We start from the raw sequence: 56,870 nt of genomic DNA on the forward strand, positions 1-56,870 counted from the left end.
AAGCCGTCCCCTCCGGTAAAAAAGGCGCCAAACTGGGGGCGCCATGGAACGCTCTTAGCCTCCCAGGGAGTAGCGCCGTATCACATAGGCATCCTGCCCGTAATGGGCGATGTAGAGGTTCCCCTTGGCGTCCACCGCCGCATGCCAGGGAGTATCCGGCAGATCGACGATTTCCTCCCCCGTCACGCGGCCGGAGACATCGTACCTTATCACCTTCAGGCCGGGTGGGGTGGCCCCCGCCACGTATAGCCTGTGCCGCCCGTCTATGCCCAGGAGGGAGGGTTCAGCGCAGCCGGGATCAATGCTCCACCCGCTTCCCACCGGGGACGTAATGCTGTAACCTTCCCCACTGGTGCCTCTCTCCAGGACGAACAAGTGCCCCTGGGCGCCCGCCAAGTCCACGACTATCCTGGGCCCCGCGTCTTGGGATAACCCGGAGATCTCCCCTTGCGGGTTCATGGTGAATCCACCCAGCACGTCTACCAGGTTCCCAGAAGGGTCATAGAGGGCTACCCTCCTGAAGTAGCCCTCCCCGTGCAGCCAAGAGTCCGCAACAGCGATGCGGTCATCGGAAAGGAAAGAGATGCGCTGCACCGCCCAGATGGCGCCAGCGTTGCCAGGGTCCGGCTTGAGGCAGAAGCTCCCCTTCAAGTTTGCTGAGGTATCGTAGCGGAGCACATAACCATCGTCCGTTACCACGTAGAGGTCACCAGCGGGGGAAATCGCCAGGCGTTCCGGCCTGAGTGGCCGTCCCTGGAGTTCTGTGTGTATTTCCGTCAATTCCTCCGGGGCAAACCGGACAACGCGGGACCGTACGGTGTCGGCCACAAATATCTCGCCCTGCTGGCCTGGGACGAATCCCATTGGTCCCGCTCCAACCTCAGGCACGAACCCCAGTACTCCCTGGTGGGTTCCGGGGTCAAACCATGGTACGGAGCCTACTACCTCTGGCTCGCCATAACTGAAGGGCGGTTCCTTGCCAGCCAGGACCAGTACGGCGGCGGCGATGACAAGGCCAAGGGCAACCAAACGCCAACGGGTCATGGTACCATCCCCCCGTCTACTCTATGGTTGCCCGGGGCGTCTTATGAGGGGAATCCATGTCACTCTGCGGGAAGCACCACGGAGACAGACCTCCGTCTTGGGTCAAGGAACTCGGAAAAACGCCTGGAGACCTCTTCGAAGGTGAGTGACTGCAGGGTAGACGCAAAATCCCAGAGCCCCACCCCGTGAAGGTAGTGGTGATTGAAGACTTGAGCCAGCGCCTCAGGCTGGTCGATGACCCCCAGGAACTGGCCCTCGGTCTTCTTCCGGATGCGCTGGAAGTCCTCTTCAGACAGCCCTGAATGGCCCAGGGTCCCAAAACCCTGGATGAGGCGCTCCTCAAGCCGGCGGGGGTCTGGCGTTTGGCCCCCGATTATGGTCACCCCATAGTCCGCCTCTCCCATGTGGCCTGCGGAGAACTTGTCGTCAATGAGCCCCTCCTCATACAGGGACGTGTAGAGGTCTGAGCCCCTGCCCAGGAGGATGTCTAGGAGAATACCCGTGAGCAACTCCTTCCTCAGCACCTCGGGCCCCCGAAGCCCGGGTTCCACATCCTTGATGCCGATATTAAGGATGGGCTGGGACACAAGCATCTTGTGACTCACCCGGGGCTTCAGCACTTCGTGAGGCTCCTCGGGGAAACGCCTCCGAGGCTGGGTACGGGGCGCAAGGTCCCATACGTCGTTGGAAGAGAGCACATCCTCCACCAAGTTCATGGTCTCCTGGGGGTCCAGGTCCCCCGTGGCGAAAACCACCATGTTCCCGGGGTGATAGAAGGTGGAGTGGCAGAGTTCCAGCTGCTCTTTGGTAATGGCCCGCACGGACTGGACCGTGCCCCCTATGTCAAGCCTCACAGGGTGATTGTGGAACAGGGCCTGCATCAGGTTGGCCTGGACCTTGAAGCGTGGGATATCCTCATACATCCTCAGTTCCTGTTCTATGATACCCTTCTCCCTCTCAACCTTGTCCCCGGTGAGACTAAGGCGCCCTACGAAGGTGAGCAGGAATTCCAGGCACTTTTTGAAGTCCTGGGTTGTTGTGAACAGGTAGGTGGTGTTGGTGTAGGTAGTGAAGGCATTCGCGGACGCCCCCAGCGCCGCGAAGGTCTCGAAGGCGTTCCCTGACTCTTCCTCAAATACCTCGTGCTCGAGGAAGTGGGCTATGCCTGCGGGAACCTCCACCACCTCCTCTGACCCAGGCAAGGTGAAGGAGGAGTCTACTGAGCCATACCTGGTCATGAAGGTGGCGTGTTTCTTCAAGAACCCCGGCCGCGGGAGGACGCTGATGTCCAGCCCACATGCCAGCCTACGGGTGAATAGTGTCTCTTGGAGCCTGGGTTCGTAGAGGGTCTTTTCTGCTAGGCGTCTGGAACTCACTGCCGCACCTCCTGGGCATCGTCCTTGGTCAACAGGTATGTTGTATCCAGCCGGAGCCCCTGTGCAGCCTCGACCACATCGTCCCGGGTAATCCCCTCTAGTTGCCTCACTATATCTTCCAGACTCTCGTCTACCCCGTTGATGTTGCCTTCCAGCTGGCGGAGTATGGTGCCGGTGGGGGAATCCTCAGCAGCCTTGATCCGGCCCACCATTCCCCTGAGGGTGTAATCCATTTCCTCCTGAGACAGCACGCCCCTCTTCATGTGTTCCACTTGCTCGTTCATGATGGCCAGGGCTCTTGTGTAGTCTTCGAAGTCGATCCCGCAGGAGAGGGTCATCAGGCCCTTGGTGGCCTCTAGCTTGGAAAAGGCGTAGTAAGCCAGCCCCGCCTTCTCCCGGACATTCATGAAGAGCTTGGAGTGGGGGAATCCGCCCAAGATGCCGTCACAGAAGGCCAGAGCCCAGAAGCCCGGGTCTCTTCGGCTCCTGCCCGTGCGGTAGCCCAAGGCCAGCTTCGCCTGGTTGATGTCGTGCTTCTCCACTACCTGCCGGGCGCTGTTTACCTCGTGGATGAGTACTGTAGGCTTTATCTCCCTGGACCCCTGCCTGGGGAAGTCGAAAAGATGTCGAGCCATCTTGGCAGCGTCCTCTGGGGATATGTCACCCACGAGGTAGATGTCCATGGGGTAACTAGAGACGGTCTGCCGGAAGTGCTCGGTAAGACCCGCAACATCCAGAGCCTCAAGGTCCTGGGGCTTCCCGTACCTGGAAACCCCATACCTTTCATCGCGGCACATCTCCTCAATGCACCGGATCACAGCATACTGCACCTTGTCATTGATAAGGCTCATCTGGAGTCTCCTGAGATTCTCCCTTTCTTGCTGGAAGTAGTCCTGGCGGAATAGGCCGTTCTCCAGGGCCGGTCTCCGCACCATTTCGGATAGGAGTTCCAAGCCCCTGTCCAGCAACGACTCAGGGCGATCTGAGAGGTACCGGGAACCTGGTACGTCCAGGTGTATGAAGATGACGTGACACTCTCCTACCTTCATCACACCAGTATCAATCTCAGCCCCGTAGAGTCCCTCAAGGCTCCGGGATATCTCCTGAGCGGTGGGGCTGCTCTCGGTTCCACGTCGCAGGACCATGGGGAGCAAAGCGGTCAGCGCAGCCTTCTCCCGGGTGAGTTCCTGGTGTATGAAGAGGCGTACGCTAACCGTCTTGAAACGGCGTGTACTGAGAGTGTGGACCCTTATCCTGTTGGGAAGTGTGACCGTTTCGAAGTTATTGCCAGGCATCAGCATCCCCCTCGTGGCACCCGTTTGTCACACGGGTAGTGTGACCAAATATGCTTTTGGGAAGCATTCAGCCTATCAGGAATTCGCTCCCAACACCAGGGTTCCTCCAATCCCCAGCCGTTGACATGTCCAGAGGCCTGCATGTAGAATGTGGGTGTGCTTAGCACATTAAAGCGCTAAAGCGGGGGAGCCTGTTGATCGCCATAGTAGACTACGGTGCTGGGAATCTCAGGAGCGTCTACAGGGCCTTTAGGAACCTTGGGCGCGAAGCGGTGCTTACGGGCCAGCCTGGTGATATTATGGGCGCCAGCGGCGTAGTCCTCCCTGGGGTGGGCGCCTTTGGGCGGGCCCTGGAGAGGCTAAGGGAGATTGGCATGGATGAGGCACTGCGGCGCTGCGCGCTGGAGGGGAGGCCACTGCTGGGTATCTGCCTGGGAATGCAGCTGTTCTTTGAATCCAGTGAGGAACGCTTCGCCCCTGCCGGCCCATTCCCCGCAGGCTTGGGCCTGTTCCCAGGAAGGGTGAGGCGCTTTCCCGTTGGGATGAAGGTTCCCCAGATAGGATGGAACCAGGTGAATCCCGTCCCGGGTGCAAGACTCTTTCACGGCGTACCCCCGGGAGAGCACATGTACTTTGTCCACTCCTACTACGTACAGCCGGACGATGCCTCTCTGGTGACCGCCTGGTCCGAGTATGGGATGGGGTTTGCCAGCGCTGTTGGGAGAGGGCCCATTCAGGGGGTCCAGTTCCACCCGGAGAAGAGCGGCGGGGCTGGACTGAGGGTGCTGGACAATTTCGCCGCGATGTGTGAGGGGGCATGAGGGAGTGCTGGCCAAGAGGGTGATGCCGTGCCTGGACGTGACAGGCGGGCGGGTGATGAAGGGCACCAGGTTCCTTGATCTCCGGGATGCGGGGGATCCGGTGGAACTAGCCTCCCGCTATGGCCGGGAGAACGCTGACGAGCTGGTATTCCTGGACATCACGGCCTCCAGCGACAAGAGGTCCATCATGATGGACCTGGCCGCGAGGGTGGCTGACGAGGTATTCATACCCTTCACAGTCGGCGGGGGCATACGCACCATTGAAGACATGCGGGCCATCCTGAGGGCTGGCGCTGATAAGGTGTCACTGAACACCAGGGCGGTACAGGAGCCCGCCATCATCTCCCAGGGCGCAGAGCTCTTCGGTAGCCAGTGCGTTGTCCTGGCTGTGGATGCCAAGCAGGTTGGGCCAGGGCCAAGGTGGGAGGTGTACATCCACGGGGGCCGGACGCCAACTGGCATGGATGTGCTGGAATGGGTGTGCCAAGGAGAGAGGCTAGGGGCTGGAGAAATCCTCCTGACCAGCATGGACACGGATGGCACCAAGGCCGGGTATGATCTGGATCTGTGCCGGGCGGTATCGGAGGCCGTGAGGGTGCCGGTGATCGCCTCTGGGGGGGGAGGTAGCCTGGAGCACATTCACGATGTGCTCACCAGGGGCAAGGCCGATGCTGTGCTGGCCGCATCCATATTCCACTACGGCGAGATATCCATAGGTGAGGTAAAGACATATCTCAAGGAGAAGGGCGTCCCGGTCAGGCTGTGAGCGTCACTGGGGCCCTGGAGGATCCAGTTTTGATTGCCGCGGGCGGAGGGTCAGGAAACCGTAGCCGCTCAGGAGGCTCCTGCCAGCCTCTTCCACAGGGACTGGGCGCTGGAAGATGGGCCCACCTGTCACGATGGTGTGATACTCCCCCAGCTCCCCGCAGGGCGAAACCCCCAGGCTCACCATTTCCTCCACAGTGCCCTGGTCAATGGGACGTCCCAGCCACTCGACCCCCAGGTACTTGGTGTTTACCACGGATATTACCGCCTTGAACCCAAGGCCTATGAACCTGGCAATGAGGTCCTCCTGCCTCTTGCCCCAGATGGGGTGCATGCACTTCAGGTTAGCCTCGGCGGCAATCCTCCGGCACCAATCCCTGTGGCCCTCGATGTCAATGTCCCCGAAGATACAGCCCTCAACGCCTGGGGCCACGCTGTGGAGGGCCTTCCTGTACTCATCCTCGTAGTCCTCCCAACCGGCCATACCGGTCACCAGTTCAGCGCCTATTGCTTCGGCCTGGAGGTTCAAGATGTCCAGGGAAGCGTTGTTGGACTTGGAGTACCCCTGTGGAGAGATCATGGCAAGAAGGTGGGAGACTTTAAGTCCCATGGAGCGGGCCTCGTAGAGTGCTAGTGCGCTATCCTTTCCTCCACTCCAAGACACGATGTAGCGGCTCAGGGAAAGTCACCTCGCTGGGCCCCCGGGTAGGAGTCCCCTTATTCAGCATCATATCCAGCGCTGGTCAGCAAGGCCAGGAGAGATTCTCGCTATTCCTTGCGGGCTTCGTCCCACAAGAGGGTACACTGGGAAAAAGGCGTCTTCCTTCACGACCGTAGCGGCCGTGCCTCCCGGACAAGGTATGATACAGCCTCCTGTGCCGTAACCACCACATCCTCTATGGGCAGGTGTCCAAGGACAGTGGAATCCAGCAGCACCGAGCCGGAGGCGGCGAACTCCTCGTCCGCCTTCCAGACTACCATGGTCAGGGGTACCCTGGGGAATGCGCTCACAACGGCTCCTTTATCCCCTGCATGGACCTCAGCCCCGCCCAGGCGCCGAGCTGCCTCGACAAGCCTTGACGGAGCTTTCCCGAACTCCCTGGCCAGGCGCTGGGATACGCGTTTCTCGAAGTTGGAATGGTAGACCTGCCCGCCAGGCAGGTTCCTGAAGGCCACCAGTTCACCGGTGGGAGTGGATCCGTCCGAGGTGTTCAGGTGATGGAGCGCCAGCACTTGGAGCCAAAGGGGCACTCCACAAGCCTCTCCGGCAAGAGAGAATTCCAGGCCAGGCAGCCTGAGTGTAAGGGGCTTTCCCATGAAGGGAAGGCTGATCACTTGTCCCTCAAGAACCGCCCCCACCGCCTGGCATCTTGCAGGGATGTCCGATGCGGAGAACTGGCGGGAGGCCAGTCTCATGGCCTCCCGCTGGCTGTGACCGAACGGAATGTCATCCGTGGGCAGGTTTCCTGGGAACTGCTTGTTCATCCCGTCAACCCCTTGCTAGAACAGAGGATCCATTGCCAGGCACGGGTGCCCCACCTTCTCTAGCCATGGCAGGATCTCCTCTTCTGTGGTGCCTACAGTCTCGTCGGCTATGAGATCCGGGAAGTTGGGCATTCCTAGCTCCCGAGACCTCGCCCGGAGCCTGTCCATGATCTCCTCTTTCAGCATCTTGGGCATCCACACGAGACGGAATAGCCCTCCGTCACCCGATAGGAACTTCCGCTGGCATATGTAGTACTTGCTGTGACCCACGAAACCAGGGGTGCTCTGCCCGCCTCCAACGGCTCCCGCCAGGGTGGTGAACTTCATGCCGCAGGGTGTCATCCCCTGGAACTCTCGGTTCACCGTCATGACCCCGTTGCACATGGGGAGCACTGCGGCAACGCACTCGCAGCACCCGCACGTTGTCATGGGCTCGTGAACGATGCTGTAGAAGGAGTATCTGGGAATGGCCCCCCTGGACTCCTTGGAGACGAACTCGTTGACTCCCTTGAAGACACCCAGCCTGGCGTCGAGGACCTCGCCCTTCTTCACGGGCTGGTTGGGTCCGGTGGGGTTGATCTCATAGGCCGCCCTGCAGTCCATCCAGTTGTAGGCGCCGCAGAGGCCTGTACGCTCCGGGCTGACCATGCAAACGTGGGTGGGGGCAAAGGACTGGCACAGGGTACAGGAGTAGTACATTTCCGTGTCCTCGTCCGTCATGCCCTCGATACGAGCATCACGTACTGCGTACACCTCCCTGGCCTGCTTGAGGACCTCATCCACCTTGCTAGTCTCTGTGTAAATCCTCACCTGGACCTTGTCGAGGATAGCCCCAAAGTCCTGGTGCATCTTGGCATGGAGGATCCGGCCGATATCGGCGATCTTGAACCCTGCCTCAACTGCCTTCTTGCCGAACCGGTACCACGCAATGTCTCGCTGCCCGATGTGCATGATGCCCTCTGCGTAGTTCACAAGGTGATGGATCTGCCGTTCCAGTATGGGTTCGAAGTCCTGCTGCATCTTGCGGCCGGCCACCTCGCAAACCACAGCCAAGGGAAGGGTAGAGCCCTCCTCGATGTTATCGATCTCGGGCCCTATCACCTCGACATGCCCGTCCTCTATCTCGTCCATCCACTTCATGGTGCACCATTCCACGGCCATAGTCTTGCCGCCGCCACACTCTAGGTAGGCATCGTCCTTCCGGACCCTCTCCCCCTCGAAGGCTGGCCCGTAGGCTACGGGGATAGGCACCTTGGAGACGGCTACGCGAAGCCCGCGCACCTCCGCTGCCTTGGAGACGATCTCATTGTGGGGGATATTGGAGACCACGTGCTCGTAGGTGCATATACCAGTGGGGAGAACCTCGGGAATGGGCGTATCGGCTATGGCGGGGAAGCCCCAGTTGATGGCTCCCGCGGCATTCGCGTACCACTCCTCTGTCACGCTACCCAAGGCCAAGACAAAGGCGAACACACGGTCCTTGTTGTATATGAGGATCTTCCGGTAGTCTCCAGGCTCGATGCCTCCGAAGGCCATGGCTGCCCTGGTGGCAAACCCCAAGGCGAAGACGGCGCCAGAGACATCGGGGCTGAAGGATACCAGACGGGTCGGCCAGCCTATCTGGACGCCAGCTTCCACAAGCTGGTTGGAGAAGTGATTGCCCTGGTGCTCTCCGCACATGAACACGTACAGGCTCTTCTCCTGGAGTTCCCGGGCGATCTTCTGGGCGGTGGCGGGATCCGGTGCCGCTCCAACGATGGCGGCGAACCCCGGCGCGGTACCGTCCACGAACTCGATGCCCCTTCGCCTCAGGATGACATCGTCCGCCGGCCCCAGCCAGATGTTGCCGTCAGTGGGTTCCTCCTGGGCAGTGTAGAAGTCAGGCTGCTCCAGTATCCTGATGCCTTCGGCTATCTCCTCCGCGAAGAATGTGGCCATGCCTGCGTCCAGGGCAGGTCCTAGATAGGGCAGGTGGACACTCTCCTTGACATATGGGGGCAGGATCTGCCGGCACTTCTTGAACACTCCCTCGCAATCCCCCAGGTTCTGCACGGGGATCCCGAGTATCCCGTATATTATCGGAAGATAGTAGGTGGTATTTGGAAAGGCGATCTCCTGCTTGGCCCCGAACTTATCCATGGCCTGCTGCCACTGGGCTTCGGCCCTGTCCACGATCTTGTGGGCACCGCGGATCGCTGCTGAACAGATGATCTTGGACATCGTTACCCTCCTCTTTGGGCGAACCGCTTCACTCCAGAATCAAGCCAGCTCCCGCCGCATAGCCATGTCGAACAGGACCCGCTCGCGGGCCTTGTCAATTCCGAGAGCCTTACGCTTCAAGTCAATGTGGGCAATCATTAGTTTGGCTCCCTCAATGGGGTCGGGCTCAAAAGCCCACTTGCCCTTGAACCTGTCCTCCATGCCCTCGAATAGGAACTTGGTCAGTTCGTCGCTGCCCAGCGTGGGCCAGGTAACACCGAACACGGTGTAGACCCCTGACGCCACGAAGTACTGGCCTATGGAGATGGCCTTCTCGCTCATCCACTCAGGGGCGGCACCTGCGGCCGGGAGGTCACTGATGTCATCCCCAAGACCGCCTTCCTTGACTACGGCGGTGGCGGCCATGAGTATCCGGCTGTTGTCTACGCAGGACCCCATGTGTATAACAGGGGGAATACCTACGGTCTCACATACCTCGGCCAGTCCCGAGCCTGCAAATTGCGACGCGGCGTCCGGAACCAGGAGGCCCGCCTTGGCGCAGGCCATGGCGCTGCACCCTGTCTGGAGCACTATCACATCGTTCTTGATGAGCTCCTTTACCATTGCCACGTGCACTTCATCATGGGGGACCCTGGGGTTATTACATCCAACGACCCCGGCTATACCACGGATCCGGCCGTTTATGATATTGTCATTCAGAGGACGGTAGGAAGCCCGGAAGAGGCCGCCCAGGAGATAGTTGATGGTCTCGTGGGAGAAACCCGCCACCAGGTCTACTTGCTCAGCAGGGACCATAGCCTCGCCCTTTCGCTGGGTAAACGCCTCAATCGCTTGAGAAACGATGGCCTTGGCAGATGCCACGGCGTCGTGCTCGTTGAACTCGACATGTATGGCTCCGCGCATCTTGGCCTTAGGTGACGTGGTGATCACCTTGGTATGGAAGCACTGGGCCACGGTGGGGAGGGACTGCATGATACACTGGACATCCACGATCATGGCGTCCACCACCCCGGTGATGATGGCGAGTTCCTGCTGGAGGATGTTCCCCGCTAGAGGGATGCCATGCCTCATAAGGATCTCATTGGCGGTGCAGCAGATGCCCGCCATGTTGATGCCCTTGGCTCCATTGGCCCGGGCCTTCTCAAGTAATTCCGGGTCCCGGGATGCCCACACCAGCATCTCGGAGAGGAGCGGCTCGTGGCCGTGAACCACTATGTTTACCTGCTCGGGATCGAGCACGCCCAGGTTCACCCTGCCCAAGATGGGATAGGGGGTGCCAAACATGATGTCCTGGAGCTCTGTGGCTACCATTGAGCCGCCCCAGCCGTCCGCCAGTGCGGTCCTGGCACCCTGCATCAACAGGTTCTGGTAGTCCTGGTCAACCCCCATGTGGGTGCGATGCATGCACTCCACTATTTCCCTATCAATGCCCCTGGGTACCACGCCAGTCTTGCGCCAGAGTTCCTGGCGTTTCAGGGGCGCCCTGCTGATAAACCTGAGGGAATCATCAGTGGAGAACTGACTGAGAGCGATTTCCGCTACGTCCAGGGCGATATCATTTACGGGCCGGTCACCGATCTGTACTCCAAAATCCATGGCTACCTGTAGCAGTTTCTTCTCGTCTTTGATCCCGTAACCTGGAGCCTCTCCCTTGGCTGCAGAGAGAAATACCTCCGCAACGCCGCGGCCATGGTCTGAGTGGGCTGCGGTCCCCGCCGCGATCATTCTCACGAAGTTCCTCGCGGCCACCGTTTCGGGAGTCGCCCCACATACCCCTCTCCTGCCGGCCTCATCTCCTCCCTTCTTCTTGGGGAGACGGCAAGGCCCCATGGCACACATCTTGCAGCAGGCGCCATCCGCGCCTATAGGACAAGGCTTGAGCCCATCAGCGCGATCGAAAGCAGTGACCACGCCATCACAGGCCGCCTTCTCCAGCATCTGGTTGGTAGTGGAGCATATGCTCCTGACTCTCTCTTCCGCCACGTTGAAGGTCCCTCCCTGTCTAGTCCTTGCCGGACAGCCTCCCGTCAGGCAGGGTTCTTGCGTCTCTCCGTCCCAAAGCCTTCCTTGCCATACCAGTAACGTTCACCGCTTCTGAGGTATGTAAGTATCTCCTTCCTTGAGTCCAGCTTGTGCTGCCACTGGCCGATTCCCTCACCAGTGGGTTTACCATCTTCGTAGGCTGGACCGAGCACCTCGATGGCCTCCCCGTCGAATCGTTGCTTCTTCACCCAGTTCTCCGCCACCACTTTCTCACTCCTCTCCGAGTAACACGGGCTAGGGATTCGTGACACGACCCTTGGCGCACAATTAGCCGGAACGGCCCTGTCTCAGAAGGGCTGGCGCCCGGCTATAGTCCATTATTATGATCCTACTAGGAAATTGACAAAAGCACGTGTACATTTCTCCGCCAGGAAAGATGTTTCCTCCCGGGGGTTTCCGGTTGTTTGGTGGTTTTCACCGTTGGCACCGGCGGCGATGGCTATAGGGTGGGCGGAAAGATGGAAAACCCCCCAGAAGGGGGGCCTTAGCTAGCCTTTTCCGCTACGTTATTCAGGAGGTCCTCCAGCTCGTGACCCTCCAGGGTTTCCTTCTCCATCAGCGTGCCCGCGACCTTGTTGAGCATCTCCATGTTCTCCGTCAGCAGGTCCTGCGCACGCTTATAGCACAATGACACTATCCTGCGGACCTCATCATCAATGGAGGCGGCTACTTCTTCGCTGTAGTTCCTGTCCCGCGCTATATCCCGGCCCAGGAACACATGGTCTTGTTTGTTGCCGAAGGTGAGCGGGCCCAGTTTCTCGGACATCCCAAACTCCATGATCATCTTTCTCACCATCTTGGTGGCCTTCTCCAGATCATCCGAGGCACCGGTGGAGACCTCCTTGAAGATGAGTTCCTCCGAGCACCTGCCCGCCAGGGCCACCGTGATGCGGTCCATTATCTCGGACCTTGTGATGAGGTACCGGTCCTCAATGGGCAGCTGCAGCACATAGCCTAGGGCTCCCCCCCGAGGTATGATGGATACCTTGTGGACTGGATCCGTATTCGGCAGCTTCCTGGCAACAAGGGCATGAGCCGCCTCGTGAAAGGCAACTATCTTCTTCTCCTTCTCACTGATTATGCGGCTCTTCCTCTCTGGGCCCGCCAGCACACGGTCGATGGCTTCCTCCATCTCCTCCATGCCTATGATCTTGCGGCGTCTCCTTGCCGCCAGCAATGCCGCCTCGTTAACCATGTTCTCTATGTCGGCGCCGGTGAAACCCGGGGTCCTCTGGGCCAGCACATCCAGGTCCACATCGCTGGCCAGCGGCTTACTCTTGGAATGGACCTTGAGGATTTCGATCCGGCCCCTCAGGTCGGGCTTGTCAAGGACGATTTGGCGATCGAACCTGCCAGGCCTGAGAAGCGCGGGATCCAGAACATCCGGGCGGTTGGTGGCCGCTATCACTATCAAACCCTCATTCACACTGAAGCCGTCCATCTCCACCAGCAGCTGGTTAAGGGTCTGCTCCCTCTCATCGTGACCCCCGCCATATCCTGCTCCCCTCTGGCGCCCAACCGCGTCAATCTCGTCAATGAAGACGATGGCGGGGGAGCTCTTCTTGGCCTGTTCGAAAAGGTCACGAACCCTGGATGCCCCTACTCCCACGAACATCTCCACGAAATCGGAGCCGCTAATACTGAAGAAGGGCACGCCTGCCTCTCCAGCCACAGCCCGGGCCACTAACGTCTTGCCGGTTCCCGGGGCTCCGAACAACAACACGCCCTTGGGAATCCTTGCGCCTATCTCCATGTACTTCTTGGGGTGCTTCAGGAAGTCCACGATCTCCTGGAGCTCCTCCTTGACCTCGTCTACGCCCGCGACGTCACTAAAGGTGATCCGCTTCTTGTCTGCCGGAGTGTGCAGTCGGGCTCTGCTACGGCCGAACTGCATCACACGATTCCCGCCACCCTGGGTCTGCTGCATGATGAAAAAGAATGCGCCCACCACAAGTATTACTGGGAGAATGGTGCTAAGAAGCGTGGTCCACAGAGCAGGCTGGGACGGGGGCTTAACGATTATTGCGACACCCTCCTGCTCAAGGACCTGGTAGAGGGCGGGGTCTTCCGGAATGATGGCCAGGAACTCGGAGCCATCCTTGAGAACACCCGTTACCTTGTGGCCGTCCTCTACTGTCACCTGCCGGACGTTGCCTTCCCGGATCGCTGCCAGGAACTCCGTATAGGAAATCTCTCTGCTGTCAGTCCCGCCGGTGGCCAGGTAGTTGGCTATGGAGATGCTGACCAGCAGTATAAGTAGGTATACCATGATGTTCCTGAAGGCCTTGTTCACCGATCAGCCCTCCCTTCTGTGTCGATGGTGTCTACGGGTGTGGCTGTGACAATGAGCACCGTCTTAGTGTTGCCGGTCACCTTGAATACCTCTGAGAGCCTGAGTCCCACAATCCAGGCGATCTCTTCGCCCGAAACAAGGAGAGGCACTCTGCCTCTCAGGTTCCGGGGAACCTTCTCAGAGATGAAAAAGTCCTTTACCTTCTTGGTACCGCCCAGGCCCAGGGGACGAAAACTGTCGCCTGGCAGGCGCGACCTCGCACGCAGGGGCAATACCACCTTATTATAGTCAAAATAGCTTCGGAATGCAACATTGGCACTCCAGGCCCTCTCCATTTCGGCCCGCACAGATTCCCTGTCAGCCACGGAGGTCTCAATCACGTAGTCAACCTCAGGAAGGAATGTCACGCCAGGGACCTTCACCTCTCTGGAGAAGGGGGGGGCGAATGCCCCTCGGCCCGGTGCCAGGGTGAGATCTCCATAGTCCAGGCTCGCTGTCACACCCCCAGGCAGGTGTAGTCTCTGGCCTGTTCCTCCCAACGTGATCAGTCTGTCGATGTCCGCAATGTGAGAAAAGCAAATGCCCTGGAGACCTCCGCAGGCCTCCTCTATGGCAGCCCGTAACACCCTGCGGCGCAAGGCGGGCATCATCTCTCGCAGGTCGCCTGCGGAGAGCCTCAACTCATCATCGCCCGGCTCCAGCATCACCCGGGAGAGGGCCTCCTCTGCCCTCCGGCCAAGGTAGTCCGCATCTTCACGGCACACCTCGGCTGTCCTGGCCAGAACCTGCCTGAGCCCGGGGTTCAGCTCCTTCTCCAGGAAGGGAAGGATTTCGTGCCTGAGCCGGTTTCTCAGGTACCCCGGATCCAGGTTGGTGCTGTCAAACCTGGTGGCCAGGCCATTCAGCCTGCAGTACGCCTGGATTTCGTGCCTGGGGACATTGATGAGTGGCCTGATTACCCTTACTCCGGGGGCCAGGTCCCGGGCTGGAGGAATGCCAGACAAGCCCTCTACACCGGCCCCCCGCAAGAAGCGCATGAGGACGGTTTCCGCCTGGTCGTCCCTGTTATGCCCCAGAGCAACTCGGGAAGCTCCCAGGGATGCCGCAACCTCCAGGTACATCTTGTACCGCTCTCTCCGGCCAACCTGTTCCTCGGATAGTCCCTCATCGCGGGCCATCCTCCGGATGTCCCGTTCACATGCGGTGAAACCGGCTCCCAGGGAAGTCGCCAGGTGCCGCACGTAATTGGCGTCCTCCTTGGCCTCTTCACCCCTCATAAGGTGGTTCAGGTGTGCCGTGTGGAGGCTCAGGTCATACTGTTCCCTGAGCGAAGCGAGTACGTGGAGGAGCGCCACAGAATCTGGTCCCCCCGAAACACCCACGACCACCGCAGTGCCCGTCTCAAGCATGCGATGGGAATCAACGGTCCTCTTCACCTCTTGCAGGAGCACAGTCGCACCGCCCCCCTGTTCTCTCCTCTACTATACCATCTCGCGCTTAGGCCAACAAAAAAAGTGTGTGGCTTTCGCCACACAAAGCAGGGGTTGGGAGAGGCAAGACCTATGAGTCATCCACCATGAACCGAGTGACCAGCACTGTAATATCATCGGCTCTGGCGGGGTCCATCCGTTTTGCCGCAGCCCGGACCACGGCCTCTGCCAGGTCCGCGGCCCGGAACCCCACGCACTGTTCGAGAAACCCGGCAATCCAGCCTTCGGCTTTGGCCGGAGCAGCCTCTAGCAGGCCATCGGTGGTCATAACCAGGATATCGCCAGGGGCTATCCTCTCACACGCCGGCTCCGCCATGACATCGCTGAGAATACCCAGGGGGAGACCTTGGCCCCTGATGGTCTTTACCTTCCCGCGCCTCACCAGAAAGCTGGGGCACGCTCCTACCTTCAAGAAGTCCGCGGAACCGTCCCCAAGACTCACCAGGACCATATCTACTGTGGCGAACACCTCCTCGGGGGAACGCAACAGCAGTATGGAGTTGACCGTTCGCAGCGCGAGGTCGCGGTCGAACCCGGATGCCAGCAGCCTTTCCAGGAGGCCCACAGCTGCCTTGCTCTCCCGGGCAGCGCGATCCCCTACACCCATGCCGTCGCTCAGGACCAGGAGGAGTCTCTCTGCCTCCAGTTCTCTGGCCAGGTAGTGGTCCCCCGACACCTGACCCTCTGTGGGTTTCCTGGCCACACCTACTTCATATGAGAGGAAGCGCTCGGGCAACTGCCCGGCCTGCGGGCGCAGGTTCCCATTTTTGACCTGCCTGGCCAGGTCCTCAAGGATCTTGGTTATCCCCTGGATCTGCCCGGATACCAGTTCCCTGCTCTCGGCCATTCTTCGCTGCCAGAAACGGTTCAGCTGGTGGATCTCATGTAGTTCTTTCGCCGCCTGAGTCAGGTTCACCAGGTGGTCACACCGGGAACGCAGGGACACTGGCACTTCATCAGGGTCAACTCGCCCCGTCGAACCCATCTGGGTAAACAGCCCCATGATCTCCTTGTGCGTAGCGTGAAAATCCCTTTCCCAGCACCGCCTGTAGCTGCCGCAGGAGCCACATACCCTGGTCACCAAGCCCGAAAGGAGGTGAGTGAGACCCGTGTCCTCTTCCTCCCAGCAGCCGGGAGAGACCTCCTGGAAACTCGCGGAGACCTCAGTGAAGGCCTTGGCCAGATCTTCAAGCCTGTCAGCCGCCATTTCCCGCGCCATTGTGTCCTCACGGGCTGGATTTGGAGTCATAACCTGGCTGGCGACCCGCCACCACTTGCCCGGGATCACCGCCACGAAAGTGGAGGTAGCCATCGTCTCAGCCAGCAGCACTGTAAAGTTTGGTGAGTCCAGCGAAAACCCTATCAGGAGGGCGCCAGCCACATAGCCCCACACACACGCCTGCGGCCCCCACAGCCTAAGAACACCGGCTATGAGCCCGGGCACCCCGTGGAGAGCCACAGTCTCGATCCCTCGTGATCCTCCTAGGACCGTCAAGGCACCCGCGGTTACTCCCGCTGCAGCTCCCATTCCCGGGAACCCAGCCAGGCAGAAGGCTAAGGTAAGCACCCTGCTGAGGATGGCTTGAAGGTCCAGGAGGCCAAGCACAAGCCCCCTGAGGCCCATGAAGGCGATGGCTCCAAGACCAACCAAGCCCACCTGCAGCGCGAACTCACCGTTTTGCCTGGCCCCTGCCCGGGAAGTGCCAGTCATCACTGGCAGGACCTCGGCCAGCACCATGCAGGTCACGGCAGCGATGACCGCCTCAAAACCCAGGTTGACCCACTCAGAGGGTCCCTCCGGGGCCAGGAACACCCAGGGCGCCCTAGTACCCAGCACGATTAAGAAGGTGGCCACGCCCAAGATGGGAGGTGAGGGCGACCCCCTCACATTGGCGGAAAATACTTGAACCGCCACAATACCTAAGAGCACGGTGACCACAAGCCTCACGTCGAGCTGGCTGGCTGCGCCAGCGATGATCCCTGCCGCCACAGGCAGTGGGTGATAACCCCGGGTCTTCCGGGTAGCCATGAAGAGGGCGACGGAGAAGGGGCTCATCACACCCATCACCTGAGCCCTGGATACTAGGAGGCCCATGGTAAACGGGATGCCCCACCTCCGGAGAAAGTCCAGACCATGCCTCCGGGCCTTCCCCACGATGCCGCGAAATCTCCCCTGCCTAACCCAGCGTCCCCTGGTGATGGCGAAGGCTGGCAGCCTGGCTCGAGCCATCTCAGGAAACACACCCGCCTTCCTGCTGGCCCATTTCGTTCATTCTAGATCATTTCAAGGAGGGGATTCTGTCGCCCTGAGGGGACAAGCTCAATAAACCTTCGACATGATGCGCGGGTTCTTGGCACCCTCTTCAGTGAAGGACAAGCCAATATCGAGACGTCACTACATGATACCCTTTGCCATAATAATAGTGAGCTTCTTGATGGCAATGGCCTTGAGCGGCCCTACATACCTTCACGCCCCTGGCAGCAATAGGCACCGTACCTGGACAGTGGACGTGTGCGTGGGAAGGCTTCGCAAGAAGATCGAGGGGGACTTGTCCTAGCCTCCGTTCGTGGTGACCAGGTGGGGCGCGGGATACTCTTTCGACCCTGGAGACTGCAATAGCGGTCCTTGAACCTAAGATCATGTTCTTCCCCTTCGCCACCATTGAGGCACACGGAGGCACCGTCGAGGGGGCACGTATGATTGGCACAGGCAGATTCTTCACGGTGGTGGTTCCAGGGGAGATCCCACCAGGACAGGTATTTAAGATCTCCGGCTGGGAATATGCGGCTATTGGGTCAAGGGGCATCTCTTAGGAGGAATCCCGGGAGGGATGTAGAAGAATATAACCAACTAAGTTATCAATGGGGGGAATTATATATGGGAGCAGTACAGATAGCGGAAAACATCTACTGGGTAGGAGCAATGGACTGGAACATCCGTCACTTCCACGGACCCGCCTATTCCACTCACAAGGGCACCACCTACAACAGCTACCTCATCATCGATGACAAGGTGACCCTGGTGGACACGGTGTATGGTCCGTTCTCCGATGTTCTCCTGAAAAACATAGCGGAGATCACGGATCCGTCGAAGATTGACTACGTGGTCTCCAATCACGTGGAGACCGATCATTCGGGGGGGCTGCCAGCCATCATGGCACTTAACCCCGGCGCCAAGGTGTTCTGCAGCAAGAAGGGGGAGGAAGGACTAAGGAAGCACTACTTCGGGGACTGGGACTACCAGGTGGTGAAGACAGGGACTCAGGTCAGCCTGGGCCGGAGAAGCCTGACCTTCGTGGAGGCCCCGATGCTTCACTGGCCTGACAGCATGTTCACGTACGTGAATGAGGATGCCATCCTGCTGCCCAACGATGCCTTCGGGCAGCACATAGCCACGGCTTTCAGGTTCGATGACGAGGTTAGCATGGAAGAGGTCATGGTGGAGGCCGCGAAGTACTACGCCAACATACTCACCCCCTTCAGTGACCTGGTCCTCAAGAAGCTCGAGGAAGTAACAGCCATGGGAATACCTATCAAGATGATCGGGCCGAGTCACGGTATCATCTGGAGGAAGGATCCCTCCCGTATAATTCGAGCCTACGCATCCTGGGCCCGAGGTGATACGCGGGAAAAAGCGGTCATCGCCTACGATACCATGTGGGAGAGCACAGCCAAGATGGGTTATGCAATTCTACAGGGGTTCGTGGATGAAGGCGTTGAGGCCAAGTTGTACGCTATTTCCTCATCTGACCGGAATGACATCATCAAGGAGATACTGGACGCCAGGATGGTGGTAGTGGGCTCCCCTACCATCAACAAGGACTTCCTGGCAACAGTGGGTCCTTTACTGGACGACCTCAAGGGGCTCAGGCCTAAGGCCAAGCTTGGGGCGGCTTTCGGATCCTACGGTTGGAGCGGGGAGTCCATAAAGAACATCGAGGAGAGACTGGCATCGGCAGGAGTTACCATAGCAGAGCCGGGCTTGCGCTTCAAGTGGGTTCCCACGGAGGATGAGCTGGAACGGAGCAGGGAGTACGGGAGGAATCTCGCCAGGAGACTAAAGGACACTGGATAACTTGCGGCAAATCGGTTTTTGGAGGGCGCCCTCTCCGCCAGGGAGAGGGTGCCCTGGATTTCCATCTGGACTTTCCTAAGAGCAGCCTGTTGTAGGAGCCGGCATGCCCGCATTGAGCAGGCATGATGCAGGCGATCCAGGCTAGAAAAAACCTGAAGACAGGGGGCCAAACCCATGCTACAATCGATGTGGGGGGCAGGCCCGGAAAGGATGGTTCGCATGGCCAAGGCTGAGAAGACTAAAAAGAGCACCGCTAAACCCAAACCGGCAAAATCGGGCGGATCCAAAAAAGGCTGCAAGGCCTGACTCCCTGCTAGTCCCGCAAGACACGGCCATGCCCCCCGGCATCGCGGGACCCGGTGGAATCCACTCTCTCAGAATGGCACCTGCGTCGCATGTGCCATTGGCGCTGGTTAGGGAGTTTCCGGGGAGGGCAGGTGTGGTGGTCACACCTTCTTAATGGTGAGGATTATCCTCACTCCCGCCACATTGACACCCTCGTCTTCAATGAGGTAGCGGATGTACTGGCATACCTCCACATCGTACTCGGAGTAAAGGCGGGTATTCCCGGGCGTGCGAAACGGCCCTATTAGGCCCATTTGCTCGTAGTATCTGAGGGTGTAGGGTTTGACACCCACGAGATCTGAGGCGACACCTATGGAGTATACCGGTCGTTTCTTGTCAACACCCATGCTTTGTTCGCTCCCCAGGATTCACTTCAACGTGTATCCTAGTTTATCCTACGGCAGATGTAAATAATGTGATATGGCCACAGCATCTTTGTGCCCCCGTTCCGCTAGCCCGTTCCCGCCTCCCCAGAAAGTTTGCTGGCCCTGAAGTGCACCTTTACAGACACCAGGGCCAACACCAGGTAGAACACGACCACGTAGAAGGGAGCCGCGTACCCCCATACCACAGCCGCGGCTCCGAAGACAATGGGCCCAAGAGTATCCGTTATACGGTTGAAGGTGAAGCGGAGCCCTAAAGCCATCGCACGGGTCTCGCGTTCCGTATCTTCGGTGGCCAGCGCCAGGCTCATTGCGGTGAGAATACCGAAAGCCCCGCCCACCATTGCAGACCCGACACCCAGCAGGAGCGCCGATTGCAGAAGAGGCATCATAGCAACCAACCCTATCTCAGCAACCAGGGTGGCCTGCAGCAGGCGAGCCCTGCGGAGTTTTCTTTCCAGTGCCCGCAGCAAGGGAGGGGCCAGGAGTTCCCCGACACCCCTGAGGGACAGCAAAAACCCTATGGAGAACGGCTCCAAGCCCATCTGCCGCAGGTAGAGGGGGAAGAAGGAATTGAAAAGAGTGAGTATGCACAGGGCAGCTACGGTGAGCATAAGGGAGAGCTTGTAGCGACCGGATTCGAAGATATGGTGGACGTGGAGTCGATCGATAGGCACCCGCTTGGTTTTCGTTATGTACTCCCGGGCAAGGAGCCCCGAGAAGAACACCCCAACAATGGAGGAAACCCCGATGACCAGGAAGGCTTGGCGATAGTCAAACTGCTGAGCCAGGAACCCTCCTACCGTGGGACCAATGATACCGGCGGCGCCGTACGATGCTACGAGGAGGGAGAACCCCCAGGTGAGGGACTTATCACTGCATGAGCATGATATGTACGACTGGCTGCCCAGGACTAGGAGAATCTGGGCAAGGCCTACCAGCAGCTGTCCGGCGAACAGAATGCCGATGTTGCCCGAGAGGTAGAACAGCATGCACCCGCTGAAGGTAAGCACGATGAGCAGGTACGACCAGCGCCTCAGGGTAAGGCGGGAGACGATCCAGGAAACCCACAGGGAGATCACTGCGGGAACCAGGGAGTAGGCAGAGAGGACTACGCCCATCGTAAAAGGCTCGATCCCCAGGCAGTCTAGGTAAAGGGGTACAAGAGGCCGGAACATCAACAGCATCAGAGCGTTCCAGAAGTTGAATATGAGGAGCGCAGCCATGTGGCGTTCAAGATGCATCACAGCATCCCCTTTTCGCGAATGCTCCAAGCCCCATGGCTCAGCGCTTAACTCTCGATGATGAGAGCAAGAGCACCACAAATACACAGCACCCTGCCCGGGAGTGCACAGGGAAGGGTGCTGTGCCCTCAGCATGCTGGGTGAGCCATGACAGCCAGTTCCCTATTTCGCGGATCTGGCTCCAGGCTCCTCCCGAGAGAATACCTTGACCCTTGTCGCCGCCTTTCTAGTCGATGATCAGGTCCTCCGCCCGGGATAGGGGTTCGGTCATGTCCATGTGGCCAGCCAGGCTGTCAAGGGGAGTGCCTTCAATGAGGATCGCAACCCTCTTGACTTCATCGAATTCTGTCAGGGTATTGACGATGGCAAAGACCGTAATGGTCTCGCCGGCGGAGCCCCCCCAGTGACCGGACTGGAGTTCCCGGGAGAAATCGGCGTAGGCCACGCCATCTTCTACCTCAACACCCAGGATCTTAGTGCCTTCTGGCAGTACCCGGGCAAGGTCCGAGCGCATAGATCCCTCCGCAAGAGCCTGGAGGGTCAAAGCGTAAAGGTTGGATCCTTCGGGCACGTTGATTTCCCGGACTTCAGCCACAAGCCCTGTGGCCTGCTGATCTCCGAAGTATAGGGTAACCTCGGTATGTGGGGTGGCCTCATCAGTGGTAGGCTGTGGCTGAAGAGTCGCACCTCCGCATCCTGCTAGGATAACCATACTTGTCACAATTAGGACAACAAACTGCATTCGCACCATTCATCCCTCCGTTCCCTCGGTTCCATCGCACTGACGACGCCTCAACGGTTTGGGTTCCCGAGAGACTTCCTCATATGATTATCCTCCCCTGGTTGTCCGTTTTCCAGTGCCCGGATCCTGCGGCTCGACAACGGGAGACATCGAGGCTTAAGACCTTATCGTCACTCCCGCCTATCAAACCAAGATGCGCCTTGACCCCAATAAATTACACGACGTGGCAAAAATGGCGGGCCGGTTACCGCCTTTGCTTAACTGCTGCACTTTCAGACAAAATAAAAACCACCTGCTGATAAAGTACTTCTTATCAATAGATGGTGAATGATTTGGTGGCCCCAAGGGGAGTCGAACCCCTGTTACCGCCTTGAAAGAGCGGTGTCTTGACCACTTGACCATGGGGCCAGAACTTGGTGGGCCATGAAGGCTTCGAACCCTCGACAACCCGATTAAGAGTCGGGTGCTCTACCAACTGAGCTAATGGCCCACCCTAAAGCGTTAATCTTCGTTGGTAGCGGCGGCTGGATTCGAACCAGCGACTCTACGGGTATGAACCGTATGCTCTGACCACCTGAGCTACGCCGCCTTGGTTGCGGGGGTAGGATTTGAACCCACGACCTCCGGGTTATGAGCCCGACGAGCTACCAGCTGCTCCACCCCGCGGTATTCTTTGCGCCTCATCATTATACCATATGAGCCATGAGGGTCAAGACCAGAGAACTACGCCAAGTGCGCCCCTACTTTACGGGCTAAGCAGCATCAATACAAGGAGAGCCGCCCTCTCGGGCAATTTGTCGATTAGCACATACTCGTCCAGGGAATGACCGCCACCTCCCACCGCCCCCAGGCCATCCAAGGTCGGCACACCCAGCACCGAAGTGATGTTTCCATCACTGCAACCGCCAGAACCGTCCTCCAAAACATCTAGACCGATTGTTTTTGCCAGTGACCTCGCCTTCTGGTAAAGGAACACGGTACCCGGAGACCTTTCCATGGGGAGCCGGTTGATGTCTCCTGTCACCCTGATCTCGGCTTGAGGGTTCACGGGCTTCAACCCTCGTATGCGTCTTAGCATTTTCTCTCCCTGTGCCAGTGTCATTATCCTAACGTCAATCTCGGCCTTGGCGTAGGCAGCTACTACGTTTGGCCTGGTGCCACCCTCGACTATTCCCACATTTACCGTAACACCAGGAAGGTCTTGACCAATATGATACAGGCTCGTAATCTGGTGGCTTATCTCCTGGACTGCATCTACGCCAGACCCGGGATCAGCCCCTGCATGTGATGCCCGCCCTATGACCTCCAAGACGAAACGGCCGATGCCCTTGCGCCAAGTCTTGAGTGCCCCAGAGGGGGACACCGCTGGCTCAAGGACCAGGACAGCACTGCTGGCCTGGGCTTCGCTCTCTATCAAGTCCTTAGAGGAATTACTGCCCACCTCTTCATCGGAGGTCAGGAGCACGACCACTTCACGGCAGGGGTGAAGTCCCAGGTCCCTCAAGACTTTCAATGCGTGAAAGCCGATTACTATGCCGCCCTTCATGTCGAGTACCCCCGGACCGTAGGCCCGGCCGTCATGGACCCGGAAGGGTCTGCGTTCTGCCTCTCCCACCGGCCACACTGTATCCATGTGACATAGGATTAGGGTCCTTTCCGTGCCCTTACCCCAGGATACCCTCAGGTGGTTGCCAGTCTCCGATCCTGGGAATATGGTGGTCCTGCACCCCAGTTCTTCACGAAACCGCCGCTCAAGGTAAGTGGAAAACAGGTCCAGGGTCTTCTTGTCGTTGGAGGGTGAGTCCATCTCCACAAAGGCACAAAGATCATCTAGCATCCATGGCAGGCGGCTCACCAGGTACTGCTGTACGGTCAGGTGATACATGGCTCCCTCCACAGTCATTTATCTCACCGAGCAGGCCTAAAGGGCCCGAGGCCCGTGCCGCAATCACATTGTCCGAAATCCCGCAGTTGAGTGGGGGCATCCCTGTGGTTGCTTTCCTGTTATAGTTGATCCTAATGGCTGTGAGCTAGCCCTTAGCGTTGCTGGCTCTTCTTCTGTACCCCATCGCCTGGCTCCTTCTCCGTCCTCTCCGGCTGCTAGGCGTAGCAGTAGCAGGCGTTTTCACCACCATGTGGTTCATCATCACCCTGCCTTTACAGACCTTCAGACGGAGATACTGGCTGGGGTCCACCGGCTCCGGTAGAGGTGACTTTCCCTATTGACACAAGCAAGCGGAGTATTCCCCTCGTGCGATTAGGTGTTACCTCCCAAGATGGTAGATACCAGTCTTTCCCTTGTTCACCGCCCGGCGCTGTGGTGTAATGCCTTACTTATCGAGCATCGCGTCGCACGTTCTTCCCGGCCGCGAAAGATGGAATACCCCTCTAAACAAGAATGGCACCCACACACGATCAGGCACCAACCATACTAAGACGGACCCTTCACCCAAGAAAGGTCCTTCATCTATTGCCCGCTATACTGGTGCCGGGAGCGGGAGTTGAACCCGCACGGGCTATCGCCCAAAGGATTTTAAGTCCCTTGCGTCTGCCAGTTCCGCCACCCCGGCACTTACTACATAGGGCGGCCCGCTCCGCGACCTCCCCGCTTCGATTCGGTATTCTTCTTAAGATCCTGAAGCCTCTCATCGCTTTCCTTGAGAAAGCGGGCCAGCTTCTCCTCAAAAGACGGATCTCGGCCGTGCCCCCTAACCTTTTTCAGCGACTGGACTTGTTTGATGGAAAGAGCTACTTTGCCCCGGTCATCCATGGAGAGAACCTTTACGGTAACAGTGTCCTTCTCCTTAAGGTAATCCTTAATGTCCTTCACGTAAGCGTCCGCGACCTCGGAAATGTGAACAAGGCCAGTACGCCCATCAGGGAGTTGAACAAATGCGCCAAAATGAGTGATCCCGGTTACTACCCCTTCTACGATGTCTCCAACCGCAATGGCCATCAGCCAGAAATTCCTCCTGTTTCTCCTTTCGTAAGCGCTTAGCGCAGGTTAATTATAGTCCATGGCTGAAGTCCATGTCAACGGATGTGATAGTGATGTGCCGGATGCTCCTAGTCTTCGGAGTCAAAGGAACCCTCAACCGCCATGTACAAGAGTTCTCCGGGCTTGATGAGCCCCAGTTGCTCTCGGGCCATCTGCTCAATGTAGGCATCGCCTTGCATCGCTTCGACCCTCTGGCGCAGGATCTCATTATTCACGCTGTGGAAGCGAATCTGCTCCTCGAACTGGGCTACCTCAGCCCTGAGGCTGAAGAACTTCACCGCTTGCCCAGTGAACAGGACCAAGGTGTACACTGTCACAAGCATCAGGAACACCTTCTTTGCCACGCGGCCTATGGCGGATGGCAATCGCTTGTCCCGTGCCTTGAGGCGGATCACGGCTTCAGCCTTCACTTCTTGTCCCCTCTTCTCCAGCGTCGGATTCACTGCCGAAAATCGCCAGCGGGTCGCCAGCAACCACGATGACCACCTGGTACCCCTTGGCCCTTGCTCTTCCATAGAGAGTGGCGACGGTTCCGCTGGACAGGTTCAGCCTGCCGGCAATCTCCTCGGTGGAGAACCCCATTTCCTTAAGTACCGTCACCTGCTTCTCCCTGTAACTCAAGCGCTCCGCGCCTCGTATCTCTATCTGCAATGCCCCTCACAGCCCTTATCCACAAAACTAGTACATAAGTGATACATAGTGCATACACATTCTCCGTGGAACCCGCGATTCCTTCTTGCCGTCTGCTAGATCATTAGGACTGCAAAGGTAAACAGCCACAGGTGTGGACATACCGGTTATTATGGGTTCGCCCCTTCCTGTGTGGGCTTGCTCTTTCGCGCCCTGCGCAGGGCCTGGCTTGCCCTGCGTCTAACCAGGCACATGGCGTAGAAGATGCGCCTGAAGGCGCACACCACCACGTTGCTTGCCAGCCACCGGTAAATCAAGAAACCCAGGATGAGGCCAGTGAATACGTAGAGTCGGACTTCCCCCCAGTTTCCAAACAACAGGGCCGTTGATATCAGAAATGTGGTGAGGACCCAGAAAGCAATGTCCCCGGCATCCCCCAGGAGCCGTCGCGGGCGGACGATCCCCCGCAACGCCCTGAAGACGTCGAAGAGGAACCCGGTGACCATACCCGCCAGTATCGTCACACAGAACACGTAGAGTTGAACCTCCACCGGATACAAGGGATACCCCTCCCGTCCATGTGGGTGCAGCACCCCCATGTTGTGTCCCGGCGCTCCAATGGGTGGCTGAAGAACCTGCAAACAGGGTGTATTCTACGTGAAAAGGGCCCGGCGTTAACCGGGCTCCCTGGCATCAAGAACCGCGGCTACCGGAAGAGCCTGTCGATGAAGTTCTTCTTGCCCTTGGCTCTCGCCCGCGACCCCGGCAGGTACTGCAGGGCATTTAACATGCCCTCCACAGCGAAATCCCCTTCCTCCAGGCTTAGCTGTCTGATCTGGAGATCTTCACCTCTCAGGGTTAGAGCCCCCATTTCGGTTTCCAGTATGACCTCTTGATCATCGAAGCTCTCAACATTCAGGACGCCCTTTATGACTACGTGTTCCCGATTGGTAATGGTCACCTGGTGATCGAAGTTGCTTATATCGCGGTCTTCCATGGGATCCCCTCCCTGGACGTGGTACTTTGTTCATTGTTATTCCGTGGAAGGCGTGATATTCCGGCCCTTAGCCAACCCGTCGTGTCACAGGCGGGAGAAAAACCATGATGGCCGCGAGCGCGGCCATCTCTGTGCGGTATCTTATTCGAGGGTCCTGTAAGCCTCAGTCGCATCCCTCGGCACCGGGCCCTCGCCGGAGACCAACACTTCAACCTTAACGTGGCGCGGTCCCATCCGGAACTCCACCACGTCTCCGGTCTTGACCTCCAAAGATGGCTTGGCCGCTCTGCCGTTTACCTTCACTTTCCCTTGGTCGCAGAAGTCCTTGGCAACCGTCCTCCTCTTGATGAGGCGGCTTACCTTGAGAAACTTATCAAGTCTCAGGACTCTTCCCCCGCATCTTGCTGTCTCTATTCCACCGAGTCTTTTAGCATCTTGCCCGCCTTGAATGCGGGAACGTTGCGGGCTTCAATCTCGATTTCCTCGCCCGTCCTGGGATTCCTTCCCTTCCTGGCCTCCCTGGGTCTCACCCAGAAGGTCCCGAACCCCACCAGGGAAACCTTGTCTCCCCCGCTAAGCGCCTCCTGGATACTCTCAACCACGGCGTTCACCGATTTCTCGGCATCCCGTTTGGTAATACCTGCCTTCTGGGCGACTACGGCGACCAAATCCGCCTTGTTCACTGGCCATACCTCCCCTGGAACATACCGTGATCGCCTTGACCGCTAACCTGGGCCGAGCCCTAACCATCACGGGGCTTCCTCGGCCTTGCATTCTTCCCAGAGCCTGTCCATCTCGGACAAGCTCATGCCTCGCAGGTCTGCGCCAGTTTTCGCCGCCAGGGTCTCCATGCATCGAAATCGGCTGCAGAACCGTCGCACCGCCCTGGCCAGCGCCATCTCTGGGTTCACCCCCAGGAACCTGGACAGGTTCACCATGGAAAACAAGACATCGCCCATTTCCTCCTCAACCTTCTCCTGGGAAAGACCCCGGGCCTCCTCCAGCTCGCGGATCTCTTCCTTCGCCTTTTCCATTACATCGCCGATCCTGTCCCAGTCGAAACCGATCTCCGCTACGGTGCGCTGCACCTTCTGTGCCATCAGCAAGGCAGGCCAGCTCCGGGGCGGATCGGATAGCATGGACTCGTGGTCCGGCTCGCCCTTCTCTTTCCTTTTGATGTCTTGCCAGTACCAGATGACATCTGCAGAAGTCTTCGCAGTGGCATCCGCGAAGACGTGCGGGTGCCTCCTCACCATCTTTTCGCAGACACCACGGACCACATCGTCGATGTCAAACGCCTCGGATTCCTGGGCTATCCTGGCATGGAGCACGACCTGCAGTAACAAGTCTCCCAATTCCTCGCAGAGTTTATTCATATCCCCGGCATCCACAGCCTCCACTACCTCGTATGCCTCTTCCACCGCATAAGGCCTAAGCGAGTGATGGGTTTGCTCCCGGTCCCAGGGACACCCGCCTGCCTCTCTCAGCCGGGCTACCACCCCCACTAGTGGTTCAAGTGCCCCCTTGGGCGAGTGCAGGCCTTCAGGGACGAGGAGGGCTATGGGGTGGGGAGGCAGTACGCCCGCACCCGCCGGAAGGCGGAGGACCTCAGGAGTCTTCCAGTCATGGACCAAGCTGGCGCCACCGGTCCCGTAACGGATCTTGTCAATGGCCCGTTTGAGCCCCACGGTCCCGTAGGCTCCCAGAACGATGAGGCCCTCAGGTGAAGGGGCTAGGCCCTGCGACCAAGGATAGGCTACCTTGAACCCATCAGGGAAGCTCATTAGGCCAAGCACCATGCTAATGATGCTGTGGCTTCTGTGCTGGACAATTTGGAAACCCCGTTCACTGAGGTAGCCGGTTACCCATATCGCGTGGGGGTCATCCCCAGTATCCCCCGGTGTAACGTAGGCTACGGGCCCTTGCAGAGCAGCGGCTTCCAGTAGGGAAGCCAGGTGATGGCACCCGAAATCAAAGGACGAACCCTCCAGGATCCCCTCAACATCAACAGCAGGGGGACCATCCCCCTGGTAAGTTATGCCTGGGTGCCTCCGGGTCCTCGCCACCAACGCGGCCAGAGAGAGTGCCTCCAGAGCTCCCCTCGCAGAATCCGTTATTCCGAGACCCACCAGGTGAATCGTACCTGCCCCCACGCCCTACCTCTCCTCGCGCCACGTGGGAAGCCGGCCTAGCATCCTCGCAAGGCCCGGCCCCACCCGGGGAATGAGACTCACATCACGGGCCGTGATCCCACCCATGAGTATCATGAGAAAACCATAGCCCAGCATCCCGATGCTTACTGATCCCAGGACTGACAGGCCGTTTGAACCTGTCACGACCAGGAGCTCCGAGTACGAGGCCTTAACAGCCAAGCCCATGAGCAACGTGGCAGCTAGGGGCTTCACCAGGACGCCAAGTACCGGCAGCGAGACTGCCAGAATACGCCTGATCACCAGGAAATCCATGAGAGCAGCAAGAAGGAAACCCGCTACGCTGGCCAGGCCTGCTCCCTGAATCCCAATAACTGGCGTAAGGTACCATGTCAGGGCCAGTTTGAGGATGGCACCCAGGACCAGGTGTCTAACGGGTATGATGGTGAGTCCCAGAGCCTGGAGCACAGCTGCGCTGGTCTGCTGGAAGCCTAGGAAGAGTACGAGAAACGCCAAGGACTTCAGAGGAACCCCAACCTCTGGCGCGGCATATAGAAAGGCACAGATCTCCCTTGCCAGGATGTACAGGCCTGCGGCTGACGGCAGGGAGATGACCGTGGTCAGCCTGAGTGCCGTGGTCACCTTACTCCTTATCTGTTCGGTCTGGCCCAGCGCGGAGGCCCCAGCTATTGCTGGCACCAAGCTTGTTGCCAGGGCCACGGTGAACACGGTCGGCAGGTTGACCAAGGGCATGGCCCCGCCGCTGAGCTGGCCGTAGAGCGCCGTAGCCTCGGCCATGCCCACTCCAGCAGCCTGCAGCTGGCGAGGCACCACCAGCATGTCAACGAGGAGTATGAGGGGCAGGACCATGCCCGCCAGGGAAATGGGTACTGCCAAGCCAACGATGCGCTTGACCGTTTGGAGGTTGCCCTCGGGTACCCTCCACGGGCGACGGCGGGTTGGATTCTCCGCGCCCCTGCCAATGATGAACAGCACTGTGAGGTAGCCCAGGGCAACCAGGGCTCCGCTCACAGCCCCAAAGGTTGCTCCGGCAGCAGCATACTCCAGCCCTCGTGGCATCAGGAGGTAGGCCAGGACGAACATCGTCCCCACGCGGACAAGTTGCTCTAGCACCTGAGACACGGCCGTGGGAGCCATTCGAAGGTGACCCTGGAAGAACCCGCGAAAGGCAGAAGTCACCGTTACCAGGAACACGGCGGGGGCTATCGCGGCTAAGGCCAGTGCAGAACGAGGGTCCTGGGTCACGGTCTTGGCGAAGTGCTGGGCCCCGAAGAACAGGAGGAGGGAGAACAAGAACCCAGATGCAGCCAGGATGGCCAGGGAGAGGTAGAATACGCGGTAGGCGCCGGACCTGTTCTTAACAGCAAGGTTCTCAGCGACCATCTTGGAGATGGCGATAGGTATCCCTATGGTAGACAGGGCAAGGAGGGTGGTGTAGATGGGGTAGGCCATCTGCACCAGCCCCATCCCTTCGCCGCCGATCAAGCGGTACAGGGGGATCCTGTACACCGCGCCAAGCACTCTGGTAAGTAGATGAGCCACGCTTAGAATGAGCGCGCCACGAATGAATGAGTCCCGCTTGTCTCCGGCTCCCACACCAATCCGCCTCCGCTCGGGCCAAGCCAATCTCCCCACCATTATAGCAGACCTGGGAGACAAGGGGAAAAAGAAAGGAGGAGCATCAAGTGCCCCTCCATGCCTGTCTTTGGCAATCTATTGTTCCATTTGCTTGGCTAGGAAGCCAGCGGCGGTCTCCGCGAGTTTGAGCTCCAGATCTCCCAGTTCCACCGCGGGTTCCTTGGAGCAGATGATAACCGCCCCAATGGGATCCCCCTCGGATATGATGGGGGCAACTACCCAGGCAGTGAACCGGGTTTCCTCCTCGTCATCCCCCAACAAGGCACCCTTGAACTGCCGTTCTGCCCCTGCCTTGCTCACCATCAACGTCTTGCGTTCTTCCATGGCCCTTTCAAGCAGGGCGCCCACGGGTTTGTTGAGAAACTCTTTTTTGGGCCCGCCAGACACAGCGATGATCGTATCGCGGTCGGCTATCAGGGCAATGTGGCCAATGGCCTCATAGAGGGAGTCGGCATACTCCTTGGCGAAATCCCCCAGTTCCCCGATGGGTGAGTACTTCTTGAGAATGACTTCCCCATCACGATCCACGAATATCTCCAAGGGATCTCCCTCGCGAATGCGCAGGGTCCGCCGGATTTCCTTGGGGATTACCACTCTTCCGAGATCGTCAATGCGCCTTACGATGCCTGTAGCCTTCATCGACACCCCTCCTTTTGCCCCAGCGGCTTTTCGGCCTCGGTTTTTCAGTTCTAGTATATAAGAGCGTTAACAATCTTATTCATTTTTTCCAGCCAGGCGGATGGGGTCCTTGCTGGAGAGGAGCTAGCCCCTATCGTAGGTGCCTCCTACTATGTAGCCGAGACGGTCCAGGGTTAGCCCGGTGAATTCCAGGATTTCCCTGGGCTTGAGCCCATCCGTCCGCAACACCAGGTCCTTCTTCCTTCCTGGAGCCAGCTGCGCCCGCCTGCGAAACTCCACACCCAGCGCCTGGACGATGTCTTGGGGAAGGTCAGGCGTCACACTCCAGGACATGGTGATCCTGCGCTTCTCCTCGGTTATGGACTTCAGCCCAAGGTGGGTGGCTCGGATCTTCAGGGCTGCCACCTCAACAAGATTCTCCACCGGGAGGGGAGGGTGACCGAAACGATCCCGGAGTTCCTCCTTAACCTCACTCACTCCTTCCAGGTCCAGAGTCTCCGCCAGCCTCCTGTACATCTCCAGCTTCTGCCGCGGGTCTAGGATGTACTCCGGAGGGATAAAGGCGTCCACGCGCAGGTCCACTACGGTCTGAACCCTCGGGTGCCTCCTTTGGCCTTTGAGTTCACGAACCGCCTCCTCCAGCATCCTAAGATACATGTCAAACCCCACGGAAATGATGAAGCCATGCTGTTCGGGGCCCAGTATGTTCCCGGCCCCTCGAATCTCCAGGTCCCTTAGGGCTATCCTATAGCCTGAACCCAGCTCAGTGAATTCCTTGATGGCGTCCAGGCGCTTCTCTGCGGTTAGCGTGAGGCTCCGGTCTTGCCTGTAAGTCAGGTAGGCGTGGGCCACCCGATTGGACCGCCCAATCCGGCCCCTTAACTGGTAGAGCTGCGCCAACCCCAGGTTCCCGGCTTCTTCTACAATCATTGTGTTTACGTTGGCGATGTCCAGGCCGGACTCAATTATGGTGGTGCACACCAGGACATCGATGTTCTGATCAAGGAAGTCCAGCATAATGCGCTCCAGCTCATCCTCTTTCATCTGGCCGTGAGCCACGCCGATGCGGGCCTGAGGAGCCAGCCGTTCCAACCTGGTGACCGCCCTTTCAATGGTCCTCACCCGGTTATGAACGTAGAACACCTGCCCTCCGCGGTCCAGCTCACGGTGAATGGCTTGCCTTACTATCTCGTCATCAAACTCCACTACGTAGGTTTGCACAGGATAGCGGTCTTCAGGCGGTGTCTCTATGACGCTCATGTCCCGGAGACCGCCCAAGGCCATGTGCAGTGTGCGCGGAATGGGAGTGGCTGACAGGGTTAGGACATCAACGGTGCTGCGAATCCTCTTCAGCCTTTCCTTGTGAGCAACACCAAACCGGTGTTCCTCATCGATAATCAGTAGTCCCAGGTCGTGGAACTTAACGTCTGCCTGCAGGAGCCTGTGGGTGCCGATGACGACATCGATCTTGCCCGATCTGAGCCTGCCTACGATGTCTTCCTGTTCTCTCTGGGAGCGAAACCGGCTCAAAACGTCCACCGAGACGGGAAATCCCTGAAAGCGCTCTTTGAAGGTGCCGTGGTGCTGCATCGCCAAGATGGTGGTTGGTACCAGCAATGCGGTTTGTTTCCCATCCATGGCGGCCTTGAAGGCAGCCCGCACAGCCACCTCTGTCTTGCCGTACCCCACATCGCCGCAAAGCAACCGGTCCATAGGCTTGGGCGCCTCCATGTCCCGCTTGATTTCCTGCGTTGCCTGGGCTTGGTCGGGCGTCTCTTCATACTTGAAGGAGTCCTCAAATTCCGCCTGCCACGGCGTATCCGGGGAGAAACTGTAACCGGGACTGGCCTCCCTGGCCGTATTGAGTTCCAGGAGCTCCAGAGCCATCCTCCTTACAGACTCGGAAACGCGCCGCTTCACCCTGGCCCAGTCGTTTCCCCCGAGCCTGTACACCTTAGGCTCCACCCCCTCGGTTCCCACATACCTGGAAATGAGGTCCATCTGGTCTGTGGGCACGTAGAGAGCGTCATCAGCAGCGTATTGGATGAACACAAAGTCCCTCCAAACCCCGTCTATCTCCAGGGAACGGATCCCCTTGTAGATACCGATACCGTGATGCGCGTGGACCACATGGTCCCCAACCGTAAGGTCTGGAAGCGCATGGATCCTAGACCCTTCAGCCCGCCTGGCTCTCCGTGGTCTCCTTGTACTGCCCCGGATATCTGATTCGGCGTGTACTACAAGGTTGGCCGAATTCCACTGGAAACCCGCCTCAATGGAGCCTACGGAGGTGATTACTGAGCCGCCAGGGGGCACAGACCTGATTCCCCCGCTGTACGCAGCAGGTACCTGTTCTTCCCAGAGGGACTGGGCTATACGGCGGGCCCGATCCGTACTGGCACTGAGCACCACCGTTATCCTCCCTGACCTCCTAAGGCGACCCACTTCATCCACGAATGCCTTCCACTGTCCAGCGAAGCGAAGGGCCGGGGTCACCTGAGCTTGGACAAGATTGCCTACCTTGGCACCAGGGATGGACCTGGCAAACCCAGAGAGGTAGACCGGCCCGCGTTGCCTCATCTCCTCGTAAATCTCAACCCATGAGGCCCACATGCAGGACTGTCTCGGGAGGGCCTTCCCCTCCTTCACGGCATGGGAGAACGACTCTTCAACCGACCTTTCCACTGCCAGGGCACCCTCGCGGACCCTGGAGGGTTCATCCAGGAAGATCAGGGCCCCTGCCGGAAGGTAGGAGAGAATACTGACCGGTCTCTCGTAGAAGTAGGCACCATACCTCTGAAGTCCTTCGAAGGACAGTCCTTCAAGGAGGCTTCTCACATCTCGGGTGACGGCATCCCTGAGCCGGGAGAGTGCCTGAGAGCCTCTGAGCCCCTCCTTGAGGTCGGCCTCTATTCGCCGGGCCACCTCCGGGGCCTCAGATACACCAAGGTGATACTCCTTGGCTGGTGGCATGCGAACCTCGGGCACCTCGGACTGGGACCGTTGAGTCCAGGGGTCGAAAACCCGGATAGAGTCCAGGAGGTCCCCGGCGAAGTCGAGCCTGAAAGGCTGGTCTTGGGAGAGGGGAAACACATCCACGATCCCTCCCCTCACAGCGAACTCACCCGGTTGCTCCACCACAGATTGGCGGCGGTACCCCCCCTGGAGAAGCCTCTCCGCCAGAGCCAGTGGGGAGATGGTACAACCCTTACTGACCTTGACAACACGCTCCATGAAGACCTCGGGGGGCATGGTCCTTCCCATCAGCGCAGCCACAGAGGTAAAGACAATTGGGGCCTGCCCCGGCACGAGGGCATCCAGCACCTTGATCCGAGACGCCTCAGTCCCCGGGCTGGAGGCCGCCACCCCACAGGCCATGACCTCCAGGGGTAAAAGGGTGTGCACGACCTCCCTGCCAAGGTAAGATCCCACCTCTAGTGCCAGGTAGTCAGCGACAACCGGGTCATGAGTGACGTAAAGGCAGGGACCGCCTACCGCATCCAGGAGGGCGGCAGCGAAGAAGGGCTTAGCGGAACCGCTAAGCCCATATACCATCTGCTCTAGGCCGCCTTGCCGGGAAGCGGAGAGCACCGACTGAGCCTCTGGTGTGCCCGCTATCGCCTTGAGAAGTCCCCTGAGACTCAATGCCTTACCTCCTTGGGCTACCCGGAGACATGCTTAGGACTACATGGTTAAAGAGGGCGTGGACGGGATAGGCTGCCAATACTCCCCACCACCAGTGCTGTCCGGCAAACACGGCCACTTGCGCCAGGAAACCAAAGAGCAAGTGGCTAGACACGCTGAACAAGGCCGCAGCAACGCCCCTCTTGGTTGGGCCTGACACGTCATAGAAGGCCTCCACCACACCAAAGAAGATGTGCGTGATGATAAGGGACGCACCCGCCAAGGTCCCAGCCAGGGTCTTTAGGCCCTCCTCTATAACGGGCGCCACCAACACCGAAAGGCCGCGATTACGGGCACCCCGAGTTATGGCGCGGCCAAGAATGCTATTGACTATATAAGCGGCGAGGGCGGCGATGACGCCCGCCAGCAGGCCCCTTAGCAGGTGGTTAGCGGCAATTCCCTGGATCCCTTCCCATTGAAGCGTCTCATGGCTTCTTCAATGCCATGGACCAGGATAGACTCGATGGCCCGGGCTGCACTGTGACACAGAGCGTCAAGGTCATCTAGTAGCCTTTCCCTCAGTGGTTCAAGCACATACTCTGCGGCGTCCCACCCCTCAGGGGGGCGGCCGACTCCTACGCGAACCCGGCAAAACCCCCTGGTGCCCAGGGCCCATATAATGGATTCAACCCCGCGGTGGCCTCCAGAGCCCCCATCGAACCTCACCCTAAGCTGGCCCTCTTCCAGGTCAATGTCATCGTGAACTACGACCACCCGAACAGGTTCGACGCCCAGGCCCCGGGCGGCAGCTGCCACAGACAGCCCGCTGCGGTTCATGTAGGTAGAGGGCTTTGCGAGCACCACAGGGTGCTCTTGCAGGGCCCCTCGCCCAGTCAACGCGAGGTAGAGCGGGGTGTCCACCGCTATGGAGTGCTGCTCTCCCAGGTGGTCAATAACGCGGAACCCGGCGTTGTGCCGGGTGTCCCGGTACTTTCTGCCTGGATTGCCCAGGCCCACCACTAACCACAAGACAACCACCCCCAGCGGGGATCACTCAAGATTTCCGGGCTACTCAGCGGCCTCTTCTTGGGCCTCAGCCCCTTCCGCCGCCTCTTGGACTTCCTCCTCACGCCTGCTCGCCAGGACCGATACAACGATCTCCTCAGGGTCGTTGAGCACCTTGACTCCTTCGGGGATCGGCAGGTCAGCGACCCTGAGTTGCTGGCCTATTTCAACGCCGGAGATATCCCCGATTATGCTATCGGGTATCTCTGTAGGAAGGCACTCCACATCCAACGACCTGACCTGATGCTGTACGAGGGCACCGTTGTGGGTAAGCTCCTCCTCGCCGTGGAGGATTACGGGAACCTGTGTCTTCATCCGTTCTTTTAATGATATGTGATGGAAATCCACATGAAGCACATGGCCCTTCACGGGGTGCCTCTGAACCTGCTTGAGCACCACGGTCTTCCTCTCCTGACCAGATCCACCTATTTCGAGGTCTATTAGTCCCCGGGCGGCGGCCCCGGCTCCCAAGAGACCCTCCAGATCCTTGGCGGGGATTATTATGGCCATGGCAGGGGAGTGCGCTCCATATACCACGGCGGGAACAAAGCCCTCGCGCCTGACAGCGTTCACCTTAATACCGGCAGCCCTTGGGGCAGCCTTCAGCAAATAGACACCCATCAACTAATCCCTCCAGACTACTTTGAACATCTCACTTACGGACTGGTCTTGGTGGATCCGCTCTATGGCCTCACCCAAGAGATGAGCCACAGACAGCACCCTGACTTTTCCGCACGACCTCTTCAATGGGACAGTATTTGTTACCACCAGCTCCTCAACTTCAGACGATGACAAGTGTTTCAGGGCCTGTCCAGAGAAGATCGGGTGGGAGCAGCAGGCGTAGACCTCCCGGGCACCCTTCTCTAGCAGAGCTCGGCTACCATTGATGATGGTTCCGCCTGTGTCTATGATGTCATCTATCATGATGGCGGCCTTCCCCTGTACCCTACCGATTATGTTCACCACCTCGCACATTCCCGGCTCCGGTCTTCTCTTATCGATGATCGCGATGCTGGCCCCCAGAACCTCCGCCATATCCCGGGCGCGTTGCACGCCCCCGATGTCAGGCGCTACCACTACTGCGTTTTCCAGGCCCTTTTCAATGAAGTAATCACCCAGGATAGGCGCGGCGGAGAGGTGGTCTACGGGGATATCGAAGAACCCCTGGATCTGCCCGGCGTGCAGGTCAACGGTGAGGACGCGATTGACGCCTGCCGTGGTCAGCAGGTTCGCCACCAGCTTGGCTGTGATGGGCTCGCGGCCCCTGGTCTTCCGATCCTGCCTGGCATAGCCGTAGTGAGGGACTACGGCTGTGATGCGCTTGGCGGATGCCCTGCGCATGGCGTCAATGATGATCAGGAGTTCCATTATGGCATCATTAACAGGATCACACATGGACTGGACCACGAAGATGTCATGCCCCCGGACGCTTTCATCCACAGTGACCTTGATTTCCCCGTTGGAGAAACGGCCCACGTCCAGCCTTCCCATTTGGATCCCCAGGTGAGCCGCGATCTCCTTGGCCAGGTCGGGTGTAGCCGTCCCGGTGAAGATCTTAAGGTGCCCGTCGTTGGGTGACACCTTACCCCTCCTCTCCCTTCTGCTCCTCCGGCAGGGCCCGGTTCTTCTCTACCCAGCCGCGTTTGTTCTCCTGACGGCTACGCTCTATCCCTAGCGCCCCCGAGGGCACATCCGTGGAAATGGTAGAACCCGCGGCTACATATGCCCCCTTTCCAATGGTCAAAGGGGCCACCAGGTTCGAATTGCACCCCAGGAATGCCCCGTCCTCCACAACAGTCCTGTGCTTCTTCGCGCCATCATAGTTCACCGTGATTACCCCAGCACCCACATTCACGCCCTCCCCTAAAAGGGCATCTCCCACATAGGAGTGGTGGTGGATCTTTGAGCCCTCTCCCACCGACGCGTTCTTCACCTCAGCGAAATTCCCCACCTGAACCTGGGCGCCTATGACACAGCCGGGCCTGACGTGAGCGTAGGGCCCTATCCTTGCATCATCGTGGATAACACTGTGTTCTACCACGGACTGGCAAATCACAACCCTCTTGCCCACCGTCGCATCGCGAAGATGAGCGCCGGGGCCAATGGTACACCCCTCCCCAATGATGGTGTTCCCCTCTAGAATGCTGAAAGGCCCAATCACCGTGTCCTGGCCGACCCGGGCTCTCTCATCTATGTAGACGGCCTGGGGGTCCACAAGGGTGACGCCGGCGTCCAAGAGCCGTTCCGCAACCCTCTCCCTGGCCATGCCCTCAGCCCTCGCCAGGTCCCGGCGGCTGTTCACCCCCAGTACCCGTTCTGGTTCCGACGCCCGGACCGCCGCCACCTTCCGGCTCTCCCTGGCCATCAGCGTGACTACCTTGGGCAGCTGGTATTCAGCCTTGACGTTGTCCGGCGTAAGCCTTCTCAGCGCCGGGAATAGGTCCTTGCAGTTGAAGCAGAGGGCACCTGCCACCACCTCTCTCACTGCCAGCTGTGCTTCGCTAGCATCCAGGTGCTCAACCACGTCGCGCACCTCACCGGATTCGTCCCTGATTACCCGGCCGTACCCGGTGGGGTCCTCCGCCAGCGCTGTGACAAGGGTGACGCTGGCACTGGTGTCCCGGTGCTCGTTCACCAAGGCAATGATGTCCTCGGCCTCCAGCAGGGGTGTATCGCCGTACAGGATGACCACGTCTGCCTCCTTCCCCTCAAGGTAAGGGGCAGACACCAGCACTGCATGCCCTGTACCCAACTGTTCTTCTTGGTGTATTATCTCGACCCCCGAAAGCACCGTGGTGATCTCGGAGGATCCCTGTCCAACCACGACCAGGGGGCGGGCAATCCCGGCGCCCTGAGCGGCGCTGACAACTCGCTCCAGCATGGTACGCCCGAGAACCCGGTGAAGAACCTTGGGAAGCCTGGACTTCATCCTTGTGCCTCGCCCTGCGGCCAGGATGACCGCAGCCAACTCTCTGTCCATGGTAGAGCCCCTTTCCGTCATGGTCCACATGGTATTATACCACAGGTTTCCCTCTCCTTAGGATCCTCGGGGATAGGGCGCTGGTTTTATGGAAACCCTCTTGGATACTTCATCGATGCCGAGCAATATTGCCAGGGATGTGAAGCCTGACACCAGCTTCTCCCGGGGCTCCTCCGTTTCCACCAGCACACCCGTGCCGACAACGGATGCCCCAAACTCTCCCATGAGATCCACAATGCCCCGGGCTGTTCCCCCTGCTTTCATGAAGTCATCAATGGCCAGGACCTTCACTCCCGGCTGCAGGGCGCGGCGAGGCAGGGACATGGTCTGGATCCTGTGGCTGGAACCCGAAACGTAGTTGATGCTCAGGGCGGACCCCTCTGTGACCCTGTGGTCTCGCCTGACCACCACCAGTGGAAGCCCCATGGACCTGGCTGTCATCATAGCCAGCGGTATCCCCTTGGTCTCAACAGTAACCACAACATCCGGGGACGCCCCCCAGAAGCGGGTGGCGAATATCTCACCCAAGTCCTGCGCCCAGCTCGGATGGAAGATGATATCCGCCATGTAAAGGAACCCCCCGGGCAGTATCCGGGAGGGGTCACTGAGAGTGCGGCATAGGCGTTCCAGGGTATCATGGGTGTCCTGGGGTTCGACGCAGGGGAGGTACCGGACACCCCCCGTCGCTCCTGTGAGTGTCTCAATCTTGCCCATGGCCATGGACCCGAAGGCCTGTTTCATCAGGGCCAGATCCTCGCTAATGGTGGACTTGGCCGCGTCGAGCATCTGGGTGAAGAAACCCAGGGGAAAGAACGAAGCGGGCCTGTTAACCAGGGTTCTCGTAATGGCAGCTACCCGCTGGCTCCGTCGCAATCTGCCCACCTGAGACCCACCCCCTAAGTGAGTTGCGTGGATAGGTACAAACCTTTCTAGACGTCGTCACCTTGACCTCAGCGCCCCCATGGCTACCTCTAGGTCTGAGGGCTTATCCACATCCATGCCGATCTCCGGATCCCAACAGACCACAGCCCGGGCCGTTATGTGAAATACCTGGGATACCCGCTTCTCCAAGGACGGGATGTCGAGGCGCCCGAGGAGCAGGCCCAAGAGAAACCTCCAGCCCAGGAGCCGGGCCAAAGCCACAGGCTTCTTCCTGTCTTGGGCCAGCCTTTCGGCCACCGCCCGGAAGTCCTCTAGGATTGAAGGGTCTATGACAACGATGTTGCCTCCCGTGACCCCTCCCTCTTTCAGTCGCACGTACGTCCTTCGTGCGCTAGGGAAGCGAGCCTCAATCGCAGGGCGGGGCACAACGGAGTAGAAGAACTGGCCCTCTCGTTCGGAGCATCTTTCCAGGAACTCGTCTATCATTCCTCCCGATACCAGTGGAATATCACTGGTGACTACCAGGGCGCGGGCATCGCCAGGCAGGGCTTTCACACCCCGGGAAAGGTTCTCCACGAGCCCATCGCCGGAGGGAACAAGCTGGCCGCCCACCCTGGATACCTCAGGCTCCAGGACCGCGGGACCAACCACAACAATTGTGCCCACGTGCCTCGCTTCCTGGAGTCCGTCCAGGACATAGGAGATCATGGGCCGCCCATTTATGTCAATGAGGGCCTCCCATGCCTCGGGGCTCTTCTCCGCCAAGGCCTTGTTGGGGCTCCCTGCGAGCACCACAGCTCCATACTCCATGCTCACGTCCCTTCCTTCCATGCCTCACTCAAAGGCTCCGGGATACACCTATGTAGCGAAGGGTCTCGCGTTCCTCGATTCTCACCCTGGCTTCCTCTGCCGCGCCAGAGGTACGGAAGATCCCGAACACGCAGGGACCGCTCCCGGACATGCAGGCCCCCAAGGCGCCTTCCTGCATCATGGCATCCCTCAATCGCGGCACCGAGGGGAGGATTCCGGCTACGGCCATCTCCAAGGCATTCCCCAAGTTCAGGCCAAGGGTCTCGAGGTCCCCGCGTTCCAGGGCCTGGATGCAGGCGTTGATGCAGGGACGCTCAGATTTGGACCCGTGATCCCAAGCCTCGTACGCCCACCTAGCGCTGACCTCCCCTGGAGGGCAGGCTAGGAGGAGCCAGAGCGGAGTGGCGGGCTTCAGTGGTGTGAGCGTTTCTCCCTTGCCTGTGGCCAGGGCGCAAGTAAGTCCAGAGAGGCAAAAGGGGATATCGGAGCCAACTGTCTCCCCGATGAGTGACATCTCCCGCGGGGAGACTGGCAGGTTCCACAAGTCCACTATGGCTTTTATCACTGCGGCGGCGTCAGCGCTGCCTCCAGCGAGGCCCGCAGCCATGGGGATGGCCTTCTCCAGGGAGATCTCTACCCCGGAGATAGCAGGGAAGTGGCGCAACAGGGCAGCCGCTGCCCGGCATGCCAGGTTCTCAGGTCCTGCTGGCGTTCCTCCTGGATCAGTGAGGGTTACACCAGAAGATGCCTTCTTCACGCTCACGGTGTCGTGCAGCCCCACCCGGAGCACTAGGGATTCTATGCTGTGATAGCCGTCCGCGCGGCGAGCCACGACATCCAGCGTGAGGTTAACCTTGGCGTGTGCCCTGACGGCAAGCGCGTTCTTCAATGGGTCCCCTCCCGGGATGGAGAAGACTCGGTTCCCGGGAATCTTCTCGCCTCGTGCCCTTGGCTCCTGCTGCAGTCTAGAATATGGCGACGGGCCGATCCTTCCGGGCATCGGTTATTGCCGTTCTCACCGACTCAATGGCCCACATCGCCACGCTGTATTTCTCGTAGAACACTGCCACCACGTCGCCGGCACCAGCTAACACCAGGCCACGTCGAACTGCCTGCCCCTCGTCCGGGACCACATCAATGCACTCGAGGGCCATGCCTTCGCTGCGGGCCCCCCTTACCAGGAGCCTCGCTATCTCCCCAGCCTGCCTGCCCCTGAGGTCAGTGTCCTCCTTGAAGACCACCCGGTGACAATGGCGGGCACTGGCAGCTCCCACAGCCTCAATGTCTTCGTTGCGCCTGTCGCCGGGGCATGTGACAACACCGATCAGCCTCCCTGTGGCCATTTGCCGTGCTGTGGGTAGGACCGTTTCCAGTGCATGGCTGTTATGACCGTAGTCCAGGAGCACCCGGAAGTCTCCCACGGCGATGAGATTGAACCTGCCAGGGTTGAGGTGGTCGTCGCAGGTGAACGTGCATAGCCCCTTTCGAATGACGTAGGGAGGGAAGCCCATAGCCAGGACGGCGCCCGCCGCGGAGAGGCAGTTCTCCACGTTGTGCTTGGCCATGCCCTGCAGAGTGCAGGGAACCTCCTTCAATCGTATCAGGTTCCATTCCTTGCCCTTCTCACCCACAACGATGACCCCGTCGCGGAGAAAGAGGGCAGTGTGGCCTTGAGCGGTGTGACGCTTGACCGTGAGATTGTCGGGCTGGATGGAGAAGTAGACTGGGGTAGCCCTGATCCTCATGGCCATTGTCACACATGAGGGGTCATCCGCATTAAGCACAACGAAACCCTGGGAGCGGGCGCTCTCCGCCACAAGCCCTTTGACCCAGGCTAGGTCCTCAAGGGTCTCTATCCCGTCGAGCCCAAGGTGATCAGATGCGACATTGGTCACCACCGCTACGTCACACCAGTCAAAAGCCAAGCCTCCATGGATGATGCCCCCCCGGGCGGTTTCGAGAACCGCCATCTCACATGAGGGGTCTCTCAGTACTAGGCGGGCGCTCCAGGGGCCCGCGTTGTCCCCAGCCAGCAGCCTTCTGCCTCCAAGGTACACCCCATCCGTTATGGCCATGCCCACATTGTAGCCTTCAATCCCAGCGATGTATGAGATGAGCCTACAGGTGGTGGTCTTCCCATTGGTGCCGGTCACAGCGGCGATGGGGATCCGGGACCTGCTTCCAGGGGGAAATAGGTGTTCCACGATGTCAGAGGCCACATCCCGGGATTTCCCTGCCCAGGGGTGAAGGTGCATCCGAAGCCCGGGGGCCGCGTTCACCTCTATAATGGCCCCGCCGCACTCCTCCAGGGGCTTCTTCACATCCTGGGCAACGAAGTCCACCCCAGCTACATCCAGGCCCATCGCCTGCACTGCCCTGAGCATGATCCAGGCGTTGTGCGGGTGGAGATCGTCAGTGGCGTCCAGGGCAATCCCTCCTGTGCTGAGGTTCGCATTCTCCCTGAGGTAGACCAGTTCCCCCAGGGCAGGAGTGTACCCTAGTCCCTTCTTCTGCCGGGCGAGGACCATGAGTACCACCGGGTCCACCCTGATCTTGGTCAGGGGCTTCTCATGGCCCTCTCCCCTGAGGGGGTCTTCGTTGGCTATTTGGATCAGCTGCTTCAGGGTGTGAACGCCGTCACCTGTGACGTGAGCGGGGAGCCTCTGGCTGCAGGCAACTACTCTGTGGCCCACCACGAGGGCCCTGTAGTGATTGCCGTCAACGTACTTCTCCACGAGCACCTTCCGGTTGAACCTTGATGCCAGGTTATAGGCGGACCGTATTTCCGCCTCTTCCTGCAGGTTAAGGGTGACGCCGCGCCCTTGGTTGCCGTCTAGGGGTTTCACAGCGACAGGGCACCCGATGGCCTTGGCTACCTCAAGGGCCTCGTGCTCGCTCAAGGCCAGGTCTCCGGGAGGAACTGGCAGGCCTGCATCTGCCAGTAGTCTCTTGCTGAGCGCCTTGTCCCTGCAAAGGTCTACTCCCACACAGCTGGTATTCTGGGTTATGGTAGCCTCTACGCGCTTGGCGTACTTGCCGTAGCCCAGTTGGAGGAGGCTCTGGCCATCCAAGCGCATTACCGGTATATCCCGGGCTTCCGCGGCCATGGCTATTGCGGCGGTACTAGGCCCCAGCTCGGTTATGGCAGCAATACGCTGGGCCTTCTTCACCACCATGTCTACGGGGCACGCTTTACCTCTTGCGAGATCGGCCACCATCTTCACGGCGGCCTCCCCGATAAACATGGCAGCCTCCCGTGCAGTGTATTCAAAAACCACCTGGTATGTAGAGGGCGGCGCGATCTGGCGAGTCTTGCCGTAACGGGTGGGCATGCCTGCCATTGCCTGGATTTCTAAGGCCACGTGCTCCACAACATGGCCTAGAAGAGTCCCTTCCTGTAGCCTCTTTAGGAAGCCTCCTGGCCTTCCTAGGCTGCAGTGATGGCTCCTGAGTTGAGGCAGTGCCTGGACCAAACGTTCGGTGAAGCCGCTGATCTTGTTGGTGGGCCGATCCACGAATTCTCCAATGTCAATTACCATCTCCACAACGGGCCTGTGGCTATGGAGGTTGCGTCCTCCGAATGCCCTAATGCGGATGAGGCGCATGGGCTTTCCTCCTATGGGTTGCTGGCGCCCAATAGGGTTTCCTCGTGAGTGAGTGGCTATACGTGGTTTCCATGCCGTGGCTGGTCAGGAAGAATGGCCCTAATGCCAGAACCGGGTCAATGTTCGAGGTAAGCATAATCACCACACGAAAGTAGAGTGAAGAATTCGAGGGAGGTCTTGGCTCACAGGTGAGAGGCATCCCTGATCTCCACCTGGTCATCCCGGATAAACAAGTCCACAGGGTTCCTCGAGCGCCCCTTGATGGCAATGCCGTCATAACCGGTGAACTTCAATTCCGGCTGGCGCGGTGCGGGATTGGGGCCGCTATGGGTTCAAAGAACCTGAAAGCCATAGCCGTACGGGGTGGCGGGAGGTCCAGGTTCAGATGAGAAGGCAATGACGGCCATCGCTGGCAAGCCAGAGGGTCTTCTCGTGAATAACCGCTCGTCCTGCGCCTCGTGCGACTGGGGCACCTTAGGGGCGCTCCCGGCTCTCCAGGCACGTAGGATACTGTTAACTCGGAACTTCGCTCTAAGGCAGTTCGAAACATGGGAAAGGCTGGCTCCTGAAACCGTGAAGACAGAGGAGGGCAGGGATAGGTGGGGGTGCTACGCCTGCTAAGTCCGTTGCAGGAAGACAGCCCAGGCGCCTGTGTCCCTTCGGAAAAGGGACGAGGCTGCTTCGGTTCAAGACAGCCGCGAGACAACGATCCCAGCGGCGTCAGGAGGGGATGGCCCTGTTACGACTGGCTGCCCCAGCGCCTGCTGCCAGGCCCCGAGGACCTAACAAGGGGACACCCGGGATACCCGCCGCTAACCTCAGGCAAGCCTTGCGGCTGTACTGCTCCATGAGGGGCTGGATCCGGGCACCGGAAGCCCGGTACTGCCTAGATGGAGGAGGTGGGCCTGGAGTGGGCTGTGGAGCCAGGGAGCCCTGGGAAAGGGGACTGAGGCCTCAGGGCTTCGGGCCAGACCGCCGGCTACTTGTGGGTGCCGTATGAGCCCTGGGGCACGATGGCCTTGCGTTTCCTAAGATCGAACCCGTAACCGGAGGGCAGGATGTGGAGAGCCACACTAGTAATGGCCAAGGGCTCCTCTGGGGCTTGTTCAGAGGTGTTGCTGTGGTCGATGGAATGGCCGTCAACGATGGTGACCGCTTGAGATCCGATGACCTGGAGGATGCCCTCAGGGGATACCACGGCAGCAGTATCCTCGTCCACACCTAAACCAAGGACGTGAGGGTTCTCTGCGATGGCACCGAGAAGCCGGCCGATACGGCCCCGCTGTGCGAAGTGCTGGTCTACAACTACATCTTTAAGGAACCCCATGCCAGGAGCCATCTTGGTGGTACACTTGCGGGGGGCCTCATCCCCGAGGCCCTCCACGATCATGGTATCGCTCATTACCGAGGCCCCGGCGCTGGTTCCAGCGATAACGGCTCCTAGGCGGTGAGAGGTGTGCAGCGCGCCGTAAAGGGGTGTTCCCCCAAGAAGGCTTGTGATCCTCAACTGGTCGCCTCCCGTGAAGAAGATGCCAGTGGCATCCTCGAGCAGCCTGATGTACTGGGGTTCCAGGGCGTCTCTCCGGCAGGCAATATTTATGGGCCACGCGTGTTCGCAACCCAGTGACTCGAAGATCTCCACGTACTCCCTGGAAGCTGAAGAGGGGTTTGAGGATGCCGCAGCAATGATGGCGATCCTGGCCTTGTCCTCGCCGGCAAGACGAACTACCTCGGCCAGGATATTCATGCCTCCTCCTTTGTCCTCAGCCCCCCCAATGATTACCAGTGCCCCTGCGCGAGTCATGGAATTCCCCCTGGCTGTAGTCTGGCCAGGGCTAAGAACCTCTATGTTAGGTCTCCTAGACTGGCCCGCCTAGATGGTCACCTTCAGCATGTTCATCACATGACCTATCTTCCCTGCTATGCTGGCCTTGTCTGATCCTGCTGACACCAAGCCCAAGGCTTCTCTCCTCAAAGAGACCAGGAGAGAACCACTGTCGCCCGGTTGAGCCATGGGGGTGGTTACTATCTGATCAGTGAAAACAGCGCTGCCCACATCTCCCATCAGTACCTTCAGCGTAGCGCCTACGACCTTTACCTCCCCTGCAGATACCCCAGATGTGCGGCCACTCTTAATGACCCTCTCCCCTAGAGTAGCCTCTCTCGCGGAAGTGACCTCTCCGATATCCATGATCTCGGGGGATATGATCTCGGGAGACACGGGCCGGGCCACCGCGGCATCCACCAGGTTCTCGCCCTTGACGCTCCGGTACAGGCGAATGTGGTAGTTGGGCTTGGCTATTCCAAGGGCCCAGTTCACGGCCCGCTCTACACGCTTGGCGACCGAACACGTAGCAGCCTCCCCCGCACGGTAGACAGGGACGAAGCGCTCGAGATAAGCCACGGTGTCCTCAGAGGCCCCGCCGTCAACCCTCCCGGGTTGGTAGATGGGATCCCCCTTTCTTGACCTGCCATCCCTACCATCGGTGATGTTGGCCAAGACGTGATTGTTGGAAAGGATTAGGGGGACCTGGGTCTTCTCGTCCTTTACCACAGCACCAAAGGTCCCTGCGGTTACCAGGTGATGCCCGATGCTCACGCCAGGTACGGCTGGCCTCACCCGGGTGAGGCGCGAAAGGAGGACGATTTCCCCCACTTCAAGTACGTCCGTGTGAACGCTGTTGATCTGTCTAGGAATGGCCTGGCTCCTGGGAATACTGTCAATGGGTACCTTCTTTGTAACCAGGACAACTACTGCCAAGCGGCCTGTGGAACGTCCGGCTGTCTCTTTGAAGCCAACCCCCACCCCCACCACATTATCTTTACTCAAGACGTATGCTCCGTAAGAGGACACGAAGCGCATTAGGCGTTCCAAAGGGTTTCCCTCCTTGCCACGGCGATTCCGGTTGTCACGTGGCTGTACACACCATAATATGCGGGTGGAATGCTGCTGGTGTCCGGAGGGATGAGTGAAGACACCTGCACCGAGGCCATGTAAGGGACGAAATGCGAGGGGATCAGCCATCGGGATGCTTGGCAAGGGTCCTTCTGAAAGACCGGTCTGCCATGGTCAATGATGTTGGGAGTAAAGCGGTAAGGATAGCGTATGGCCTCAGACGTGGGCTAGCCTGGTAACAGAAATCTCACCCTTGGGCACAAAGCCTCGGGTTTGCTGTCCTGTTGGCAAGGTCAGCATGGTGTGAAGATGTAGCGACTAGTCTGGTAGGCGTGTCTTATGATAACCCCCATGTACCGGCCCGGCTCAAGCACCCTGTGACATAGCCCGAAGGCCGCTTCCATACAGCCCAGCTAGGATTCGTAGGAGACCATGCTGGCCAGCCAGGTCTTTGTCCTGCTCTGGCCTCATGTCATAGTCAGCCCGGCGTTTTGGCGTGGCCTCCATGGCGGTCGTCGCACATGGTCCTCTGCAAGTGTGCAGGTTGTGGGGGAACCATGGCTGTGCATTGGACGCATCACTCGAGGTTCTTCATGACCTCAAGGCGGCGTCCCTCAACCATCTCTGCCAGACGGTGGTTTCTTTGCCGGAGCTGTCACACACTTGTGATAGACTTGATCCCACGCGGGCTTATCTATCCCCAGAGACGGCCGGGGGGCTACATAGCATGGCGCCTATCGGCGCCTATCAAAGTCGCGCCAACACCGGCAAATGGGTGAGGGACGCTTCCACCGGGATTGGTGAAGAAGTGGGCGCCGTGCTCATTAAGGAGGGAATGCCCGGACTCGCTTGGATAGGAGGTCATCAATAAATCTCCGTTTCCGGTGGGCTCACATCCCAGGGACGGAGGCCGGCGCAACACCGATCCCCGCCCGAGGCCCGGACGAGGCCTCCACCATGGCGACCTGATCTGCTGTGAGGGCTTGGAAAGGGCGAGGCAGTAATCTCGTGCCCCGCCCACGCTTTAGGTCACGTCAGCCACACCGGTCTCTTGCAGGGCCTCGCCAGCCAGGGTTAACTCTACGGTGCGGGTGAGGATGTCGGTATAACTATAGGAGACCCTGCGTCCCAGGAAACGGTCATCGTCTAGTTTAACCACGAATATGCTGGGGTACGTCTGCTCGAGAACGCCCATTCGCTCAACCACACGCTTCCTGCCCTTGTTGGCTCGTATCATAATACGCTGACCAACGTGCCCGTCAAGCCCGCTTTTTATCTTGGCTATGGCATTGCTGCCTGACATTGGTCACACACCCCTTTGAGATCGACCCTCACTGTCAATAATTGTACCATCAATTTAGTCACTTGTCAATTTGAATAGATTATGATATAGGAGTATCTGCTGGCTGTCAATAGAAAATTCGCCCGAGCCATTTGCGTTCCAGAAGATCGGCAGGCTGAGCATGGATGTAGTTAAGGGAAAAGGCTTTGACCCCATGGGATAGTGCATCGTGGGCTTTTTTCATCATGGATGGCGGGCAGTCTCGGGAAATCGACCTCAGGAAAACCAGGGTTATCCCTGCCCTCGTTGCCGAAGTGATGTTTAGCGATAGAACCCCTGAGAGGAGGGAGGAGCGCCCATGGCATTATACCACAGGGGCGGTAACATAGGGGCGGCTCCTTGGGTGGGAGGAGACTTAGGAAATTGGGGACCTGGAGCGGCTTAGGCTGGTGGTGGAGCACATGCTCGGAGCACCCGCCTCGCCCGCCCTTAACCGAACACCGGCAGACAGAGGGGTTATGAGGTCTCGGGCGGTGGATACGGGGCTTTCGTTCCTACTTCGTGTGCTTGTCAGCGACCTTCGAGGCACCGTAGGATTCCGGTTTGATTCTTGCGTCGAAGCCGCTGCCCATCACCATTCCAACGATTTCCCGGACAATATCCTTGGTGTCGCCTTTTTCTCCTACGTCCAAGTGTATCTCCAGCCCAGCCAGGTCCGCATGGCTATGGGCCATCTTCTCCGCGAGGCGTCCTGCAACCCCCAGGCTCAGCGAAGCCTCGTAGAACATCCGCTGTCTGAGGCTTATCATCTTGCGGTCTCGCTTCTTGGTGTAGTAGTAGCGGGCGCCTTTGCCCAGGCGGTGGATGATAACGGCGGTTACGAAGGTGACCTCATCCTTGTTATGGGAGTCCGTACCCACGATTACCTTATAGGTGCTTCCTGGACTCTCATTCATGTACTCCATGAGGTCCTTGAACATTCCTTCAAAAGACAGGGAACCCTTGGTCGGGCTGATAAACACCAATCTGAAGTCACCTCGAATTGAGTGTAGCACAAGGAATCACATTTCGCCATTAAGGCCTATGTTTAAGGCTCCTGTACGCTGCCGCCAGGAGGGCAAACTCACTGGCGCTAAGGGTTTCGCCACGTCTTGCAGAATCAATCCCGGCATATGCCAGGAGTTCCGCGGTGCCCTGGCGGTCCATTTCCAGACTCTTAAGGGCACTGGCCAGCGTCTTCCTCCGTTGCCGGAAGGCGGCGTTGACCAGAGAGTAGAAATCACTGGCGCACTGGCCGTAGAGGGGCCTTGCCAGTGGGTGCATAATCACAAGGGATGAATAGACCTCAGGGCGAGGCCAGAATGCGCCAGGAGGGACGGAAAATGCCAGCCTGGCCTCTGCTACTGCCTGGGCTGCCACGCTCAAACCACCATAGTTCTTTGTGCCGGGAAAAGCCACAACGCGCTCTGCAACCTCTCGCTGGAGCATAACGGTGATGCTCTCCCACGCGAGGATGTTGTGGATGATCTGGTACAGCAGGTCCGATGAGAGGTAGTAGGGGAGATTAGATACAAACTTGACCTTGTACAGCCCCATCTGGGCGGCGTGATGGCGGGCAATCGCCGCCAGGTCCTCCTTGGTCGCGTCGGCCTGAATGATACTCACTCTCTGGCACGAGTAAAACAGTTCGTCCAAGAGGCGACACAGGCCCCGGTCATACTCTAGGGCCAGGACCCAGGCGCCTCGCCTGGCCATCGCTTGGGTAAGCGCTCCGGCTCCGGGCCCCACCTCCAAGATTAGTTCGCCTGGATTGGGAGAAACCTCATCTACTATCTTCCTGAGTATGTTGGCATCCACCAGGAAGTTCTGGCCAAGCTTGGGGTTGGGACTGAGACCATGCTTGGCCAGGGCGGCTCTGAGAACACTTAGTGATGTCATGCTTGCATCCACGGTGGACCTCCTTGTATTGTCCGCCGGCCGGGTTCTTTCGCCCTCAATCGCTAAGGGGCCGGCTGCCGACCCTTTCCGCTCCATTCAAGAACAGCGAGCCGAAGAGTTCCCTGGAGTTCTGCGCGACTGCCTCGGCCATCCTGTCCATGCTTACCCCCTTTATTGCAGCGCATTCCCGTACCACATGGTAAACAAAGGCTGGCTCGTTTCGCTTCCCCCGAATGGCCTGGGGAGCAAGAAACGGGCAGTCTGTTTCAACAAGCAGGCGATCCAGCGGCACAAACCTGACAATATCCCTGAGACGGTCAGACTTAGGATACGTGATTGGGCCTGCGATGGATAAGTAGAAACCCAGATGCAGGGCCTCGCGGGCATTCTCCACGTTCCCTGAGAAGCAATGCATTACCCCGCGCCTGGCTCCCTCCTCTCCCATGATGGCCACGGCCTCCCTGTAGGCGTCCCGGCAGTGTACCACCACGGGGAGGTCCATTTCCACCCCAAGCCTCAACTGCTCGCGAAACGCTCTTTCCTGTTCCTGCCGGGGAGACAGGTTCCGGTGGAAATCCAGTCCTGTCTCTCCTATGGCCACCACCTCAGGCTCCTGGGCGAGGGCACGCAAGGATGAAGGGTCGCTCCAGCGAGCTGCATCATGAGGGTGGATCCCAACACATGCCCACACTCCCGGGTTAGCCCTCGCCAGAGCTAGGGCCTTGCGGGAAGACTCGAGCCCGATCCCCACCTCTAGTACGGCCGCCAGCCCGGAGGCCCACGCCCGTTCCAGCACCTGCTGGCGGTCGGAAGCGAACGAATTCATGTGCAGGTGCGCGTGGGTATCCACCAGCACAGGTCTCATAAGACCTTGGACCCCAATTCTGTTGGCCGGTCCACGGTTAGGAGCTTGTCCCCCTTCCCATCGCAAGCCGCCAGGATCATCCCCTTGGAACGCACTCCACGGATCTTGGCCTCCTCAAGATTGGCGACTATTATGACAAACCTTCCTGCAAGGTCTTCCGGGGAGTAGTCCTCCGCAATGCCGGAAACCACCTGCCTTCGCTCGTAGCCCAGGTCCAGATCTATCTTTAAGAGTTTGTCCGTACCCTTTACCCTCTCGGCGCTGAGGACTCGCGCTACACGGAGGTCCAGTCGCTGGAATTCCTCAATGGATATGGTTGAATACTGGTTTTCTTCGTCACTGGACACTTCAATGCGAGGGAACAGTGGTTCACCCTTGGCTACCGGGGTGCCAGGTTGCAGGAGGCCCCAGCGCCCCAGGGTTTCCCAGGAGGAGTCCCGTGGACTTCCCTGGACCCCCAGCTGCAGCCAAATCCTCTCTGGGGTTTCCATCATGAACGGCGTCAGGAGCGTCGCCGAAATCCTCAGGACCTCTAGGACATTATAGATGACCTCGCCAGCCCGATCTTTCCTTCCCTGCTTAGCCAGGGCCCATGGAGCCTCTTCGTCCAGGTACTTGTTCCCCCGCGCCACCAAGCGCCACACAGCGGCCAGAGCATTGGAGAGTTCGAGGCGTTCCATAGCCTCCTGGAAATCCTTGATGACCTCAACCACAAGCGCCGCGAACCCATCGTCCGGTCCTGAGGTGGGCACAACGTTCCCAAAGTTCTTCTCCAGGAGAACCAGGGACCGGTTCAGGAGGTTTCCCAGGTCATTGGCGAGGTCGGTGTTGACCCGCTGTATGAGATTATCCTCCGAGTAGAAGCCGTCCGCACCAAAGGGGATTTCCCTCAGTAGGAAGTAGCGCACTGCATCTACTCCATACTTCTCTATCAGCACCAGAGGGTCAATCACGTTTCCTTTGGACTTAGACATCTTGCCCCCTTCAAACACAAGCCATCCGTGGCCGAATACCCTTTTGGGCAATGGTACATCCAGGGCCATCAGGATTATTGGCCAGATGACCGTATGGAACCTGACGATCTCCTTGGCCATGAGGTGGACGTCTGCGGGCCAGTACTTGGGGACTTCGCTCTCAAGTGGGTAGCCTAAGGCCGTGAGGTAATTGGCCAGGGCGTCAAACCAGACGTAGATGACGTGCTTTTGGTCCCCGGGGACTGGTATACCCCACTTGAACGTAGTCCTTGAAACGCAGAGGTCTTCCAGGCCACCCTTAATGAATCTAATCATCTCATTGCGCCTGGAGGCGGGTTGAATGAAGTCCGGGTTCCCCTCTATGTGCTTCAGGAGCCGGTCCTGGTACCGGGAGAGGCGGAAGAAGTAACTTTCTTCTTTCAGGAGCTCCACTGGACGCCCACAATCTGGATTGGGGCACTTCCCATCCACTAACTGGCGTTCGAGCCAGAAGGTCTCGCAGGGAACACAGTACCAGCCCTCATACTCGGACTTGTAGATGTCTCCCTTGTCTTGAATCCGGCGGAAAATCTCCTGTACCGCATTCTTGTGCCGGGCCTCCGTAGTCCTGATGAAGTCATCATAGGAAATGCCTAGCCGTTCCCAGAGACGCTTGATGCCCACCACTATGCCGTCGACAAACTCTTGAGGGGTCTTCCCCGCGGCTTGCGCCTTTCGCTCGATCTTCTGCCCGTGCTCGTCGGTGCCCGTCAGGAAACGGGTGTCGTAGCCCTGAAGCCTCTTGAACCTGGCAATGGCGTCTGCGGCTACAGTGGTGTACGCGTGGCCGATATGAAGGCTGTCACTGGGGTAGTAGATTGGTGTGGTAATGTAGAAGGTTCCTTTTGATGCGGTTGGCATGGCTTACCCTCCTCAGAGAAAAACAAAATGCCCCCTTTCAGGGGCGACGAGAATCGCGGTTCCACCCTAGTTCTCCAAGAGCCTCGCGGCTTATGGACTCCGTGGGTGCCTGCGCCAGCACCCATGCGGTAACGGGCACACCCGGCGTGACTTACTCCTCCACTTCAGCCACGCACTCAGGGACCATGTTCACCACCCGCTGGCACACCGGCTTTCACCTGTCCCGGCTCTCTGATTGACCGCAGAATGGCTACTCATCCCCGTCATCGTTTTCTTCTTCTGGGACTGCCTAGAATATATGGTAAGCCTGGTATCTTTGTCAAGCCGATTACTGTAAAAGGGTCTATGCTCGTATTGGGTGGAGTTTTTTCATTCCATCTCAAATCTATACCCTATTATTGCACTCAGGCTGTTGACTTTTTCTGGTATATCTGGTACTGTTTAGACGTAATGTTTGTCGAATTTTGTAGAAGAGAGGTGTGACCGGAGATGATGAAGAGCACTGGGATCGTAAGGAAGGTAGACGAGTTGGGTAGAGTGGTGATCCCCATTGAGCTACGCCGGACGCTGGACATCGAGGAGAAGGATTCACTGGAGATTTATGTGGATGGTGACAAGATCATCCTTCGCAAGTACGAACCTGCCTGTGTATTTTGTGGTAATGCCCAGAACGTGGAGCATTTTCGCGGCAAGAACGTCTGCCGGGGCTGCATACAGACCATGGCAAGCAAGGCGGTGTAGAAAGAGGCTTTCCCCTTCAATTTGCTTCAAACAAGACTAGACAGTACGAAGTTCAATTCGACTAATGAGGGGAGCCTGGAGGCGGGCTCTCTTCTTTCTGGTCACCAGGCTTGTTGGAGAACCGTTACGAGTGGGCTAGACGGTAGACACGCTTCCTGGGCACTCCCAGGGCCTTCGCAGTGGCGATGATCGACTCACGTGAAGAAAACCCCTGAACCCTGAAATCCTTTATGTACTCCTGTATCTCACTGTCAGTGACCTCCGTTTTTCCCGTAAACCCGGAGACTACAAGGACATATTCACCCCTAGGCTCTGTGAGCCCAGCCAGTACTCCCGTTAATGGACCTCGAAGGATTTCCTCATATGCCTTTGTGATCTCTCTTGCCACGGCACACTTCCGATTCCCCAGTTCGTGAACCATGTCTTCCAGGCACTCCCTGACTCGGTGGGGGGCTTCATAGAACACCAATGTGCTCTCTAGGGATGCCAGCCGGCGCAGGTGGGCCCTGCGTTTGGCAGAGGTCCTGGGGAGAAAACCCTCGAAGTGGAAGGGAACTGTAGGGAGGCCGGAGATTACCAAAGCCGCCAGGAGGGCGCTGGGTCCTGGAATTACCCGGACCTCCACCCCCTGATCCAGGGCAAGAGACACAAGCCTTGCACCGGGGTCCGATATTCCTGGCATCCCTGCGTCCGTAACCAGGGCCACCGTCTTCCCTGCCTTAATGATATCGATCAAGGCCGGACCTTGACGGTGGCTGTTCTCCTCCCTGTAGCTGATAAGCCTGGCGGTTATGCCATACTTCTTTAGAAGACCCCTTGTGTGCCTCAGGTTCTCTGCAGCAACAGCGTCAGCACCCCTCAGGACTTCCACTCCCCTGAAGGTCATGTCGTCGAGGTTTCCTATAGGGGTTCCCACGAGGAACAGTAACCCGGCAGCATTCACTAACCCTTGGCCCTCACTTCCCCGACAGGGAAATCTGTGGTCCCATCTTCCAGTTGCACCGTAACCTGGTTCCTCAACACGTTCACTAAGGTAACCTTGCCTGCACCCTTGGGAGTGATGACGATCTGGCCTACGCTGGGCATGGACGCCCGGGCAGCCTCATAGTGGTCGAACTCAAATCGAAGGCAACACATCAGCCGTCCACATACGCCGGATATCTTCGAGGGGTTGAGAGATAGGTTCTGATCCTTGGCCATTCTAATGGATACAGGCTCAAAGTCATCTAGAAAGCTGGAACAGCAGAATTCGCGGCCACAAGGGCCCAGTCCTCCCAGCATCTTGGCTTCGTCCCTCACACCGATCTGGCGTAGTTCAATGCGGGTGCGGAATACTCCAGCTAGGTCCTTCACCAGATCCCTGAAGTCAACCCGTCCTTCCGCGGTAAAGTAGAAGATTATCTTGCTGCGATCAAAGGTATACTCGACATCTACCAGGTACATATCCAGGCCGTGCGCCTCAACCTTCTTCCGGCATATCTCAAGGGCTTCCCTCTCCTTCTCCTGGTTCTTGGCTACCTGTTCCATATCCTGACTGGTTGCCTTCCGCAGGGCACGTTTCAACGGGGCAACGATCTGGTCCTCGGTCACCTCCCTGGGACCCACGACTACCTCGCCGATTTCGGTGCCCCTGGCAGTCTCAACAATCGCCCAGTCGCCGACCTCCAAGGGAATGTCCTGGGGATCGAAATAGTAAATCTTGCCGACCTTCTTAAATCGTACTCCAATCACACGCACCATCTAAGGGTCCTCCTTCACGAGTTTGCCCGTCTGCCATCTGCCAGCCGCATTATCATGACATCAAGAGCCAGCCGCCGGTTGGCGTTCCGGCAAATCCAAGTTCGGGCTTCCTGCACTACCTTGATGCATTCGCACAGGTGCTCCGGGCTAACCCCGGCCACCAGACCCTCCAGAAAACTGCCAGTATCTCCATCTAGGAGGTCTCTGGGCCGTGCTAGCTTCAGTACCATTGCGTCCCGGTATATCCCTGCTATGGCGTCAAGGGCGTCCTCCAGGTCCTCTCTTGATCGCTCCAGTTCCCCAGCCAACTCCAGGGCACGGGTGGGGGTGGCTTCAAGGGCCTCTTTTGCCACTCTCATGCATTTGTCTTTGAACTCAGCGTAATGGGGGGAGTCCGCCAGGACCAGGGCCTGGCCCAGAAGGCCCCTGGATGCTGTGGCGAGGGTCTTCGCCTCTTCCCGTGTCTTCCCCAGGCTCACTAGATGGTCCTCTATGTCACCCAGTGCCGCATGGCGAAAGGGTACGACCTGGCACCTGGAGAGTACGGTTGCCGGAAGGCTTTTGGCATCTGCGCATACTAGAATGAAGATGCAGTGCCCGGGTGGGTCTTCCAGGATCTTAAGCACGCTGTTACACGCCTCCACCGTGAGGCTTCCCGCATCATCAATGATGTACACCTTCCGGGCGCTCTCCTGCGGTTTCAGCCAGGCATCGTGTTGCAGGCTCCTCATGGCATCTATGCCCAGGCTCGATTTCTCTTTGAACACCTTTACATCGGGGTGAGAGGAGGCATCTACCCTCATGCAGGATGGGCAATGGGCGCAGCCCTCAGGATCTTCTGGGCAGACCAGGGCCCTGGCGAAACTCATAGCTGCAGTGCTCTTGCCGGTTCCGCCGGGACCCACAAACAGGTAGGAATGGACCATGCGGTTCTTCCTGATGCTGTGCCTCAGCAACCTGCTAGCGCAAGGCTGACCCACCAAGTTCTTCAGGGACACCGTCATCGGACCTCGCCCCCCAGTTCCTTGCCCAGCAGGCTTTCCACGGCCCTGAGCACCCTTGCGTGCACCTCTCTCACCGATGAAGTCGCGTCTATGACCCTGAGCCTCCCAGGCTCGTCCGCCGCCAGGGCCAGGAAGCCTTCCCGCACCCTCCTGTGGAACTGTAAGCCCCTGCCCTCGATCCTGTCTAGAGGCCTGGATACTATGCGTTCCCTGAAGACTATTTCCGGGGAAATATCAAGGATCAGTGTCAGGTCCGGGGTCAAACCCCCGGTGGCAATTTCGGCTAGTGCCCGGGTCATGTTCAAGGCAACGCCTGAACCATAGGATTGGTAGGCAATGCTGGAATGATAGAAACGCTCTACTAGTACAACCTGCCCCTCTTCCAGCGCAGGCCTGATCACCCGAGACACCAGCTGGGCTCGGGCTGCAGCGTACATCAGAGCCTCCGTCACCGGGTCTGCCTGGCTCACGGGGTCCAGGAGTATGTTGCGGATCCTCTCCCCTAGCGCGGTGCCTCCGGGCTCGCGCGTCCTCGTAACTGGAAAGCCCCTTCTCTCAAGCTCCTCATGAAGCAGGCAAATCTGAGTTGTTTTACCTCCTCCGTCCGGCCCGTCAAGCGAGATGAATGTGCCCATGACAGCCTCCCTGATGGGTGTTCCCCGTATCATTCTTCAACCCGGCGATCTATTCCTTTCATCGTTTAATCAGCCAGCAGCCTCAATGGCACAGCCCCCGTTAGAGTATGTAACGGGGGCTGTTAGAAAGGCATTCCGGCGGCGACCTACTCTCCCGGGCGGCGACCCGCCGAGTACCATGGGCGCAGGAGGGCTTAACTTCCGTGTTCGGGATGGGAACGGGTGTGGCCCCTCC

53 protein-coding genes, 5 tRNA genes, 1 rRNA gene and 1 other annotated feature are annotated in these 56,870 nt (G+C 58.7%); of the genes, 6 read left to right on the plus strand and 53 right to left on the minus strand.

Annotated features, from left to right (window positions below; translation table 11 throughout):
• Positions 1–54: 54 nt before the first annotated feature.
• Genes AB1576_08295 through AB1576_08305 form a run of 3 tightly spaced genes read right to left on the minus strand, consistent with a single transcriptional unit; the run spans position 55 to position 3,715 of the window.
• Positions 55–1,044, minus strand: a complete 990-nt coding sequence (locus tag AB1576_08295; protein MEW6081760.1) for a hypothetical protein — start codon at positions 1,042–1,044, stop codon at positions 55–57.
• 59 nt (positions 1,045–1,103) lie between these two features.
• On the minus strand, positions 1,104–2,420 hold the full coding sequence (locus AB1576_08300) for a pitrilysin family protein (GenBank protein MEW6081761.1): 1,317 nt from the start codon (positions 2,418–2,420) through the stop codon (positions 1,104–1,106).
• On the minus strand, positions 2,417–3,715 hold the full coding sequence (locus AB1576_08305; protein ID MEW6081762.1) for a pitrilysin family protein: 1,299 nt from the start codon (positions 3,713–3,715) through the stop codon (positions 2,417–2,419). The genes AB1576_08300 and AB1576_08305 overlap by 4 nt, the downstream gene beginning before the upstream one ends.
• A gap of 194 nt (positions 3,716–3,909) precedes the next feature.
• On the opposite strand from AB1576_08305, the gene hisH reads away from it, so the two are divergent.
• On the plus strand, positions 3,910–4,536 hold the full coding sequence (hisH, locus tag AB1576_08310) for an imidazole glycerol phosphate synthase subunit HisH (GenBank protein ID MEW6081763.1): 627 nt from the start codon (positions 3,910–3,912) through the stop codon (positions 4,534–4,536).
• A gap of 4 nt (positions 4,537–4,540) precedes the next feature.
• Positions 4,541–5,302, plus strand: coding sequence for an imidazole glycerol phosphate synthase subunit HisF (gene hisF / locus AB1576_08315; GenBank protein MEW6081764.1), 762 nt, complete (start codon positions 4,541–4,543; stop codon positions 5,300–5,302).
• Positions 5,303–5,305: 3 nt separating this feature from the next.
• On the opposite strand, the gene AB1576_08320 is transcribed toward hisF, so the two are convergent.
• The 8 genes from AB1576_08320 to AB1576_08355 form a co-directional block, all read right to left on the minus strand.
• Positions 5,306–5,965 (minus strand): diphthine--ammonia ligase, encoded by a 660-nt coding sequence (locus tag AB1576_08320; GenBank protein MEW6081765.1) that lies wholly within the window; start codon positions 5,963–5,965, stop codon positions 5,306–5,308.
• A gap of 161 nt (positions 5,966–6,126) precedes the next feature.
• The gene (locus tag AB1576_08325) at positions 6,127–6,786 is read right to left on the minus strand and encodes a DUF3786 domain-containing protein (GenBank protein MEW6081766.1); all 660 of its coding nucleotides are present in this window, start codon (positions 6,784–6,786) and stop codon (positions 6,127–6,129) included.
• Positions 6,787–6,801: 15 nt separating this feature from the next.
• Entirely contained in the window at positions 6,802–9,006 is a 2,205-nt protein-coding gene (gene acsB / locus AB1576_08330) for an acetyl-CoA decarbonylase/synthase complex subunit alpha/beta (protein MEW6081767.1), read from the minus strand.
• A 39-nt stretch (positions 9,007–9,045) separates the two neighbouring features.
• On the minus strand, positions 9,046–10,944 hold the full coding sequence (gene cooS / locus AB1576_08335; GenBank protein MEW6081768.1) for an anaerobic carbon-monoxide dehydrogenase catalytic subunit: 1,899 nt from the start codon (positions 10,942–10,944) through the stop codon (positions 9,046–9,048).
• Between the two features lie 89 nt (positions 10,945–11,033).
• Positions 11,034–11,252 (minus strand): hypothetical protein, encoded by a 219-nt coding sequence (locus tag AB1576_08340; protein ID MEW6081769.1) that lies wholly within the window; start codon positions 11,250–11,252, stop codon positions 11,034–11,036.
• A gap of 281 nt (positions 11,253–11,533) precedes the next feature.
• Complete coding sequence (gene ftsH / locus AB1576_08345; GenBank protein ID MEW6081770.1) at positions 11,534–13,342, minus strand: ATP-dependent zinc metalloprotease FtsH; 1,809 nt, start codon at positions 13,340–13,342, stop codon at positions 11,534–11,536.
• A complete protein-coding gene (gene tilS / locus AB1576_08350; protein MEW6081771.1) occupies positions 13,339–14,793 on the minus strand; it encodes a tRNA lysidine(34) synthetase TilS in 1,455 nt (484 codons plus the stop codon). Before tilS ends, ftsH begins: the two co-directional genes overlap by 4 nt.
• 109 nt (positions 14,794–14,902) lie before the next feature.
• Positions 14,903–17,074: a SpoIIE family protein phosphatase gene (locus AB1576_08355; GenBank protein MEW6081772.1), complete on the minus strand. Its 2,172-nt coding sequence runs from the start codon at positions 17,072–17,074 to the stop codon at positions 14,903–14,905.
• Between the two features lie 109 nt (positions 17,075–17,183).
• Between AB1576_08355 and AB1576_08360 the strand changes: the two genes are divergently transcribed.
• Complete coding sequence (locus AB1576_08360; protein MEW6081773.1) at positions 17,184–17,390, plus strand: hypothetical protein; 207 nt, start codon at positions 17,184–17,186, stop codon at positions 17,388–17,390.
• A gap of 320 nt (positions 17,391–17,710) precedes the next feature.
• On the plus strand, positions 17,711–18,907 hold the full coding sequence (locus AB1576_08365) for a flavodoxin domain-containing protein (protein ID MEW6081774.1): 1,197 nt from the start codon (positions 17,711–17,713) through the stop codon (positions 18,905–18,907).
• Between the two features lie 446 nt (positions 18,908–19,353).
• Here the strand turns inward: AB1576_08365 and AB1576_08370 are convergent, their stop codons facing one another.
• The 30 genes from AB1576_08370 to AB1576_08515 form a co-directional block, all read right to left on the minus strand.
• Entirely contained in the window at positions 19,354–19,599 is a 246-nt protein-coding gene (locus AB1576_08370; protein MEW6081775.1) for a MerR family transcriptional regulator, read from the minus strand.
• 104 nt (positions 19,600–19,703) lie between these two features.
• Entirely contained in the window at positions 19,704–20,879 is a 1,176-nt protein-coding gene (locus AB1576_08375) for an MFS transporter (protein MEW6081776.1), read from the minus strand.
• 226 nt (positions 20,880–21,105) lie between these two features.
• Positions 21,106–21,621: a GerMN domain-containing protein gene (locus tag AB1576_08380; GenBank protein MEW6081777.1), complete on the minus strand. Its 516-nt coding sequence runs from the start codon at positions 21,619–21,621 to the stop codon at positions 21,106–21,108.
• A gap of 333 nt (positions 21,622–21,954) precedes the next feature.
• A tRNA-Glu gene (locus AB1576_08385) sits at positions 21,955–22,029 on the minus strand.
• A 6-nt stretch (positions 22,030–22,035) separates the two neighbouring features.
• Positions 22,036–22,111: transfer RNA gene (locus AB1576_08390), tRNA-Lys, on the minus strand.
• A 22-nt stretch (positions 22,112–22,133) separates the two neighbouring features.
• Positions 22,134–22,210 (minus strand) — tRNA-Met (locus tag AB1576_08395).
• Between the two features lies 1 nt (position 22,211).
• Positions 22,212–22,287, minus strand: a tRNA-Met gene (locus AB1576_08400).
• A gap of 79 nt (positions 22,288–22,366) precedes the next feature.
• Complete coding sequence (locus tag AB1576_08405) at positions 22,367–23,506, minus strand: M20 family metallopeptidase (protein MEW6081778.1); 1,140 nt, start codon at positions 23,504–23,506, stop codon at positions 22,367–22,369.
• 598 nt (positions 23,507–24,104) lie between these two features.
• Positions 24,105–24,191: transfer RNA gene (locus AB1576_08410), tRNA-Leu, on the minus strand.
• A 5-nt stretch (positions 24,192–24,196) separates the two neighbouring features.
• The gene (locus AB1576_08415) at positions 24,197–24,577 is read right to left on the minus strand and encodes a S1 RNA-binding domain-containing protein (GenBank protein ID MEW6081779.1); all 381 of its coding nucleotides are present in this window, start codon (positions 24,575–24,577) and stop codon (positions 24,197–24,199) included.
• Between the two features lie 110 nt (positions 24,578–24,687).
• Positions 24,688–25,029, minus strand: a complete 342-nt coding sequence (locus AB1576_08420; protein MEW6081780.1) for a septum formation initiator family protein — start codon at positions 25,027–25,029, stop codon at positions 24,688–24,690.
• Positions 25,019–25,270, minus strand: a complete 252-nt coding sequence (locus AB1576_08425; protein MEW6081781.1) for a sigma-70 region 4 domain-containing protein — start codon at positions 25,268–25,270, stop codon at positions 25,019–25,021. Before AB1576_08425 ends, AB1576_08420 begins: the two co-directional genes overlap by 11 nt.
• 149 nt (positions 25,271–25,419) lie before the next feature.
• Entirely contained in the window at positions 25,420–25,800 is a 381-nt protein-coding gene (yabQ, locus tag AB1576_08430; protein MEW6081782.1) for a spore cortex biosynthesis protein YabQ, read from the minus strand.
• Between the two features lie 155 nt (positions 25,801–25,955).
• Entirely contained in the window at positions 25,956–26,246 is a 291-nt protein-coding gene (gene yabP / locus AB1576_08435) for a sporulation protein YabP (protein ID MEW6081783.1), read from the minus strand.
• A gap of 141 nt (positions 26,247–26,387) precedes the next feature.
• The gene (locus tag AB1576_08440; protein MEW6081784.1) at positions 26,388–26,630 is read right to left on the minus strand and encodes an RNA-binding S4 domain-containing protein; all 243 of its coding nucleotides are present in this window, start codon (positions 26,628–26,630) and stop codon (positions 26,388–26,390) included.
• Positions 26,631–26,656: 26 nt separating this feature from the next.
• A complete protein-coding gene (locus AB1576_08445; protein ID MEW6081785.1) occupies positions 26,657–26,929 on the minus strand; it encodes an HU family DNA-binding protein in 273 nt (90 codons plus the stop codon).
• A gap of 66 nt (positions 26,930–26,995) precedes the next feature.
• A complete protein-coding gene (gene mazG / locus AB1576_08450) occupies positions 26,996–28,399 on the minus strand; it encodes a nucleoside triphosphate pyrophosphohydrolase (protein ID MEW6081786.1) in 1,404 nt (467 codons plus the stop codon).
• Positions 28,400–28,402: 3 nt separating this feature from the next.
• On the minus strand, positions 28,403–30,013 hold the full coding sequence (locus AB1576_08455; protein MEW6081787.1) for a polysaccharide biosynthesis protein: 1,611 nt from the start codon (positions 30,011–30,013) through the stop codon (positions 28,403–28,405).
• A 117-nt stretch (positions 30,014–30,130) separates the two neighbouring features.
• A complete protein-coding gene (spoVT, locus tag AB1576_08460) occupies positions 30,131–30,694 on the minus strand; it encodes a stage V sporulation protein T (protein ID MEW6081788.1) in 564 nt (187 codons plus the stop codon).
• A gap of 123 nt (positions 30,695–30,817) precedes the next feature.
• Positions 30,818–34,339 (minus strand): transcription-repair coupling factor, encoded by a 3,522-nt coding sequence (gene mfd, locus AB1576_08465; protein MEW6081789.1) that lies wholly within the window; start codon positions 34,337–34,339, stop codon positions 30,818–30,820.
• A 4-nt stretch (positions 34,340–34,343) separates the two neighbouring features.
• Positions 34,344–34,652, minus strand: coding sequence for a hypothetical protein (locus AB1576_08470; GenBank protein MEW6081790.1), 309 nt, complete (start codon positions 34,650–34,652; stop codon positions 34,344–34,346).
• 101 nt (positions 34,653–34,753) lie between these two features.
• Complete coding sequence (pth, locus tag AB1576_08475) at positions 34,754–35,338, minus strand: aminoacyl-tRNA hydrolase (protein MEW6081791.1); 585 nt, start codon at positions 35,336–35,338, stop codon at positions 34,754–34,756.
• A gap of 48 nt (positions 35,339–35,386) precedes the next feature.
• A complete protein-coding gene (locus tag AB1576_08480; GenBank protein ID MEW6081792.1) occupies positions 35,387–36,004 on the minus strand; it encodes a 50S ribosomal protein L25 in 618 nt (205 codons plus the stop codon).
• Positions 36,005–36,007: 3 nt separating this feature from the next.
• Positions 36,008–36,964 (minus strand): ribose-phosphate pyrophosphokinase, encoded by a 957-nt coding sequence (locus AB1576_08485; GenBank protein ID MEW6081793.1) that lies wholly within the window; start codon positions 36,962–36,964, stop codon positions 36,008–36,010.
• Between the two features lies 1 nt (position 36,965).
• Positions 36,966–38,363, minus strand: coding sequence for a bifunctional UDP-N-acetylglucosamine diphosphorylase/glucosamine-1-phosphate N-acetyltransferase GlmU (gene glmU / locus AB1576_08490; protein MEW6081794.1), 1,398 nt, complete (start codon positions 38,361–38,363; stop codon positions 36,966–36,968).
• 57 nt (positions 38,364–38,420) lie between these two features.
• Positions 38,421–39,245 carry a pur operon repressor gene (purR, locus tag AB1576_08495; GenBank protein ID MEW6081795.1) on the minus strand — a complete coding sequence of 275 codons (825 nt, stop codon included), beginning with the start codon at positions 39,243–39,245 and terminating at the stop codon, positions 38,421–38,423.
• Between the two features lie 57 nt (positions 39,246–39,302).
• Positions 39,303–40,055 carry an NTP transferase domain-containing protein gene (locus tag AB1576_08500; protein MEW6081796.1) on the minus strand — a complete coding sequence of 251 codons (753 nt, stop codon included), beginning with the start codon at positions 40,053–40,055 and terminating at the stop codon, positions 39,303–39,305.
• A 28-nt stretch (positions 40,056–40,083) separates the two neighbouring features.
• A complete protein-coding gene (gene ispE, locus AB1576_08505; protein MEW6081797.1) occupies positions 40,084–40,944 on the minus strand; it encodes a 4-(cytidine 5'-diphospho)-2-C-methyl-D-erythritol kinase in 861 nt (286 codons plus the stop codon).
• A 76-nt stretch (positions 40,945–41,020) separates the two neighbouring features.
• Positions 41,021–43,660, minus strand: coding sequence for a cyanophycin synthetase (cphA, locus tag AB1576_08510; protein MEW6081798.1), 2,640 nt, complete (start codon positions 43,658–43,660; stop codon positions 41,021–41,023).
• Positions 43,661–43,842: 182 nt separating this feature from the next.
• Entirely contained in the window at positions 43,843–43,953 is a 111-nt protein-coding gene (locus AB1576_08515) for an aldehyde ferredoxin oxidoreductase N-terminal domain-containing protein (protein ID MEW6081799.1), read from the minus strand.
• Between the two features lie 437 nt (positions 43,954–44,390).
• Between AB1576_08515 and AB1576_08520 the strand changes: the two genes are divergently transcribed.
• Positions 44,391–44,660, plus strand: a complete 270-nt coding sequence (locus AB1576_08520) for a hypothetical protein (protein MEW6081800.1) — start codon at positions 44,391–44,393, stop codon at positions 44,658–44,660.
• On the opposite strand, the gene AB1576_08525 is transcribed toward AB1576_08520, so the two are convergent.
• The 7 genes from AB1576_08525 to metG form a co-directional block, all read right to left on the minus strand.
• Positions 44,640–45,464, minus strand: a complete 825-nt coding sequence (locus AB1576_08525) for a cyanophycinase (GenBank protein ID MEW6081801.1) — start codon at positions 45,462–45,464, stop codon at positions 44,640–44,642. The genes AB1576_08520 and AB1576_08525 overlap by 21 nt on opposite strands.
• Positions 45,465–45,533: 69 nt before the next feature.
• Positions 45,534–46,535: a hypothetical protein gene (locus AB1576_08530; GenBank protein ID MEW6081802.1), complete on the minus strand. Its 1,002-nt coding sequence runs from the start codon at positions 46,533–46,535 to the stop codon at positions 45,534–45,536.
• A gap of 1,045 nt (positions 46,536–47,580) precedes the next feature.
• The gene (locus tag AB1576_08535) at positions 47,581–47,859 is read right to left on the minus strand and encodes a Veg family protein (protein MEW6081803.1); all 279 of its coding nucleotides are present in this window, start codon (positions 47,857–47,859) and stop codon (positions 47,581–47,583) included.
• Between the two features lie 533 nt (positions 47,860–48,392).
• Positions 48,393–48,863 (minus strand): ribonuclease H-like YkuK family protein, encoded by a 471-nt coding sequence (locus AB1576_08540; GenBank protein MEW6081804.1) that lies wholly within the window; start codon positions 48,861–48,863, stop codon positions 48,393–48,395.
• A 49-nt stretch (positions 48,864–48,912) separates the two neighbouring features.
• Positions 48,913–49,788, minus strand: coding sequence for a 16S rRNA (adenine(1518)-N(6)/adenine(1519)-N(6))-dimethyltransferase RsmA (gene rsmA, locus AB1576_08545; GenBank protein MEW6081805.1), 876 nt, complete (start codon positions 49,786–49,788; stop codon positions 48,913–48,915).
• Between the two features lie 43 nt (positions 49,789–49,831).
• Positions 49,832–50,641 (minus strand): TatD family hydrolase, encoded by an 810-nt coding sequence (locus tag AB1576_08550; GenBank protein MEW6081806.1) that lies wholly within the window; start codon positions 50,639–50,641, stop codon positions 49,832–49,834.
• Entirely contained in the window at positions 50,638–52,515 is a 1,878-nt protein-coding gene (gene metG / locus AB1576_08555; protein ID MEW6081807.1) for a methionine--tRNA ligase, read from the minus strand. The genes AB1576_08550 and metG overlap by 4 nt, the downstream gene beginning before the upstream one ends.
• A 36-nt stretch (positions 52,516–52,551) precedes the next feature.
• Positions 52,552–52,791: a binding site (T-box leader), on the minus strand.
• A 216-nt stretch (positions 52,792–53,007) separates the two neighbouring features.
• Here metG and AB1576_08560 point away from each other — a divergent pair.
• On the plus strand, positions 53,008–53,256 hold the full coding sequence (locus AB1576_08560; protein ID MEW6081808.1) for an AbrB/MazE/SpoVT family DNA-binding domain-containing protein: 249 nt from the start codon (positions 53,008–53,010) through the stop codon (positions 53,254–53,256).
• Positions 53,257–53,380: 124 nt separating this feature from the next.
• Here the strand turns inward: AB1576_08560 and rsmI are convergent, their stop codons facing one another.
• The 5 genes from rsmI to rrf all read right to left on the minus strand — a co-directional run.
• On the minus strand, positions 53,381–54,199 hold the full coding sequence (rsmI, locus tag AB1576_08565) for a 16S rRNA (cytidine(1402)-2'-O)-methyltransferase (protein MEW6081809.1): 819 nt from the start codon (positions 54,197–54,199) through the stop codon (positions 53,381–53,383).
• On the minus strand, positions 54,199–54,996 hold the full coding sequence (locus AB1576_08570; GenBank protein ID MEW6081810.1) for a stage 0 sporulation family protein: 798 nt from the start codon (positions 54,994–54,996) through the stop codon (positions 54,199–54,201). The genes rsmI and AB1576_08570 overlap by 1 nt, the downstream gene beginning before the upstream one ends.
• Positions 54,997–55,010: 14 nt before the next feature.
• Positions 55,011–56,000 (minus strand): AAA family ATPase, encoded by a 990-nt coding sequence (locus tag AB1576_08575; GenBank protein MEW6081811.1) that lies wholly within the window; start codon positions 55,998–56,000, stop codon positions 55,011–55,013.
• Complete coding sequence (gene tmk, locus AB1576_08580) at positions 55,997–56,635, minus strand: dTMP kinase (GenBank protein MEW6081812.1); 639 nt, start codon at positions 56,633–56,635, stop codon at positions 55,997–55,999. The genes AB1576_08575 and tmk overlap by 4 nt, the downstream gene beginning before the upstream one ends.
• A gap of 133 nt (positions 56,636–56,768) precedes the next feature.
• Positions 56,769–56,870: ribosomal RNA gene (gene rrf, locus AB1576_08585) — 5S ribosomal RNA — on the minus strand; the annotation flags it as partial.

The sequence above is a fragment of the Bacillota bacterium genome (assembly GCA_040754315.1).
Taxonomy (GTDB): domain Bacteria; phylum Bacillota; class Sulfobacillia; order DUSP01; family JBFMCS01; genus JBFMCS01.

Coding starts and splice junctions, on each gene's coding strand:
- AB1576_08480 (MEW6081792.1), bottom strand. CDS start 36,004: ATGGGTGTCTATTTGCTGAAGGCTGCCCCAAGGGCTGCCGGTATTAAG.
- AB1576_08525 (MEW6081801.1), bottom strand. CDS start 45,464: ATGACTCGCGCAGGGGCACTGGTAATCATTGGGGGGGCTGAGGACAAA.
- AB1576_08560 (MEW6081808.1), top strand. CDS start 53,008: ATGAAGAGCACTGGGATCGTAAGGAAGGTAGACGAGTTGGGTAGAGTG.
- AB1576_08325 (MEW6081766.1), bottom strand. CDS start 6,786: ATGAACAAGCAGTTCCCAGGAAACCTGCCCACGGATGACATTCCGTTC.
- cphA (MEW6081798.1), bottom strand. CDS start 43,660: ATGCGCCTCATCCGCATTAGGGCATTCGGAGGACGCAACCTCCATAGC.
- AB1576_08365 (MEW6081774.1), top strand. CDS start 17,711: ATGGGAGCAGTACAGATAGCGGAAAACATCTACTGGGTAGGAGCAATG.
- spoVT (MEW6081788.1), bottom strand. CDS start 30,694: ATGAAGGCTACAGGCATCGTAAGGCGCATTGACGATCTCGGAAGAGTG.
- yabP (MEW6081783.1), bottom strand. CDS start 26,246: ATGGAAGACCGCGATATAAGCAACTTCGATCACCAGGTGACCATTACC.
- AB1576_08370 (MEW6081775.1), bottom strand. CDS start 19,599: ATGGGTGTTGACAAGAAACGACCGGTATACTCCATAGGTGTCGCCTCA.
- cooS (MEW6081768.1), bottom strand. CDS start 10,944: ATGCTGGAGAAGGCGGCCTGTGATGGCGTGGTCACTGCTTTCGATCGC.
- AB1576_08500 (MEW6081796.1), bottom strand. CDS start 40,055: ATGGAGTATGGAGCTGTGGTGCTCGCAGGGAGCCCCAACAAGGCCTTG.
- acsB (MEW6081767.1), bottom strand. CDS start 9,006: ATGTCCAAGATCATCTGTTCAGCAGCGATCCGCGGTGCCCACAAGATC.
- AB1576_08295 (MEW6081760.1), bottom strand. CDS start 1,044: ATGACCCGTTGGCGTTTGGTTGCCCTTGGCCTTGTCATCGCCGCCGCC.
- AB1576_08550 (MEW6081806.1), bottom strand. CDS start 50,641: ATGAGACCTGTGCTGGTGGATACCCACGCGCACCTGCACATGAATTCG.
- AB1576_08375 (MEW6081776.1), bottom strand. CDS start 20,879: ATGCATCTTGAACGCCACATGGCTGCGCTCCTCATATTCAACTTCTGG.
- AB1576_08575 (MEW6081811.1), bottom strand. CDS start 56,000: ATGACGGTGTCCCTGAAGAACTTGGTGGGTCAGCCTTGCGCTAGCAGG.
- AB1576_08415 (MEW6081779.1), bottom strand. CDS start 24,577: ATGGCCATTGCGGTTGGAGACATCGTAGAAGGGGTAGTAACCGGGATC.
- AB1576_08305 (MEW6081762.1), bottom strand. CDS start 3,715: ATGCCTGGCAATAACTTCGAAACGGTCACACTTCCCAACAGGATAAGG.
- AB1576_08570 (MEW6081810.1), bottom strand. CDS start 54,996: ATGGTGCGTGTGATTGGAGTACGATTTAAGAAGGTCGGCAAGATTTAC.
- glmU (MEW6081794.1), bottom strand. CDS start 38,363: ATGGACAGAGAGTTGGCTGCGGTCATCCTGGCCGCAGGGCGAGGCACA.
- AB1576_08405 (MEW6081778.1), bottom strand. CDS start 23,506: ATGTATCACCTGACCGTACAGCAGTACCTGGTGAGCCGCCTGCCATGG.
- AB1576_08520 (MEW6081800.1), top strand. CDS start 44,391: ATGGCCCTGTTACGACTGGCTGCCCCAGCGCCTGCTGCCAGGCCCCGA.
- tmk (MEW6081812.1), bottom strand. CDS start 56,635: ATGGGCACATTCATCTCGCTTGACGGGCCGGACGGAGGAGGTAAAACA.
- AB1576_08535 (MEW6081803.1), bottom strand. CDS start 47,859: ATGTCAGGCAGCAATGCCATAGCCAAGATAAAAAGCGGGCTTGACGGG.
- AB1576_08380 (MEW6081777.1), bottom strand. CDS start 21,621: ATGCAGTTTGTTGTCCTAATTGTGACAAGTATGGTTATCCTAGCAGGA.
- metG (MEW6081807.1), bottom strand. CDS start 52,515: ATGCCAACCGCATCAAAAGGAACCTTCTACATTACCACACCAATCTAC.